Origin of the sequence: Lacrimispora sanguinis (genome assembly GCF_044987295.1) — a bacterium.
Classification (GTDB): domain Bacteria; phylum Bacillota; class Clostridia; order Lachnospirales; family Lachnospiraceae; genus Lacrimispora; species Lacrimispora celerecrescens_B.
On the sequence record NZ_CP173277.1, the window covers coordinates 3,465,792 to 3,523,462 of the forward strand.

Sequence of the window (57,671 nt, forward strand, 5' to 3'; positions counted from 1 at the left end):
TAAAGAGGTTGAAGCGGGCGCATGGAATGCTTATAATGATTTTACAAAGAAGAAACAGGAGTGAGAACTATGATACTAAGTGTCAGCAGGCGGACGGATATTCCACAATTTTATTCGGATTGGTTTTTTAATAGGCTGAAAGAAGGGTATCTATATGTAAAAAATCCCATGAACAGCCATCAGATCAGCCGGATCGACCTATCTCCGGAGCAGGTTGAGCTTATAGTATTCTGGACGAAAAATCCGGAGCCTATGATGGAACGAATCCGGGAGCTTGGAAGCATCCCTTTCTATATCCAGTTTACATTGACGGGATATGGAAATGATGTTGAGCCTGGGCTGCCGGATAAAAGGCATTTGATCGATATTTTCCGGGAAACAGCAGAAAAAGTGGGGAAAGACCGTATGGTCTGGCGGTATGATCCCATATTCCTTAACGGCCGTTACAGAGAGGAATACCATTTGCGGGCCTTTGAAGAAATCGCCAGAGGTGTATGTGGTTCTGCGGAAAAAGTTGTGATCAGTTTTCTGGACAAGTATGGAAAGACGGAACGTAACATGAAGGGAATCCCGGTAGAAGAATTGGATGAAGAAGGGATGAAAAGGCTGGGCAAAGGACTGGCCTCGATTGCCGGTACTTACGGACTTAGGATTGAAGCATGTGCGGAAATAGCTGATTTAAGTTCTGTCGGGATTTCACGAGGAAGCTGCATTGACCCTGCGATGGCGGAATACTTAATCGGCGGTCCGGTATGCCGGAGGAAGGATAAAAATCAAAGAACAGAATGTGGGTGCATGGAAAGCGTTGAGGTGGGAACTTATGACACCTGCTTGGCCGGTTGTAAGTATTGCTATGCCAATGACAGTGTGGAGGCAGTGAAGAGGAGACGCACATTATACGATGAACATAGCCCGTTGCTTTGCGGAAGGGTGGAAGAAGGAGATAGGATTTCGGAGCGGAAAGGAAGGTCTGTCCGGAAGGACCCGACTCTTCCTTTCCTGTAAGATCATTTTCATCATTAAAACTACAGTTTTCAAAGAATTTCTACTATATGGAGGTTTCCCAAATGTATGAGTTAAATCAGGTTGGCACAAATAGTTATTATGTTCAAAGCCCGGCAAAGATTGGCATTGTTAAGCTTAACGATACGGAAGTATGCCTTATTGACAGCGGAAGTGACAAGGATGCCGGGCGGAAAGTCAGGCAGATACTGGATGCCAATGGCTGGCGGCTGACGGCAATTTATAATACCCATTCAAATGCCGATCATATTGGAGGCAATAAGTATTTACAGAATCAAACCGGATGCAAAGTTTATGCTCCTGGTATTGAATGCGACTTTACGAACCATACCATCCTTGAGCCTTCTTTCCTGTATGGCGGGTTCCCGCCAAAGGACTTAAAGCACAAATTCCTGATGGCCCAGGAAAGCAGTGCAGAACACCTTACAGAGGGGGGTCTTCCGAATGGTATGAGTGTGATTCCTCTTCCCGGTCATTTTTTTGATATGGTGGGTTTTAGAGATATGGATGACGTCGTTTATTTGGCAGACTGCCTGTCGAGCAAAGAAACACTGGAAAAATATCAGATCGGGTTTATTTATGATGTATCCGCATACCTTGACACCTTGGAAATGGTAAAGACCATGAAAGCAAAGGTTTTCATCCCTGCTCACGCAGAAGCAACCGATGATATCGCCCCGCTCGCTCAGATTAACATTAACAAGGTACATGAAATAGCAGATAAGATACTTGAAATTTGTAAAGAGCCGATTATCTTTGAAAAGGTTTTACAGCAGCTTTTCAATGACTATGGTCTGGTAATGAATTTTGAGCAATATGTACTCGTTGGTAGCACGATCCGCTCTTATCTTTCCTGGCTAAAGGATACCGGGCGAATGGAGGTGATTTTCGAAAATGGACAGCTGCTCTGGAAAACAATAGAATAAGGGGGTATTTAAATGGTACTGTTGGTAGTAGATACACAGGATATGATTGTTACAAATGAACTGTTTCAATATGAAACATTTGTAAATAACATAAAGCAATTAATCCATTTAGCAAGAACCAAGGGCATAGAGATTATTTATGTTCGTCACGATGATGGTTTTGAGCTGACTAAGGGCGTAAAAGGATTTGAAATATTTGAACAATTTGCTCCAATGAATGAGGAAAAGATATTTGATAAACATGTTAATAGTGCATTTAGGGATACTGGTTTATTAGAATACCTGCGCTCTAAAAACGAAGATACCATTATGATTACAGGTCTGCAGACCGATTACTGCATAGATGCAACAATAAAGTGCGGTTTTGAACATGGATTTGAAATTGTTGTTCCGGCTTATTGCAATACAACTGTTGATAATGAGTATATGACCGCGGAACAGTCCTACAAATATTATAATGAGAAAATGTGGAATTCCAGATATTCAAGGTGTGTAAGTTTTGACCAGGCATGTGATATGTTTTAAAGATTTTACTGAGAATTTTGTTATTTTGACATAATTTAGAAAACTTGTCTTGACAAGATGGGAGAAATCTTGTAAAATTATTCGTGTTGCAGGTGGTTATGCCCAGATAGCTCAGTTGGTAGAGCAGAGGACTGAAAATCCTCGTGTCGCTGGTTCGATTCCGGCTTTGGGCATTGTGCTTTTCAAAGCACTTTTGAAAAACTTCAGAAATTCCGTGCGGGTGTAGTTCAATGGTAGAACACCAGCCTTCCAAGCTGGATACGTGGGTTCGATTCCCATCACCCGCTTTATAAAAAGAAGTCCATTTTTGATTGAAGTCAAAAATGAGCTTCTTTTTATTTATTTATTGTTTTTTAATTGCTATTTTTCCTATGTAATAAAATAACATAAATATTTAAACTTTTTAGCAAACTTACAAAAAGTCACAAAAATTAAACAAAACTTCAATTGTAAAATATCTTTCCCGTTTGAAAGAGAAAGATGGGTATAATTATTTGAAAACAGCATAGAGAAATTCGCGTTACAAAAAGGCAGGGTGCAGTCCCTGCCTTTTGTGATATATTGAACTTAGCCGGTGGAGAAAGGAGATACTATGGCTAAGTTTTTAACTTATGAAGACCGTTTGGAGACTAAAAGTGGACTGTAGGAGGATTTGACTTTTACAGAGATAGGCAAGAAGCTGGGGAGGGACAGAACTACGATTACAAAAGAAGTCCCCGGCTATGCAGTAGAGCAATATTCAGGATATTCAATCTATCCCCATAATGTATGTAAGTATCGAAAAGGGTGCAGGAGAAAAAAGTCTAAAAGATGCCAATGCCTCTAAGTCAGTAATCGATATTTATAATTAGGAACACGAAAAAACGTATTCATAACAACAATGTCCCACGCCCTTCCATTGACTGTTATGATTTTGCCAGGCAATTTTGATGGAAATTAGCGAAGTACACACAGCACAACTCTCAGTGCTTTATGGTAAAAAAAATAATTAGTTAAGGAGAAGTTAAAAAGTTATGAAAAAGGTTAACACGGGTTATTTTGCACAAATTATGGGTCTCAGGCTGGCGCTATTGGCTGTTATTATAGCAATACCAATATGCATTACGTTATGGAGGTTACCGCAGATATATCTAATAATCGGGGCTTTTCTGTCATTTGCAATTATTCTCATTTTCTTTTGGCTTCCAAATGTAATACTGGACTCCAATCTGGATAAAAATGCACGTCTTCATGAGCAGGCGCTTGAGAAACAAGGTTTTATTCTCGATTATCGCTTTAATTCCGGTAATGGAGTTTTCTACATGGATTCTACCAATGGTAAGTTTGCTGTTGTTTTTAAGTATAATCCAAAGGAACTACAATTCATTGATGGAGCTGCAATCGATAATATCCGTACCCATGACGGGAGGCAGCTTAATAACGGTACCCAACAGGTCAGCTGCCGTTTCACACTTCACGGCCATAAGCAGAAAATAGTCACCCTCCGAGTCAGCGGAAATGGTACTATTCATATGAAAGACCCTGTGGTGCTGGAAGCAATTTCAAAGGCGGATATGATATGTGAAAGATTAAATGCGATAAAAAACAGAGCTTTTTTACAAGAGGATAAGCAGCTATGAGTCAAAGTATAAGCATATTAAACCGCATTATAAATAAGCTGTTGTTTGCATTTGTTTTTCGGGAACCCAAGTGTAAGGAATGCCGTGTGAAGATAGAAAAGGAGGAAAAGCTCCTTTTCCTTATTCCCGTATGGACAGATCAGGAGAATAGCGCGTCCCTGGATTACTATTGTAAAAACATGCGGCCTATTTCTTCTGTCCATGAAATTCCTACAGGACAACGGGCTTGCAGGGTGCTTCTATATTTCTGTCCTCAATGTGGGGAGAAAAAGATCCGCATTGATGACTTCTTACTTGTCAGGAACGAGGAAGTAGTTCATGATACGGAGTATTATGATGAAACGGCTCTAATCAGTCTATTGAATGCCGCAAACAAATTCTCAGGGAATAAATGACCATAGCTTTAACTAAAAAAAGCGTATTGGAGGAAGACATGAAAAAGAAGATTATATGTCTGCTGCTGGCTGTGGTCCTATGCCTGGGAAGTACTGGCTGCGGAAACTTTGCGGCTACAGAAAAGCTTTCAGCTGAAGAGGCTGTAAATGCATTTTTAACTGCATACCAACAGGGTGATTATGAAGGGATCAAACCATTTATCGACAAAGAGAACCAGCTTCATCGTCTTTTTGCGGCGTTGGGAAAAGAGAACACTTCAGCAATAAATAAAGTGTATCAAGAGGTACATAAAAGGACCAGGGATCTGATATTTACCGCTGCTGCGGTGGAGGGGCAAGAGTTATATGGATCTGTGACGGTACGGCTAAAAACGACATATATAGCAGCCCCTATAAGTGAGTCGATGAACGCCGCCCTCTTGGAGCAAGTGAAAAATGGCGGTGATGCTTTTGCAGATGTTCCTTCATGGCTGAGCCAGGGTATTGATCATTCTGGAAGCGAGGAAGATGAGGAATTTACGGTATACGTCAGTTCCCGTGATGGGAAGATGGTCATTACCACCGGCGCCAATCGGGATTTTTTTGACGCCATTAGTGGTGGCTTTTATAAGTATCTCAATATCACCATGACCACATGTACCTCAACCGACGGTTTTGTCATCCAGCTTGCAGCTATTGGTGACAATATAGTGGGAATGGTACAGACAGAAACTGAGCCCTATCATGCATCTGAAGGTGCCGAAGACGAAGCAGTCATCCAAGATTATATTGATTCATTTTCATCAATTAATGGTGTTGTTGGTGGGGCGCAGATTATCGACAATGATCTTATCACCCGGTTCGGTGTAAATTTCGGCATTGCCAGTAGCACTGTTTTGGCGAATATGGGAATTATCAGCGGTAAAATCAGCAACTTTGATAGGAGTCACCTTAGTCTGAAAACCACTATCAGCGGCTTTCAAAATGACGGAATGATTTGTGAAACTACTGACTTTGGCGGTTCAGGACAATTGGGAGATAAAGGTCCGCCCTCTTCGCTGCCTTCCGAGGCAAACACCTCTTTGCCGTCGAGTGGGGCGGTTTCTTCTGAAATACCCACTACAGACAAGGCTGATACGATGACTTTTCCAAAAAAATTTGGTTCTTATGCAGTACCGGTAGGCTGGGTTGAGAGTGAAAAATACTCAACAGACAATAAATTTTTCTACGTGGCTGACGGGACACAGGAGGAAAAGCGCCCTAATAACATATCGGTGGAAACGGGTAGCAACCGGTATGCGAAAGATAAGCACGAGCAGTTCCGCAACGCCATTGAAAACCAGCTTGTCGCACAGCTCAAAGGAACCGGGGCAACCATTAGCGGCGATGGTTCCTATACGGCACAAGGCTATACCCTCTACACATTTGTTATTGATTTTCTGGAAGATGAAGAAGTTGAAACTCAATACTATATCGTAGGTGACCGTCAGTATGTATTCGTATACGAAACAGCCTTTGGGGATACTACTGAGACCGACCGTGCCGCAAAGATGATTGTGGACAGCTTCGTATGGGCAGAAAAATAAATACTAGATATGCTGGACGGCTTTCAAACCCCGTTTTTCCCCCTTCTTTATTTAGGACATTAAAAGGCCAATTTAAAACGGGTGAATCATGATTATAAAACAAATCTTGTACAATATGATAAATATACATTTCTCCCAATGTATCGTAAGCCTTCCGAATCTGTTGCGGGCTGGTAAAGAGTTATGAACTCTCTCCCGCGTACGAAAGTGCAGAATCGGCAGAGGCTTTGTTATAATACCAGTTCCTATGTCTATTGCATATTTAGGAACCTGTTGGTAAATATTTTTTTGCAGTACATTTTAAGGAGGAGTTTTTATGCGTCATGAAAGCAAACCGTCTCAGTTTACCTGGGAATGCCTTGGAAACATTGATGAGGGAAGAAAGAATTTGGGCTCTGATGTACCGGTGCTTATTTACCGTCTGCTGCAATATACCTTAAAGGATATCCTGGCCCGTGAATACGATGAGGAGACTGCCAGCCTCCTGTATAGGGCTGCCGGGCACCTGGCAGGCAAAGAACTGGCTAAAAATGTACTGGATCTTTCAGGTGATTTTGATTTCTTCATAGCTAACTTAACAAATAAGCTGATGGAGCTTAAAATTGGTATCCTGCGTATGGAAAGAGTGGATATGGATTCCCTGTCATTTACTCTGACCGTTTCAGAGGATCTGGATTGTTCCGGCCTTCCCATTTCCGGAAAGACGGTATGTGATTATGATGAAGGTTTTATTGCGGGGATTCTGGAAGTCTATAGCGGATGCCAGTTCCGCGTTAAAGAGATAGATTGCTGGTCTACCGGGGATCGAACCTGCCGGTTTGCGGCTGAGAGCCTGGAATAATGGGGGGCGGGAGTTAAGGTATGAGTAGTAATAAGGAGGCAGGGGATGAACCAGGAAGATCATAAGATGCTTATGACAATACAGAATTTATTCGATAATCTGCTGTCCGGCAGACAATGCGATACTGTGGAAGCCGATGACTCTGCGCAGGAATGGCGGAAACTAATTGGTCAGATCAATCAATTGATTCAGAATATATATGAAATGAACCATTTGGCGCTTGACTTATCGGAAGGCAGGCTGAATGGACCGCTTCCTACCCAATACAATTATCTGTCCGGCCCTCTTAAGCAGCTGCACTCACGGCTTTCCGTTTTGACCCAGAGCGGGAAATTGCTTCAAGAAGGATATGTAGTCAGCAAGCTTGAATATCCTGGAGAACTGTACGATATGTTCAACGGATTGATTGACTGGGTTTCGGACGCATCTATAAGGGATAATGGAGAGGCGGACTGGAAGGCCCCGGCGCCTGTCAGCAGCTGGCGTTATCATCAAATTCTCCAGGCACTGGATCTTCTCCATGTTTTCGTGTTAGAGGTGGACTTTAGCGGACATTTGGTATATGCCAATCGCCTTGCCAAACAGATGTTAGGGGATATTGAATACCTGACTTTTCAGCATGTGCATGGAAATGCTTTGCTGACGCTGATTGTAGAGCTTGGGGACCAGGATTGTTTTCCAGTTTTTCGTGAAGTTTATGATGATAGTAATAACACCTGGTATCGGGTTATGTCAAACAGGTGCCTGTTGCCCAATGGCCAGGTGCTGTACCTGTATGTGATCGAGGATGTCAGCGATTGGAAAACCAGAGAACATCGTTTGCAGCTGACTGCAGCGACGGATACCATGACGGGCGCTTATAACCGGGAAGCAGGGCTGAAGGAACTGGAAAAGACCTTGTTATTCAGTGATGTTACAAGCTGCCTGGCCTTTATTGATATTGACCGCTTAAAGGTTATCAATGATACATATGGTCATGATGAGGGTGATTACACCATTAAGAACATTGCGCAGGTGATCTTGCACTCCATTCGCAGTTCGGATGTAGTCTGCCGATATGGCGGCGATGAATTTTTTATTATCTTTAAAAACTGTATGGAAAATACGGCTGAAAAAATTATTACAAGAATGTACTGCGAACTGAAAAAGCTGGAGAGCACAGCTTCAAAGCCTTATGAGATATCATTCAGCCACGGCATATTGTCTTTTAACTCCGAATCTGGATATACTACGTCAATTTTACTCCAGGAAGCGGACCGGAGAATGTATGCATGCAAAAAAAGAAAAAGGTAAGAGAAGATTTAAAAACTGGTATTGTAAATCGGGGCAAGGCAGCATAAACGGCTTGCCCCGATTTATTTTCAGTCAGTCAGTTTTTCGCTTGACCTGGGAATATGGACCCTGACCAGAAATGTCTTGCTTTCAAAATTCTCTTCATATATTACAAATCCGCCCAAACTCTCTGCAATTTGTTCTACGATTCTTAATCCTAGTCCGTGACTTTGCTTATCTGGCTTTGTCGTAAGGAACTTTCCGTTGTGATTGAGTGATTTACCGTCATAGGAATTGACCACTTGAAGTGTGACCCAATGCAGCTCATTAGCACTGACAATGTCTATAAACCGATCTGAAACAGGAACCTTTTGGCATGCTTCCACTGCATTGTTGGAGTAATTTGAGAAAATACGAATCGCATCAATTGTCGACAACCCCGTGTTGCGGGGGATAAACACGTATGATGAAAGGCGGATTTCATTTTCTTCGCAGATATTAGTAAGATCCTGAAGCATAGCGTCAAGAACAACGCTGTCGGAATATTTTTTATGGACAACTACCTTCTTCTGCATCTCCTCAAACATGCCATCGATCAGCTGAAGGGCTTTTTCATTTTCATTCGCCCGGATCAATGGTTTTAATAATCCCATCATAGACCGGTAGTCGTGTTTGAATTCCCGGAAGCTTTCCGTATATTTCTGATATGAATTGTAATGCCGCACCTGCCGTTCATACTGCTCTTCCAGCATTTCCATTCTCCATTGGTATTCCTGCAGCTCCGTGCTCTTAATAGATTGGTAAATCGCGTAGATGAGCATGCCAATGGTAAGAACATAAGCTCCTAAGCCTACTTTTACATACCACATGCCATAAGGAGATAAGATGTTATCGGATAACAATATATCGAAAGGAAATAAATCACGACCGGAATTAATGACAACCAAATTAGCTGCGGCCGTAATTTCATATGTAACGACATATTTAAGCTGACTGCGGTTATGCAAAAAGAGCCTGAGCTTGTCATCGGGGAGGATGGTCTTATATAAGATTGTTAAGAATAAAAGAACGAATGGAAGGACCAAAACTGTGCTTGCATAGTAAGCCTCAATGTTAGAAAGATCATGGTTGCAGAAGATAAATGCACTGATTACAGCAAATATGCCGCGGAAGCAGTAAGCGAATAATACCGAGCAGCTTCCTCCGTAGGCTGCCTGCAGCCAGTCCATTCCAGTGGTATATCGAAGCCCGATGGTCATGGCGATCATAATTACCGGAAGTCTTAACCACCGTACATCTGTCGGGTTTAGGAAGATATACGACGTGGAAATGATTGCCAGGATAAGCAAAACTTGAATAGGCCTTCTCCTTTGAGCAGGAAAAAGCTTGCGGTAGTAAAGCAAAAAGGCATAATAATACAGGAGAACTACTGGGATAACAAGATAGATCATAGCTACTCCTTCTTCTAAGATAAAATTTTGGAATTGTAAATGTGAAAACGCGAAATATAATTAGAAAATGCCCTTTTTAGGGATTGAACGTAAGTAACTCCTACAGGAACTGTCTCTCCTGTTTTTAACTGAACGGTCTGCTGCCTAAAGATCGCAATGTAGGACAGATGAATCAGGTAAGAACGGTGTGACCGCACAAAGTTTTTTCCGGAAAGCTTATTTTCTATGCGCTCCATGCTGCCATAGAATTTCGCTGTTTTTCCATCGCTGTAATGTACCGTTACAATTCTTTGCCAAATTTCAAAATAAGAGATTTGATGGATTGGAATTGCACTTGTCTTGCCGTCAAATTCGAAGGTAAATAATTCCTCCTCTTTTTTCGAGGCAAGTTCTGCTGCTTTCAGAAATACCTCCTCAAATTTCTCTGTACTTGTATTATCTTTTAACAGATATTGGAGAGCATTTACATCAAATGCCTCATAAACATAATCTTCATAACTGGTCAAAAAGACGATCTGTGCTTTACAGTCGTAATCCCTCAGCTTACGGGCCGTCTCCATCCCGTCTGTTTTGCCCATCATGACATCTAAAAATATAATATCTGTTTGTTCAGGAGCTTCGGAATAATGAAAGAGCAAGGATTCTCCGCTAAGATAACTGGAAAGCTGGATGTTTATCTGATGCTTCTTCGCAATTTGGAAAATTAACTCCGCGTATTGATTGATCGCACACTGGTTGTCATCGCATAATGCTATTTTCAGCATATTTTGTTTAACTCCCTTCTTCATATAAAACTAGTTTATAAATTTTCCTTTCATGTTGGGAAGAGGCCAGTCTGTATTTACCGCCATATTTACTAAAGGGGCTTATCTTTCGTATGGACCTTACGGTTATATGATAATATTTAGGATTGGATACGTCAAGTAATTCATCCTTTACATCGGCGTGTAACCCAAATTATAGCTTTGGTGGTGAATTTTATACTTTTCTGTTATAATACTACTTGGATATTCCTTTGCCTTTATGGATTCTTTTACAGGAGGGTTGATCTATGAAAATTACTGTGATCTATGCAACGCAGCGCAAGTCAAAGTCCAGTACTTACAACATTGCACAGCGATTTATACAGAATCTTTCGGAAACAGATTCTGTAAAGGAATTTTTTCTCCCAAAAGATATGCCTAATTTTTGCATAGGCTGTTGGAACTGCTTTACCGATTATAGGAATTGTCCGGATTATGGTTATTTAAAACCAATTTTAGAGTCCATGCTTGAAGCCGATCTGCTGATTTTTACAGCACCGGTTTACGTCTATCATGTCCCGGGGCAGGTAAAGGCGTTTCTTGATCATTTTGGATACCAATGGATGGCTCATCAGCCGAGAAAGGAAATGTTTCACAAGCAGGTTCTTCTTATTTCCACGGCTGCAGGTGCAGGTACAAGGTCTGCGCTGCGGGATTTAAAGGATAGCATGACTTTCTGGGGTATTTCTCGTATTTACGCATTTGGAAGGAACATCCATGGAAGCGATTGGGACACGGTAGCCGACAAAAAGAAGGCAAAGCTGCAAATGGAAATTGACAGGCTTTCGGTTAAGATCAAGGGGAAAGACAGGCCGGTAACTCCTTCTTTAAAGGTCAAGACTTTATTTCTTGTTATGAGATTTATGCATAAAAAGTTTCATTTTAACCCTGCGGATGTACATTACTGGGAATCCCTTGGCTGGCTAAATAAAGAGAGACCATGGTGATATATATTTTACCCATGGGTGTTTGCCCTGTGAGCTGTTCGTTTGCAAATGCAGATTGCTGTTTAAAAATTATTCAAGTATAATCACCTTCAGCTGCGGGCTGGCATGTGTATTTACAGTGCACCGGTCCGGAGGAGCTGCTAAAGACGGCTGTTGTGGCGCTCTATGCGGCTAAGAATCAAGGCAGGAACCGAATTGTGATATACGACGGTCCCATAAAGTGCAGGAACCGGAAAAGCTGGAACCATGCCCTAACTTTTCTCTTTTGACAATAGGAATAATTCTTATTAATGTAACAATGTCACTGAGTCCTTTTTATTAAGGCGGTATAATTGGAGCATCGTTATAAGAATTATTTTAAATTAAGAAGGAGATGCTGAGATGAGCATATTTAATTTTTTTTCTAACCGTTCGGATTTTGCTTCAGGAGTTGATCAGGCTAACAACACGCCCAATGCTGTATTGCTGGATGTGCGTACGGCACAGGAATATATGGAAGGCCATATTCCCGGCAGCGTTAATATGCCGTTGGACCGGCTGGAATCCAATAAGCTTAACAAAAACAATCCGGTTTTTGTTTATTGCCGCAGCGGAGCCCGCAGCAGACAAGCCTATCGTTACTTAAGTACGAATGGTTATTCCGTTACTGATATAGGCGGTATTGCCGATTACCACGGCAAACTGGAGAAGGGAAAATAACTGGAAATGTGATCTGGCTTTTGATATCCACAATGATTTTGGGAATCGGGCATATAGGTTTTCATCTGCAGCACTGCAGGGAAATGGAGGGTAACGGCAATGGGAGAAATCGAAGAATTAGTGAATGGGTTAAGAAATCAAGATCATAATTATGCTTATCAATGCCTGAAACAGCTTGAAGAGGAATGTGGCCATTCCGATACCGTATACCCCTATTTTGATTTTTTCACAGAAATGCTTCATGACCCAAACTCATATGTCAGAACAAGGGGCATCATCTTGATTGCCGCTAATGCCAAATGGGATAAGGAAAACCGGATTGATGAAATCATTGATGAGCTTTTGATGCATGTGATGGATGAGAAGCCTGTCACGGCAAGACAGTGCATTAAGGTTCTTCCTCAGATTGCCGCAAGTAAGCGCCTTTTGGCTGAGTGTATTATCGATGCGCTGGAAACAGCCAATCCACAAAGATATAAAAGCAGCATGCAAACACTGATATGCAAAGACATTCAAAATGCACTGGAAAGCATTAATTGCGTTCAACGAGAAATATAAACATTTCATCAAACATGAATTTATAAGATTTTTAATATGGAGTCTCGCAATATGACTGGATCACGGTCATGGAGCGGGGCTTCTTTTTTTATGAAAACGCCTGTTTATCGCTTGACAATCCTTGATAATGGCAGATTTTTAGAGGTTGCACGACAACTTGTATGCAATCTTTAGAATGAGCCATTTTTGGTAAAATTTGGATCATATTTGTGAATAAAATCAGAAGATTACTAATTGATTAAAAAAAAATGTATAAAATGCTAATGAAATAGTTGATTTTAAAGTATGGATATGATATATTTTACAATGCAAACAATAAACAAAAGAATAAAAAAAGGCGTATTTTCAGTACTGATATGCATTTACCGGGATACTGATGTGCAATCCTGATTGATGCTTGTGTGCAATAGGATGCCAACAGTTTTCGTAGGGAGGGAAAAAAGTGATGGAAGTGGAAGTAGGAAAAAGCGACCAGAGGAGCGACATCTATAATCAGCTGCGCATGCAGATATTGAATTTGGATATTCGGCCAGGAGAGCGGCTGAGCGAAAATATTTTGTCCAGCCAGATGAATGCCAGCCGGACTATGGTGAGAGATGCCCTTTCCCGCCTGGTAGAGGAAGGATATATTGTGGTTTACCCTCAGAGGGGAACCGAAGTCACGCTGCTTGACAGCGAACGGATTAGGCAGTCCGTTTTTTCTCATAATGTGCTGGAACAGGCAATCATTGAGGAAATATGCCGCCAGGGTCTTACGAAAACTCAGATTGAACAGCTGGAAGAGGTCCTTAACTATCAGAAATACGAGTTAAATAAAGAAAATCCCATTGATTTTCTGATCGTGGAGCAGCAGCTTCATTATCTGCTTTCTACCTTTTGCGGTCATGAGTATGTCTGGGAGGTTTTCCGGACTATGGATTGCGATTTACTGCGTTTGAATTATCTTCAGTATACGACATTTAACTATAAGACAGACATGTCTTCCCTGACGAGCCTTGAGCACGTCCAGGTGGAGGGACGCCTTTTGCTTGATAATCTAAAGCGCCGGGATGCAGAAGCTGCATGCCTGATCTGCGCGAATCATTTTAATTCGGTTCTTTGGAATGCGGGAACGCTTCGGGGAATCTATCCACAGTTCTTTTCCGGTCAGGCGTAAAAACCGGCCCGGATGGAAATAAATATTTATTATTATGATGAAAGGAGTATGGGTAGAAGTTTGAGAGAGACTGCCGCCTTAAGGGAAGGGCAAGAGAGTTTGCATTGCATGGAGAATAAAAAGTCATAGGAGGTATTACTTTGGAGTACATTATTGGAATCATTTTATTAATTTCTTTCTTTGGCCTGGCGTATTACTGTATCAAGGGTCATAACCTGATGATCGGCTTCCTGCTGATTACGCTTCTTTGGACCATTCTTCCAATTGGAGGAACATTATTTGCAAGTGAAGCATTTCTGGCGTCTAATCCAATCCTTCAGTTTGGAAAAGACAACACACTGATTGCAGCTTTAAACAAGATTTACCAGTCTGCTCCTGAAGGTTGGGGAACCACTCTGGTAAACGTTTGCTGGGGTGCTTGGTTTGGCCGCGTGCTTATGGATACTGGAATTGCTTCCACTTTGATCCGTAAGACCGTTGAATTAGGCGGAGACAAGCCATTTGTTACAGTAGCGCTGTTAAACATTGTTACGGCTCTGATCTTCACGGCCATGACAGGAGCCGGCCCGGTTATCGCAATCGGCGTTATCGTGCTTCCAATCCTTATGTCTCTGGGTATTCCCAAGTCTGTTGCACTGTTCACATTTATGGGTTCCGTTGCTTCAGGTATTTACTTAAACCCAGTAAACTTTGCACAGTATCGTGCATTCTTTATTAAACCAGAAGAGATGCCAGAGTTTACCCTTGGCTGGTATGCATCACACTGGGGTTATGCTGCCCTGGTTATCATGCTGGTTGCAACAACAGTACTGGCTGCTTTTTACTTAAAGCGTGCAAAAACCGTTCATGCTTGGGCCGCACAGACCCGCAGCACAGCATCCGAACAGAAGAATGCTCCTTTCTACACACTGCTTCTTCCTATCGTACCTGTTATTCTTAAGATCTGGCTGGATTTCTCCGTAATCGGCGGCTTTGTAATCGCAGGATTCCTGGCTCTGTTCCTTTGCGGAAGAATGAGTGGAACGTTCAAAGAGAATTGCCAGCTTGTTAACAAGCTGTTCTATGATGGTGTAGTAGATACCGCTCCACTAGTAGGATTCCTTCTTACTCTGCCTATGTTTAACCAGGTAGCAGCTTATGCTTCTCCTTACTTCAAGGTGATTTTGGGCAACGTAATGCCAAAGAGCGAGATCGTTGTCTGTATTGTATTCGCTGTTCTGCTTTGCATGGGATTGTTCCGTGGACCGATGACTTTGGTTGGCTGTGGAGCTGCTACCCTTGGCGTATTGTCCAATGTTGCTTCCTTCTCTGTACCGTTCTTATATGCGGTATTCGCTATTCCGACAATTACAGTAAATATCGGAAGCTGTATCACCCAGTCATGGGTTGCATGGGGACTTGCTTATACAAAGGTAGAATCAAGAGATTTCTTGAAGCTGTCCATCCCCAATGCATATCTTACCGGTGTGCTGCAGTACGTTGCAACCTTTATTATGCTGGGTGGACTTGGCGCCGCTTGGTTCCTATAATAGGAATATTTACAGCTGTTCGATGAACAGGATAAAAACTCGCACTCTTCTAAACTAAGATAGATTACCCATAGGTCCGGGCGCGCCTTTGCGCACCCGGACGCTTTTCAACATTCATCTGAATGAGGGATTAAATATTGTTAAAACTAAGGTGCAAACACCTAGCAGGTTTACCTTTATGCCAGAATGTGTGGCAAAGAAATGGAAAGGAATGGAAAATAAATGGCAGAACGAATTCACAGACCGGTTCGTATGGGGATTGACGTAGGCGGTACCTATACCAAATGCGTTGCAATGGATAACGATACCCATGAAATTATCGGAAAAAACGAAGTAAAGACGACACATGACCACAAAGACGGCGTTGCTGCCGGTGTTGTGCAGAGCTTTAAAAACTGCATGGACGAAAATGATATCTCTCCGGAGGATGTGGTATTTGTGGCTCACTCTACCACCCAGGCTACCAATGCCTTTATTGAGGGCGATGTGGCTAGCGTTGGTGTCGTAGGAGTAGCAGGGGGTGGTCTTGAGGGCTTTCTGGCAAAGCGCCAGCTGGCTTTAAAAGACATTGTGTTAGATGAAAAAGTCGGCCGTATGATCAAGGTGTATAATACCTTTATTAAGAAGAAAATGCTGACAGAAGATATCATCAACAAGAACATCGATGATCTGCTTGCCCAGGGCTCCCAGGTAATGGTGGCTTCCATGGCTTTTGGCGTGGACAGCATGGGTGAAGAGCAAATGATCCATGACTGCGCAAAAAAGAAAAATGTGCCAGTTACAATGGCTTCCGATATTACAAAACTTTACGGACTTACCCGTCGTACCCGTACGGCGGCAATCAATGCTTCCATTCTGCCGAAGATGATGATGACTGCAAATGCTACAGAAACCTCAGTAAAATCTGCGGGCGTTAACGTGCCCTTAATGATTATGAGAGGCGACGGCGGTGTTATGGAAATCGGCGAGATGAGAAAGCGTCCGATTTTAACGGCACTTTCCGGTCCTGCAGCATCGGTTATGGGCTCTCTCATGTATCTTCGTGCTTCCAATGCCATCTATTTTGAGGTTGGTGGAACTACCACCAACATTGGAGTCATTAAGAACGGCCGTCCTGGTGTGGATTATGCCAAAATCGGCGGTCATGACACCTATATCAACTCTCTGGATGTCCGGATCTTAGGCTGTGCAGGCGGCTCCATGGTCCGTGTGAATGATAAATGCGTGGTAGACGTAGGTCCCCGTTCCGCTCATATCGCCGGCTGTGAATATGCCTGCTTTATGCCGGAAGAAGAGATCGTTGATCCACAGATCGAAATGGTCAGCCCAAAACCAGGTGATCCGGGCGACTATGTAACCCTGCGGTTAAAGAACGGAAAGCGTATCTGCTTTACCAATACAGATGCTGCAAACGTTCTGGGCCTTATTGATGAGAAATACTTTGCCCACGGCAATGCGGGTTCCGCCAGAAAAGCAATGCAGCCGGTCGCTGATAAGCTTGGCATTACAGTAGAAGAATTGGCTACCCAGATTCTGGATAAGGACTTTGAAAAGATCGACGCCTGCATCAACTCCCTGGCTGAAAAGTACAAACTGGATCATGACAGCATGAAACTGGTAGGCTGCGGCGGCGGTGCTGCTTCCCTGGTACCTTACTGTGCAGGCAAGATGGGACTGCAGTACAGCATCCCGGAAAATGCAGAAGTAATTTCTTCTATTGGTGTAGCTCTTTCCATGGTTCGTGACGTGGTAGAGCGTGTGATACCAAACCCAACACAGGAAGACATCCGTGAGCTAAAAAAAGAGGCGGCAGATTTAGCAGTCAGCTCAGGCGCTTCTCCTGATTCCGTTGAGATCCATATAGAAATCGACAGCCAGACAGGAAAGGTAACGGCCATAGCCACAGGATCCACAGAGGTAAAGACCACAGATCTTTTAAAGGCATGTGAGGAGCCGGAGGCTTGCGAGCTTGCATTACAGGATTTCGGTCCCAAGATTTGCAATGTAAAATTGGCTGAGATGACAGACAAGTTTTATGTTTATAAAGGGGAAAAAGACGGTAAATCACCTCTGCGTATCGTAGACAGTAAAGGATTCATTAAAGTGCAGTGTTCCGACGGTGTTGTAGAGAAATGTAAGGTAAAGGATTACGAAGAGGTTGTAGAAAAGCTTTGGAAGGAAAATGCTGTGTTTAAGACGGATACCGTGCTGCGTCCTGATTTCTTTGTATGCTTCGGACCCAGAGTATGCGACTATAGTGCAGTAGACTTAGAGCAGGTTATGCTTCTTATGAATCTGGACTTGGGAGACCGTGAACCAGAGGAAGATGTCCTGATCGTAGCTTCCGTACAGGAGATTTAATCGATTATGAAGAAGGAAGAGTTTCGGAATGCCCTAAAGCCCATTACAGATGGACTTTTCGGAAAGCAGAGGACAAGCGTGTATGAGCGCCCCCACTTTGATGTACGTCCAATCGAAGACATGATGAATGACTTAGCGGAAATAGACCCGGTGGAATGGTATTCCTATGCATTTTCCAGAGAGCCGTTAAATGGAAAGTTTAACGAAGAGCAGCGAAAGGAATGGATGGAGAAAAGCCTGGCCTGCGGCAGAGAATATGCACAGAAGGTTTGTGAAAAGTACCAGACCAGGGATCCTAAGAAGCTGGCACAAGCCATGGGCATGGATATCTCTTTTCCGGAATTCCCAGAGAAAACCGACCGTGTGCTTTTCGCTGAATACAGGGTACCCAATAAAATCTGCATCTATATGGATGCGGTGAAAAAAGGGGAGAAGCTCTTTGACAGACCGGGGATTTCAAATTTGCTGACAGAGGGACTTGATATCAGCCGCCTTCTGCTGTCTCACGAGCTATTTCATCACGTGGAAGAGCAATACCATCATGAGATTTTCACGAAGACAGAAAAGGTCAGACTGTGGTCCCTTGGTTTTCTTCATAATGATTCCAATGTGATCGCTTTCAGCGAGATTGCAGCAATGGGGTTTGCCCAGGAAATCATGGGGATCACCTATTCCCCCTATATAATGGATGTATTTTTGGTCTATGGCTATTCACCGGAAGAAGCCAGTGGACTTTACGAAGAGATGATGGTCTGTGCGGGGAGAACACCGCGGACCGCCTAAAAGAAAGCAGGAGAAGATATGAGTTTAAAAATTCCATATGAGACAGTAAAAGAAACAATTAAAAAAGCGTTGTTAAATGCCGGACTTACTATGGAACAGGCTGAGGTTTGTTCAACCATCCACACCCAGTCCAGTGCAGATGGTGTTGAAAGCCATGGATTAAACCGTGTTCCGCGTTTTGTAGAATATGTACAGAAGGGCTGGGTGGATCCAAAGGGAAAGCCAGAGCTTATAGGAGCCAGGGGAGCTGTTGAAAATTACGACGGACATTTAGGAATCGGTATTACCAATGCAATGTTTTGCGCAGATCGGGCTATGGAGCTTGCCAAAGAACATGGGATCGGATGCGTTGCCTTAAGGAATACGACTCACTGGATGCGGGGCGGCACCTATGCCTGGAGAATGGCAGAGGCTGGTTTCATGGGCATGAGCTGGATCAATACGGAGAGTTGTATGCCTTTATGGGGCAGTGATGAGCCGGGTGTTGGAAATAACCCGTTCTGCATTGCCATTCCAAGAGAGGATGGCCCGATTGTTCTTGATATGGCGATGAGCCAGTATGCTTATGGAAAGCTTGGAGTTTACCGTCTGGCAGACAAAAAGCTTCCATTCCCCGGAGGTTTTGATAAAGACGGAAACTTAACGGATGATCCGGGTGCCATCGAGGAGAGCAGGAGGATCCTTCCCACCGGTTACTGGAAGGGAAGCGGCATGGCCATTGCGCTTGATTTGGCAGCTGCACTCATGGCAAACGGAAAGAGTGGTTTTGATATGGATGAGGAAGGAAGAGGAAGCTGCACCGGTTGCTGCCAGATCTTCATTGCCTATGATCCATATCTTTTCGGAACAAAGGAAGAAATCCAGGAAATGCTTAACCGACGTGTTGCTGCAGCGGATGCAAGTCATCCGGAGCGGGAAGGCGGCCAGGTTACCTGTCCTGGAGAACGCACCATTACCACAAGAGAACGCAGCATGAAGGATGGTGTGTCCGTAGATGAGACTGTCTGGTCCCAGGTGGTTGCGATCTCAGAAGGCGATTTAAATACAAAGGACATTGCAAGCAAATAAAAAGGAGAGAAAACTTATGCTTTTTTCTAACATTTCAGTTGCAGAAAAATACGATTATCTGGAAGATAAATTCCGTGCAGCCTATGATTGGCTGAAAGTAACGGATATCCGTTCTTTGCCGGCAGGAAGCTACCCGGTCAAGGGAGACATGGTGGTGGCAAATGTACAGGAATACACTACATTTCCGGCAGAACAGGGATCCTTTGAGACCCATGAGAAATATTTTGATATTCAGTATCTTGTTTCCGGAAGGGAACAGTTCGGTGTATGCAAAAGGGACGGCTTAAAGGTAAAGGAACGGATTGAGGCAAACGATGTGATTTTCTATGAAGAACCGGAATTTAGCGGAAGTGTTCTGTTAGAAGAAGGGGATTTGATCATTGTGGCTCCTGAAGATGCCCATAAGCCCCGCTGCGCGGCTGGTAAGCCTTGTGATGTAAAGAAAGTTGTTGTAAAGATCGCACTTTAAAAACAAATCTGTCCGGCCTCTCGTAAAACCAGGCCGGACAGAAATCGTTAAATGATATTCATATTCAAAGGCATCATAAGGTGTGTGATCAGGACATTATAGGCCTGGAGGCTATCCCCTTTTTTCAGATGCTGGTAAAAGGATAAATGCTCTTCATAGGTCGCCTGTGCACGGCCGGCGACGGTCAGGGCATTGGCAGTGGTTAAATGTATGGTATAGAGAAGGCGCTGGAACAGATGGTTAAATTCGCTGTTCTCAGCGAAATGGACCAAAAGCATATGGAACTTGTGGTCCTCTTCTGTAAAGGATTCCGGGAAATTCTTTGCAGAGAGAGCAGCTTTTTGCCTGGTAAGGGATTCTTCCATATCCTTTAAAAGTATGTTCACCCTTTTTTTATCATCGCAGCCTGCGGCCAGATGGACACAAAAACCCTCAATGGCACAGCGTACCTGAATGGATTCCCGCATGGTCTCCTTGTCCAGACGCCGGATCATGAATCCGCGGCTGGGAATGATGGTGATATAACCTTCCTGCGAGAGATATTGAAGTGCCTCACGCAGAGGGGTCCGGGAAATACCCAGCTCCTTTGCCATTCTGGTTTCCGAGTACAAAACCTCTGAGTCCAGGGATTTGGAAAGGATCTGTTCTTTGATTGTATGATAAGCCTGATATTGCAGGGAACCGGTATCGTTCATGAATGACTCCTGTCGTTTTTGGAAATACCAGACAACCTTGTCTGGCCATAAGTGCTACGGAAAATATCATACCTGAAAAGAACCATGAAGTCAATAAAAAAAGATTGACCGGTATACCGGTATACTGGTATAATAGATAGAGAAAGAAAAACCATTTTATAACATAGGAGGTACAAACAATGAGCGCATATGAACTGGGAAATGGGTTACGAGTTATTGATTTAACAAAGCAGCTGGATCCGGCAACTGAGACAAGACGGTGTCATTTATTCCGTTTTAACACAGGTGGCCCAATCCCGGATTGGCACACGATTATGGATTTGACCAGCCATTTAGGTACTCATGTGGAATGCCCATACCACCACAATGATAACTGGACAGACGTACAGGGTCTGCCTATCACCACTTTCATGGGTCGTGCGATCCTTGTAAACATCGATCATATGGAACCTAACGGCAAGATTAAGGGTGAAGACTTAGAAAAAGCCTGCGGCGACCGCATCAAAGAGGGAGATATCGTTATCCTGGATTCCCCACGCAAGCTTGCTCCATTTACTCCTGCTTCTAACACGAAAGAGGATGAGCGTCTTTTCATCTGCCGTGAGACCGCAGAATGGTTAAAGGAGAAGAAGGTAAAATGCGTTGGCTTTGGCGACGGTGTATCCATTGAGAGCAACAACGAGGATGTATGCGCATTCCATGACGTTCTGATGGAAGTTAATGTGGTATTCTTAGAGGTATTAAAGAACTTAGAAGAGCTGACCACTGACACATTCTTCATGTCCTACGCTCCAATGCCAATCAAAGGACTGGATTCCTGCCCGATCCGCGCATATGCCATCGAGGGAATTGCGGAATTTTCTAAATAATAGAGGGTGAAATTGATGAAGATTGCTGTTATAGGGGCAGGGGCCATGGGTTCCATCTATGGTTCCCACTTATCTCTGAACAATGAAGTATATATGGTAGATACGGCGCCAGCCGTTGTGGAGCACATTCAAAAGGAAGGGATCAAGCTTCTGGAAGATAACGAAGAGCATGTTTACCATCCCAATGCTGTTACTTCAACAGAGGGTATGGAACCAGTAGATCTTGTCATTCTGTTCGTTAAATCCTTATATTCCAAAGCAGCACTGGACACAAACAGAAGTTTAATCGGTCCTGGAACTTATGTGATGACCTTGCAGAACGGTTCCGGCCACGAGGATATCCTGGAGGAGTTTGTTTCCAAGGATCATATGATCATCGGTACCACAGAAGACAATGGCGCAGTTTTGGGCCTTGGCTATGTGAAACGAGGCGGTACAGGCAATACCAACGTAGGCATGCTGGTAGAAGATAACGCGCAGTTCCTTCCAAGGCTGAAAGAAGCTTTTGAATGCTGTGGCTTTCGGGTAAATGTCCATTCCAATATCCAGCAGCTTATCTGGAACAAGCTTTTTACTAACGTATCATTAAGTGCTGTCACAGGCATCCTTCAAGTGGACATGGGGTATATTGCATCCAATGAACATGCCTGGAACATGACTGTCCGCCTGATTAAAGAGGCGGCTTCCGTAGCCCGTGGTCTGGGCCTCCTTGCGGATGACGATGAGATCATAGAAAAGGTAAAGAAGACCTCGGAGATGTCTCCAAACGGCTGCACCTCCATCCGTGCAGATCTGCAAAATGGACGGAAAACAGAAGTAGATACAATCAGCGGCTCCGTAGTAAGGGCTGCGAAGAAATGCGGCATTCCGGTACCGACCCATGAGTTCCTGGTGGAAATGGTACACGCTATGGAAGACAAAAGCCGGTAACAGGATATAGAAAGAGGCTGGTTTTCCGCCGCAGGGTTTATGCGCTGCCGGATACCGGCCTCTTTATCTATTATTAGTCAGTCTGACCCAGAGAAGGGGTTTAAAACATGTACAGGGGAAAAGTCAAATGATAAGGGGGATTACAAATCATGAAGAAATTATATGTTGCTTCCATCACTCCGTTTAAAGAAAATGGTGAAATCAATGAGTCCGCTGCAAGGCAGCTTTGGGAGAGAAATATTTCAGAGGGAGCGGATGGATTCTTTATCGGGGGAAGTTCGGGAGAATGTTTTCTGCTGACCAGAGAGGAAAGGGTTCGCTCCTTTGAACTTGCTTCAGAATATGTAAACCGTGCAGATATATTCGCTCATGTAGGATCCATCAGTACAGAGGAAGCCGTATTCTATGCGAAAAAGGCAAAGGATATGGGCATCCGGAATATAGCGGCGACTCCTCCGCTTTACTTTGGATTTTCTGAGAGGGAGATTGCAGGATATTACTACGATATTGCAGAAGCGATCGGCCAGCCGGTTCTTTATTATAACATCCCCTCCAGCACCCACAGAGAGCTTGAAGTTTCCCATCCGGATATTCAGGCGCTTTTAAAATCCGGTGCAATAGGATCTGTAAAGCATACCAATCTTAATTTGCTTCAGATGGAGCGGATGAGGAACATTAATCCTGATATTAAATGCTTCGGCGGTTTTGAAAGCTGTATGGTGGCTTTCCTAGCTTTTGGCTGTGACGGCTTTATCGGAAGCAGCTTCAATTTTATGCTGCCCCAGTTTAAGCTCGTCATGGAGCATTATTTAGAAGGCAGGGAGGAGGAGGCCAGAATCCTTCAGACCAAATGCAACAACATTCTGGATGTGCTTTTAAAGAATGGATTGTGCGCGAACCTAAAGTATATCGTTTCCAGCCAGGGAATCCCAGCCGGAGAAGTAAGAAAACCCATGCTGCCTCTGACGCAGGAGAAGAAAAACGAGATGGATTCTGTGCTTGAGCAGTATCTGGAAATCCATTAGGGAATCTGATTTAAAATTATAAAGGAGATTTAAGACTTATGAAAGCGGTACAGATTGTAAAACCTTATGAGTTAAAAGTCATTGATGTAGAAATGCCGGTTATAGACGAAAAGAATAATGTACTGATTAAAATGACCGCTGCAGGAATCTGCGGCTCCGATGTAGGTATTTACCATGGAACCAATGCCGCAGCTACATATCCCAGGATCATTGGACATGAAATGGTAGGAAAGGTGGCGGAAATAGGCTCTTCTGTCAAGAATTTAAAGGTGGGTGACCGTGTGATCATCAACCAGGTGACAAGCTGCGGCCATTGTTATCCCTGCCGGATCGGACGGGGCAATGTATGCGACCATCTGGCTGTACGCGGCGTCCACATTGATGGAGGCTACCGCGAATATATGGCCGTACCGGAATCAGACTGCTATGTTCTTCCGGATTCCCTTTCTGATGAAGATGCTGTTATGATCGAACCTGCCACCATCGGCATCCAGTCCTGCACCCGTGCGGAGCTGGATAAGGATGACATGCTTTTGATTTATGGTTCCGGCGCTCTTGGAAGCTCCATATTAAAGACTGCACGTTTAATCTGTGATCATATCATTGTTGCGGACATCCAGGATGATAAGCTGGAAACTGCTAAAAAGAACGGGGCTGCTTATACGATCAATACCTTGAAAGAGGATCTTCAGGAAAAGGTAAAGGAATATACTCACATGAGAGGAGCAACGGTTTCCATAGATGCTGTTTGCAGTAAGGATTCCCTGACCCAGCTTCTTCAGGCCACCGGAAATGCCGGTCGGGTCATGACCATGGGATTTTCTACGTCTCCTACGGAGATTACCCAGTTTGCCATCACTTCCAAAGAGCTGGATGTAAGAGGTTCCCGTCTGCAGAATAAGATGTTTGGAAAAGCCATTGAACTGATTGATGAGGGAAAGCTGGATCTAAGCGGCTCTGTTTCTCATACCTTCCCGTTGATCCGCGCCCAGGAGGCGTTTGATTTTGTGGACAGCCATGATCCGTCTATTCGTAAGATTGTTCTAACCTTTGATTTTTAATCATCGTTTATCTCCAAATAAATCAAGCGGTTCCTTCTGTATCTAAAACAGAAGGAACCGCTTTTTCTTATCTTCCGGAGCGTGCAGTGCATCCATAAGATATTCATATATACGTGTCATGGCTTCCGGCTCCACCCATTCAGGTGAGTCTCGATAGCCACCGTGCATGGTGCTTGATACATCCATCTGACTGAGGATCATGTCAAACTCCGGGGGATGTCCTAAAAATCCACTGCCCAGATTGGAAAGGGCATTTAGATACTGGATATCCCAACGTGGAATGGAGGCTATGCTGATCGCAGGAATTCGGAGTCCGGAGAAAGAGGCTTCGTCGCTTTTCGGCAAAAATTTGACTAGGAGACCATTGTGGGCTTTCAAGATTTCCTTGTTGCAGAAAGCGCGTACAGACTCTTTTTTTGCATTCCCCCTGTCATAAACTGCAATGGTATCTCCGTAACCGCATACATCCACATTAATCACACCGGTAATGGCCTGGCGGTCCATTTGGCTGACGTAATGACGGCTTCCCGAATTGCCTGTTTCCTCTCCGTCAAAAAATGCGAAACGAGCAGGATAATTTTCGGTGCGGAGGGCCTTTGCGAGAGCAACCAGGATGCAAAGAGAAGCAGCATTGTCATTTGCCCCAAAGCTTCCGTAAACGGCATCGTAATGGGCACAGAACAAAAGGCTGGGCCTGTTGTCTTCCGGAGAAATCAGATAATTAATGATTCCTCTGGGAGCATTGGGCGAAGGCGCTTCTTCCTGACGTTCAAAGGGCAGGTTTTCCTGCTCCAGGACCTTTTCCAAAGCCATACGGCGCAGGTCAGGATCCTTCATGGAAAGTTCAGTCAGATATTTGTTCAGGCTCATAATCATTCCCCCTGCGAGGCTTCGCCTGACAGGCAGCTTTCAAAAGGCACTTTTATAACGATCTTGCGGATCGCCGCAGGGCTATCTCCGACCTGGATAGCGGGGATATGGACATCCCAAGGGAAATAAATGGCATAGGTGCCTGGAACCATGTGGATGCGTCCCTCCGGAGCTTTTGGATCATTGCGGAAGAACAAAATATCCCTGGGAGTATCTAGAAGATCTTCGTCTACCTGTCCGGTTTCGTCTTTACTGTAAAAGCCGGCTTCTTCCGGACCGCCCTTGGCAAGAAACTGTACGTCTATATTTTTTCTGTGAATTTCCGGACGAAGGTTCTCCCGGTCTTTTGTGTCTAAATCAAGGACCTGCAGGATGACCGGCAGTCCGTCCAGTTCTATATTAAAAACCCCAGGTTCATGAGCTGCCAAATCGTTGTCCTTTAAAAAGCGAATGGCACTTCGCAGGGGAGCGGGCAGAACAGAAAGCTGTTCCTCCAGCATGGGTTTGTAAATGTTTCCAAAAATCATGGGTAATTCCTCCTGTTTTATGGATTATTGAATTCTTTCATCGGTAGGCCGCCTGTTACTGCATGGCCGTTAAGCCTCCGTCCACGCCAAGGATCTGGCCGGTTACAAAGGAGGCGGCATCGCTGCATAAATACAGTGCGGCGGCAGCAATATCCTCTTCGCGGCCGATGCGCCCAAGAGGGATGCGGTCCGTCAGCTTTTCATAAAATACTGGGTCATCCAGCTGGAATGAGTTAATAGGCGTCCGAACAAAGGTGGGAGCGATGGCATTGCATGTTATGCCATATTTTCCCCATTCACAGGCTAATTGCTTTGTGTACATATTGGTTGCGCCTTTGCTGGTGCAATAAGCGATATAATCCTGTTTCGTTCCGATAAAGCCCTTTACGGAAGAGAGATTGACAATACGCCCATATCGGTTGGGAATCATGAAACGCTTTCCTACCGCCCGGGTTACCGTGTGAATACCTTTTACATTTAAGTCCATTACCTGGTCAAAGGTATCTTCATCGTAATCCTCCGCCGGCAGCAGACGGTTCATCCCGGCGCTGTTAACCAGGATATCAATACGGCCAAATGCCTTGTCCACCTGATCAAGCATTTCTGCCACGTCAGCCCGGTCACGGATGTCGCAGCGCAGGGAAAGAAAGCTGCGGCCGGTCTGCGTTGCTTCTTCCTCAAGTTGGGCAGCCTTTTCCGGATGGCCGCCGCATACGGCTACATCAGCTCCGTTTTGCAGGAAGGCTCTGGCGATGGCGCTTCCCAAACCCCCGGTTCCTCCCGGGATCAGGGCTTTTTTTCCAGCCAGTGTAAACATATTATGATAAATATCATTTTTCATAAAGAAGCCCTTTCTGTTCCTGAAGACTGGTATTTGTCTGTTCTTTATTATTTTCGATAAAATAATCCGGATAGCGTTCCTTTAAAGGCGATATGAGCAAAAGAATCCGGGCCAGATGATGATGGTAAATGGTGCACGCCCGGTCTGTATCCCGTTCTGCCAGTGCATCAGTAAGCGCAGTTAAATCTCTGAGAAAATCTTCCATTACGGAAGCATCGGAGGCAGATAAGTATAGAAGCCTTTGTAAGTCCATCCCGGCTTTCTGGACGGGTTCCCAGATGAAGTCCATCTTGCCTGCCAGATCATAAAGCAAATGATAATATTCGGTGATCAGCCGGACGGACTGGGTTAGGTCCTTTTGGGCCAGATAGTCCTCCTGCTGCATCAGGTTATGATAAAGTATATCAAACTGAGGCCGTTTCACTTTTTTAATGAAGATGTTTTGAAGCATAGCTGTCCCAAGCTGCTTATTGATCCATAAAGTTTGCTCAATCCGGTTTATGTCAATCCTGGATACAAAGGCGCCCTTTTGGGGGATTACGTCCACCAGATTTTTACGGGAAAGCTTGTAGAGCGTATCATGGACCGGCGTACGGCTTATGTTCAGCGCGTCTGCAAGTTCTACCTCGTTCATCTTACGGCCTGGGGGCAAATGAAGGTTCAAAATGAAATGCCGGATAATCCGGTATGCATATTGGCGTGCATCTTCCGTATGTCTCCGGGGCGGCAATTTTTGAAACGGTATGAGTGACATGTAAAACTCCGTTCTGCGGCCTTAATCGGCGGCACAAATCAAATAAATAACGCCATAGGCGTTGGTGGCTGTCCTGTGTTGCCATCTAAATTTAACATAAGGCTTGTCTGATACATGTCTTTATAAGAGTACCAGGTATGGACAGGACAGAATTGAAACTTGTAGGCAATATCTATCTATATTTTATCATTCTTTGCTGAAAAAAGCTACTGAATTTGATACTGCAGGCGCCGGGAGCATGCCGTTGAAGATGCCTGTAATCTGCGGGCCGCCTTAAAATCTATGATCCCTCAGAAACAGGAGGAAAGAACAAATACATCGGCCATGCTCGGATTGAGAAGTGCATGTCCAAAAGAGTTGAAATTAGTAGGTATTTATGGAAATATATAGTACAAAACAACAAAAAAATGATATGAACCTCTTGCATTTATTAAAAACGTATGATATAATTCTAGTGTTGTAGCAATTGAATAAATTTTATAATTTTTATGCGCGAGTGGCTCAGTTGGTGGAGTACGACCTTGCCAAGGTCGGGGTCGCGGGTTCGAGTCCCGTCTCGCGCTCTTCTTATTTGTAGCGGAAGCCTAGGTTTTAACCGGGTTCCGCTATTTTAGTTTGTCTATCAGCCTGTAGTCAGTGGTAGACTACCTAAAAACTTTCTCAGTCATATGTTTCCTGTTCTGTTAATGAATTATAAATATATCCGAGGTAATCTATTCATTTTCCCATTTGTTTTTATACGTGATTTTCAGTGCGAGGAATATGTCATTTTATACGTCATCGTCTGATATCATAGCTGGCTGACTACCGGCCACCAGACGGTTGAAATAGAATTTGCGAAAAAAATATTGACACTATCAATAGTTTCTGGCTTAAAGGTTATGGACAAGCAAAATGCTATGTATAACAAAGAAGATATTGATAAGTTTGAAACAAAGATTGAGAGAAGATAGCATAAAAATATGCCACCCTTTAAGGGTGACATAAGTGCTTATTAATCATCATCTTCATCCATAAGCCCTTTAACAAAATCAACCATGGCATCGTCCCTATTGGGAGCAAACATATCATATTTTAACGCGTCATATTCGCTAACTTCGCGAGTTCCACACTCAAATTTTTTATTGTCTGGGCATTTGAGAAAGTATTCTCCTGTTGATCTATTTTGGCTCCATTGAAGATCTAATTTGTGTTTAGTGCAAATGTATTTTCCATCTGCATTTATTCTGATATTATCCATACTTATCCCCTTTCATATGTATCTGTTTGATGGATTTTAGCATAGCTTTAGAGGAAAAGCAAGGTTTATTTTGGTTTAAACGGCCATTAAAACTATAGCTATACAGTACAATTTTTTAAGCATCCACGGCATGAGCCGTGGGTGCAAAGCGGTTTTACGTGACCTAAAATACAAAGTGCAATTGCTCATAATTAGGATTGGTGTATCCAAAGGTCTTTCTTCTTCTTATGTCTACCCAGATATATACTCTAAAACAGCACTCAGTACGAGATTGTAAATCTTTCTGGATCTAACTGGCCCAATATATTCGATAGATTCTAATTCCTTTTCCTCTTTATCAAAAATATCTTGGATTATATTAATATTATTATTTTTTAATCTCAATAATAATTTAGGAGAGATGTCTAAAATATCTATATTCTTACTTAATATAGATCTTAGTGTTTCACCACTATTTTTATCAAAATATTTGTTTGATATTAAGTTTTCCCAACCAGAAAAGACGGTTGAATTTTCACTATAATTGGGGAATTTTGCTAGTGATACTTTTTTTATTAAGATTTTACTTTTATTAGCTAAATTTGAAGAAGCACCTGCTAATAAAACAACCCCATAATTTAGTTGATATCTATCGTAAATTTTACTCCTAAACTTTGTCGCTTCTACATCAAGAGTAGCAATTCCAGAATATTCAAGTATCTTTATAGATTGTTTTATAGGTTCAGGGGCGTTTCTGGAGATAGCAAAGCAAATCGTAGCTTTTTTTTCATCTTGTTTTTCAGCTTCTTCATTTATTTTTTCAATATCTCTAGAAACCACGCTTTCAATAAAACTCCTTGACCAATTGATAAGATTTTTGTGTCCTTTATATCTTTCTTCAAGCTTAGTATGTTCTGCCCAAATAGTAGCGCGATAGAAATCCTTTATTATTTCATTTACTCTTCCGGCTTTTAATGTATTTTCTCCATCTAATATGCTATTTAAGCTTTTTAATAAAAATCGTGGATTTCCATTTGCACAATATATGATTGTATCTAAAAGTTCTCCTTTTCTTAGCATATTTTCATATTCATTAGGGTAATTATTTTTTACAATTTCCCTCATTTTTTCTATATAATCATCAGCTAATATATTTCTTTCTATTTTTTTTGTTGTCGCATCATGAAATTGTTGGAATGTACCGTACGAAACTAACCCAGGATATACTGCTGCTTTACATATTATAAGTGGTGACCTCAGGGCTCTAAATAAATTAAAAAAATCTCTTTGTTGATTTGGTGAGAATATTTGACAAGCTTCATCAAACATAAGTATGATTTTGTTGATATTATATTCTCTACATAAATCTGAAATAAATTCTCTAAAAAAGTCAACGTTATTAATTATATTAAAATCATTAATTTCTGGCTTTATGTTTGTATAATTAAGATCATCATCCTCTCCTTCTAATGCCTTAATATATGTCTCAAGCTTCTTAACTATCGGATTGAGGTTTTCATATGTAATTGGTTTGAAAATACTACCCTGAACAATAATACCATGCTCTTTAAGTTTCATTCTTAATGCTATCAATATTTTGTTTAACATTAATTTTATAAGATCAATATCATCATATATTGTACTTGTTGCAAAGCTTGCATAAACTGGAAGGATTCTTTGTGAGCGAAATGCATCATCTAATTCTTGTTCGGCTTTACGCATTAACATGGTTTTTCCTGTACCTCTACTACCAATTAGTAATAGTGGCTGATTTGACTTTAATGCGTTGATGTTTTCTCTATCAATTTTTATGTCGACAAATAATTTGTTGACTTCATCAGATGTTAAGTCTTCAGTTCTTATTAGCGCCTCACTCATCAATATTTACCCCGTATTTTCTTAATAATCCCTTCCAGTAATCTGCATAATCTTCTAGTTTTACATAATAGTTAAGCTCCTTGCCAAACCTTATAAACATCATTGTTATAATACAATCACAAACTAAATTAATTTGTTTATAACATTTTAAAAAGCTGCAATTATCATATTTAATCTCCACTTTATTTATACTTTGCATAAATTGATATTTGCCATGGACGTATTCTGAACATTCGTGATAACACTTACTTATATCTTTGTTTAATTCAGTTACAATTAGGGAATCGTCGCAAAATAATTGTAAATATCTTCCAGATAATACTCCATTTTCGGAGTTACTTAACTTAGCCCATGTCATGTCAATAAAATTATTTTTCCACAATAAAAACTCATAATTTCTATCAGTATAATAAATAAAGCTTAGAGCTAACTCCATTGCACTTCTAAGACAAATATATGAATTCCTATAAAATGCTTGTGTAAGAAATACAACACCGTTAAGCAAATCATTTTGTACCTCATTAAAAACAGCAATACAATTATTACTAATTTCTTTTTGACATATATCTAAAATTTCGAGTTTAATTAATAATTGAGATATACTATGCTCATTATCCGAGATACTATCATTAATATTACGTGTAATGATTTTTGCTATGTTATCAAATTGCACTTTAATTCCAGACATTTTATCCTCCTTAAATATTTCTTAGAATCTTTTCTTATCCTGGAAATTTAGAGTAAGCTTATTATTACATTATTAAATTATTAAATATAATTACATGCTTTCAATACCATAAAAGTTCTCATAATTATATTATAAATCTTAAGCATGAATAAAGCAACCTAGTATGCTAATTGATTATTGATGTGTAATAGTTGATGATTTAATTTTTTTAAATGGTCTTTTTAATTACCTAAGCAAGAAAGAGGAATTTTTATTTGAAGCTTTTGAACGAGCAAAAGTACTGGTTTCATTATGACTCTATAATAAACAACACGATACGGTGGCAATAATCGAACCCCAATTTTTCGCTATTAATTGATAGTGGATCCCTTTATCTTAATAAGATTTTCGATTTTTTTGTATCCTTAGTATGCAGACCAATATTATGTCAGCTAAAAGCTGAATAAATAAAATTAAATGGTCAGTCTCACTACGGTTTATCCTCGATTTCAACAAGTATTAATGTAACATAATCGTCTCTGTTTATCGTCCCTATCTCAAATATCAGATATTCCTCATAAGCATTTTTCCCAAGCTTTATCTGATGCTCCATTGCATACTGTATAATATCTGTATACATTTCATCGATATTCTGATAACTTCCCTTATAATAAACCTGAAGATACCAGCCCTCTTTTCGCACCAGAGTGTTGTTTTTTTTATCGGCATTATTCGTTTTCGTATACAGAAAGGAAAAGCTGTTGAATCTTTTTTCGCGGATATTATCAATGGTAAGTGACGCTCCCAGAAAATCAATCATACTTGCATTGCTATTATTTCGGAAAGCAATCAGTTCTGTTAAAAAATCAGGGTAAGAATTATCATTGACATTATCCATGAAGGTACTGCATAGAGCCTTCATACTTTTATGATAAGCCGGTTCAATGATATTATATTTTACGGATAAAGCATTTAATGTTAAATCCTTAAGAGATTCTATTTCACGTTTTGTATTTTTTAATTTCTTTATCTCCTTATCCACTTCATTTGATTTTTCCTCCAGTAAATTCACCAATTTTTCCGGATCTCTTTCATCCATGTACTTTTTAATTTCTTTTAATGGCATTCCCAGCATTTTTAGTGCAGAGATAATAGAAAAGGTATCAAATTGCCGGAAGGAGTAATAGCGGTATCCATTCTCTTTCACGATCTCAGGTTGAAATAGCTTGATCTGATCGTAATGAAATAAAATATGTTTTGGAATTCCACAAAACTTTGCAAATTCTCCTGTTGTTAAGTATTCATTTTTATTTTTAGACATAAAATCACCTCGGTTCTATGCTGTTTTTTTCAGATGCTATGTTTACATTCTAAGGAAATATCAAACAATAATAAAGGGTTAATTTCTTCTTGACTATGAGATAACCTTATAGTTTATAATAATCAAGCGGTCTTTTTCTGTCAAGGATTTAGGCTGAAATTATACATGTATTTGCTTAGTAAAGCGAAAGGAGTTATGTTATGAAATTAATGTTAAAATATCTAAAAAGATATCCGAAGCTAATTCTGTTAAACATCATAGGAATCTTTAGTTTCGTTGCAGTACAGCTGGGAATTCCCACGGTTATGGCGTGGATGATTGATAACGGAATAGGCAATGGTGATATAGCTTATATTAAGAAAATGGGAGGAATCATGCTGATTGTCTGCATTGTTGGAGGTGCAGGAACCATTTTATTAACCTTCGCTTCATCAAGAATTTCAACCTATATGATTCGGGATATCAGAAATGATGTTTTTGCACAATCGCAGAAATTTTCCCACACAGAATATAATAAATTTGGTGTGTCTTCCATGATTACACGAACAACGAATGATGCATTTCAGTTAATGCTGTTTTCCAATTTGTTGTTTCGAACAGCCCTTTTGGCTCCGGTCATGATTATTATCAGTGTTTTTATGACAATCAAGACCAGTATTAATCTCTCTATGGTTATCGGAGGAAGCTTTCCATTTATAGTAGCTGGTGTTATTATCATTGCCAAATTAACCAATCCCCTTTCCGAGAAGCAGCAAAGGGGTATGGATCGGCTGAATCGGATTTCAAGAGAAAACTTAACAGGGGTACGTGTAATCAGAGCCTTTCGAAAAAGTGAATATGAATCAGAACGTTTCGCAGAAACCAATGACGACTATGCCACTAATTCAAAGAAATTATTTAAAATCATGTCATTTACACAGCCGGCCTTTTTCTTCTTGCTGCACCTTGCAATGATGGCCGTGTTTTGGATATCTAGCGTAATGATTGATAAGGGAACTTTACAGGTTGGACAGTTAGTTGCTTTCTTAGAGTATCAGTTTCATGCAATGTTCTCTATCATGCTATTTTCCATGGTATTTGTAATGTATCCAAGGGCTCAGGTATCTGCAAACCGTATACAGGAACTATTAGATGAGGAGCCACTAGTAAATAATCCTTCTGAGGGCATTACAGCTGATAATAAAGGAGTTGTAGAATTTGACCATGTTACGTTCCAGTATCCGGATGGCGAGCTTCCGGTTATAAAGGATGTATCCTTTACAGCGAATAAAGGGGAGACCGTAGCATTTATCGGCAGTACGGGCAGCGGAAAGAGCACATTGATCAATTTAATTCCAAGATTTTATGATGTGACAAGCGGTTCTATTAAAATTGATGGTGTGGATACACGTGACTACGACTTAAAGGCGCTCCGTCAAAAGATTGGCTTTATCCCTCAAAAAGCTTTTTTATTTAAAGGAACCATAGAAGAAAATCTTAAGTTCGGTAAACCTGATGCAACTCCGGAAGAAATAGATCATGCAATTGAAGTTGCGCAGGCAAAAGAGTTTATTCAGAATAAGCCAAATAAATTGCAGGAATTTATAAGTGAAGGCGCAAAGAATGTATCAGGAGGCCAGAAACAGCGGATCTCGATTGCAAGAGCATTGGTTAGAAAACCGGAAGTCTATATTTTTGATGACAGTTTTTCTGCACTTGACTATAAAACAGATGCTACGTTGCGTGCTGCCCTTAAGGAAGAAACAAAAGAATCCATTGTATTCATTGTAGCGCAAAGAATTAGTACAATCATGAATTCGGACAAAATAATCGTTCTAAATGAGGGCGAAGTGGTTGGTATGGGAACCCATAAAGAATTACTAAGATCCTGCAATATATATTATGAAATTGCAGATTCACAATTAACAAAGGAGGAACTGGAGCGATGAGAAAATTATATCCATATATAAAACCATACTTGAAAATGTTTATCGTGGCAATTCTCCTTACGGTAGCATACTCCGGCTTCCTATCAGCGGCACCAATGGTGGAAGGTTTCATTACAACAAGACTAAAAGATGATGTTGTAGATATTGCGAACAAAGTTCCTGGGGCCGCTATCAGTTTTTCCTATATTATTAAAATCTTAAAACTGTTACTTGCTATTTATATCGGAAACGTACTTAGCAGCTTTGGTTCCCAGTATTTTTTGACAAATGGTATACAAAATACAATGCGAGATTTAAGAAATGATGTGCAAAGAAAGATTGCGAAGCTGCCAATCAGCTATTTTGATAAACGTTCCGTGGGAGACATTCTCAGTATCATCTCCAATGATATCGATACCATGTCAAATGCGCTGCAGCAGAGTTTATCAAGGATATTGAGTGCTTTCTTATCCATTATTTTAGCAATCGTACTCATGTTTTATATTAATCCGATTATGGGTGTTGTTGCCGTTTTACTGATACCGGGAAGTGCTCTGATTATGAAATTTATCATGAAGCGTTCTTCCGTTATGTTTAGTAATCAGCAGGCGGCACTTGGTGACTTAAATGGTTACATTCAGGAAAGATACACCGGGCTAACCGAGATTAAACTATATGGAAAGCAGGAAGATTCCATCGAACAGTTTAAGGAGATTAACAACAATCTTTGTGAAAACGGATTTAAGGCACAATTTATATCCGGGTTGATGTCGCCGTTAATTTCGTTCATTACGTATCTTGCAATTGTAGCTGTCTGTATTTTAGGCGCGACATTTGCAATTACAGGTGCCATAACGGTTGGACAGCTTCAGGCATTTATCCGATATATGTGGCAGCTCAATGAGCCGCTGGAGCAGGTATCACAATTGTCTGCTTCCATTCAATCCGCGATTGCAGCATCAGGAAGAGTATTTGAGTTTCTTTCTGAAACAGAAGAGGTCCCGGAAGCTTCTGCTCCGGTAAGAATAGAGAACTTAAAGGGGAATGTTACCTTTGAAGATGTCTCTTTTGGATATAACGAAGATAATATGCTCATTGAGCATCTGAATATCAATGTGGAAAGTGGTCAAATGGTAGCAATTGTAGGGCCGACTGGCGCCGGAAAAACCACGCTTATCAACCTGTTAATGCGTTTTTATGATGTAAATAAAGGCGCCATTAAGGTAGATGGTGTGAAAATTAAGGATATGAAACGGGATGATCTTCGTTCTATCTTTGGTATGGTATTACAGGACACCTGGTTATTTAACGGAACGATTGCCGATAATATTAAATACGGGAAAGAGGATGCAACGCAGCAAGAGATTGAACATGCAGCAAGAACAGCAAATGTAAATCATTTTATCAAAACACAGCCGGATGGCTACCATATGATATTAAATGAAGAATCCTCCAACGTATCTGTCGGTGAAAAACAGCTTTTAACAATAGCCAGAGCATTTCTTGCAGACCCGGCTATTCTAATCCTTGATGAGGCGACAAGTTCTGTTGATACAAGACTTGAGTTAATGCTTCAGACCGCTATGAAAAATATCATGAAGGGCAGAACAAGCTTTGTTATTGCACACCGCCTTTCTACTATTAGAAATGCGGATCTAATCCTTGTGATGAATAATGGAACAATTATTGAACAGGGAACCCATGATGAATTAATAGCTAAGAAAGGATTTTATGAGAAACTGTATATGAGTCAGTTCCAAAATCAAGCTTAACAATATTTTATATTATTTAAAAGCAGGCTTCCGTTACCGAGAGCCTGCTTTTGTTTTATCGATCATTCAACTCTTCCAAAACGTCTAATATCTCCCAAAGCCCGTTTATGGAATAATCCGCAAGACTGCGGTCAAAAGAAAACCTGTCATCAATGACAGCGGCGACGGTCATTCCAGCTCCATGCCCTGCCATGATCCCATAGGTGGAATCTTCCACCACCAGGCATTCCTTTGGCTTTCGCTTTAAGGTGTCAGCGGTATGGAGATAAATTTCCGGATTAGGTTTGCTTTCCTTAAATTCTTCGCCGCTTACAATGTAATCAAAGTCACCTTTCAGTCCACAGCTGGTGAGTACATCGTCAATTCCTGCTCTGCTGGTAGAAGATGCAAGTGCCACCTGATAGCCTCTGCGGTGAAGCTCCTTTAAAATATCCGGGACTTCTTTTCTTAAGATGGAGGGGTAATCCGGACGGCAATCGACCCAGAGCCCTGCATATAGCTCCTGGAACATGCGTGAATTTACATCCTCTCCAATCACATCGCTTATAATCTCCATCGTTCTTTTTGTGGTAGACCCTACCACGGCAAACAGCGCCTCTCTGTTAATCTGGGGGTACTTAATCTTCAGCTGCTCATACATATGGTCCAAATATATGATTTCGCTGTCGATCAGGACTCCATCCATGTCAAATATAACTGCTTTTATCATTGGTTAAATTCCTTCCTCAAAGTCCTCAGATATTTCTACCGGTTCATATTTGTATTTTCCGATCTGAGTTTTTCCTATTTCAATGATTTCATTTACCAGTGTGTCTGCCTCTGGTACCTGTCCCATCATACCGCGCATTGCCAGCTCTACGGTCATGCCTAAGTTTGTTCCGTAAAGGACCTTTATCCGTTCATCTCCAATGCTTAACATCACAGCATTTTTAAAAGGAGAGCCTCCCAGAATATCGCATAGAACAAAGATTTGTTCGCAATCCAGTAAGCGGTCAAAGGCGGCCTTTAAATGCTCCTTAAGCTGTTCCTCGCTATGTTCCCCCCTAAAATCCACCGGTACTATAAAATCCTGGTGGCCTGTGAGAAGCTCCACTGCACTTGAAATGCCGGTTGCAAATGTTCCATGGCCTGTAATAATGATTCCAATCATAGTATCCTCTTTTCTGCCCATGTTGTTTGGCATATTGGTATGCTTTTCGGGCGTTTCACGATCTATTTCTAATCTCTGTAAACGACAAAATCAAATCGGTGTGTATTGCCGGGATAGGTTTCAATGCTGTAGTCTATGGGACGTTCATATTGGTCATAGGCGATGCTTTCCAGCATGTGCACCGGAGAGTCTTTCTCTATGTGAAACAGGCGAGCCTGTGCCGGATCAATGATTTCGGCCCGTATGGACCGGACTGCCTTAGCCGGATAGATGCCATACACATCTCTCATGATGCGGTAAAGAGAGTCTGTTCCGTAATCATAGGCTTCGATTCCCGGAAAAAGATCCATGGGAACAAAGTTCTCAATGAAAGTGAAAGGACGTTTGTCCGCATATCGCATGCGTTCCAGATGAAGACAGTGCTGTTTGGGATCCAAACGCAGTTTTTCGTAAACCGGGGCATGGTAAGAGATGATTTCGTTCTTTTTTAAATCGGTTCCAGGCTTCATGCCGATCATGGCCAGTTCTTCACGATAACTGACAAGCTGCATCAGATAGATTCCCCGGTCTGTAATAGATCTTACAAAGCTACCGGAGCCACGCTTTCTCACCAGCATTCCCAGCTTGTTTAAATCTCCGTAGGCCTGCCGGACGACAGGACGGGATATGCCGAATTTGCGGCATAGTTCATCCTCAGTAGGCAGCTTTTGTCCCGGAATCAGGGTTCCGCTTCGGATTGCATTAATCAGGCAGCCCTTTAACTGCTCATACAATGGAACCGGACTATATTTATCAATTTGTATAAATTCAAACTTCATGTATACACCTCCATGGTGGGGAAATCCCATTTGTACAGTATATCATTGGGGAATTTTACCTGCAACGTTATTTTACCGCCTTATTGATCGTTGCAGGCCTCCCTTTAAAATGGAGCAGGGGCCATACAGGAGATGGTGAATTTTTCCATCTGTTTCTGTACAGCCCCCGGCAGAATTCTATTTGATTCCTTCCGTGAGTTACATGATTCTAAAGAAAGACAATACGATTGATACAAGGATGATAAGAATAATCAGCATCAGCGTATTAACATGTTTTTTCTTAAACAGCCAATAAAGGGTGAATACAAACCCGAGAGGCAGTATGTTCGGCATAATGGAATCGAAGATCGCCTGTATGGATACACCGCCGGGAGCTACCAGCGTTTCTGCAAAATGAAGGGATACGTAGCTTGGGATCAGCCCGCCTACTACCATCATGCCCAGGATGCCTGCCGCCTTTGTAATGGCACTGGCATTGGAACTGATTAAATCAACGGCTCCCACACCCATGTTATACCCCATTCGGCCAAACCACAGTCTTGATATGGCGCCTAAAAACCAGATCGCGATATAAAGGATGGGACCCAGCACAGAGCCGCCGCTTGCAAGGGAACAGCAGATGGCTGCTGATATTGGAAGCAGGGTAAACCAAAAAATTGCGTCTCCCAGTCCGGCCAGAGGACCGAACAGACCAGTTTTAATGCTCTTGATTAAAGCCCTGTCCTGTCCGTTTTCTTCCAGGGAAAGGATAAGACCCTGTAGAAAGGTTGCCATGTGGGGTTCGGTATTGATAAAGTCCATGTTGTTTTTCATGGCATCAGAGATTTCTTCCTTCTGATCTCCGTAAATCTTTTTTAATCCGGGAAGCAATCCGAGACAGAATCCGGGAGCCTGCATACGCTCAAAGCTGAAGCAGGACTGTTCCAATATGGAAAGCATGCTCATCTTATTGATATCTTTTTTGTCCAATTTATTTCTAGATACCGTCATCGTCAGCACCTCCTCCTACCGTTACGGCATTCTTTTTGATCGTTTCATCATTGAGATAACCGATGAAAGCAACGGCGATTCCTGCGATAGCTACCGGAAGGATATTGCCCAGCTTTAAGAATGTCATGAGTAAGAAGCCAATAAAAAGATATGCCACGTTCTGCTTCTTAAGCATAACAACCAGGAGCAGGGTAAGACCGACTGCAGGAAGCAGGCCGCCGGATATTTCGAATCCGTGGATCAGCCATTCCGGGAACATGTTTACAAATCCTGCGATCTGGTTCTGTAATGCAAAGGCTGACAGGAATGTGATCAGAGCGTAGATTCCCGCTTTAATTACTAGTCCAAGTAGAACGATCTGTGTAAATTTCTTTGTGTCTGCGTTCTCGCATGCGTGATCCAGGGGACGTAAGAAACCTGCAAAAGTAGTATTGCAGACAATTCCGACCCACTGTGCCAGCAAAGCAAAGGGCAATGAGAGTCCCAGAGCCGTTTCAGCACTCTGTCCAGTGGTGAAAGCGATGACGGTTGTCATCATGCCTGCCATCAGAGGATCAGGCGGAACGGTGCCCCCTACGGTCAGCAGTCCCAGATAAGAAAGCTCTGCAACGGCGCCCGCAGCCAGTCCTACCTGAACATCACCCAGGATTATTCCGGCGAAGAAGGCGACAACGATGGGGCGGAACCAGAAAAAGGCTTCCCAGCAGGCGTCACAGGCACAGATAAAGGCCAGTAAAGCCAGCAAAATCCCCTGGATTAAAGTAATTTGCATAAAAAACCCTCCTTTTATTGAACCGCAGGTTTCTTCCTGCGGTTTTTATCATGATTGCTTATGCCATTTTGGGCATAAAAGTATGCCCGCAGGGTATTTCATCTCATTCTTCCTAAACCTGACAAATGTTTTTACTTCACCTCAAAGTCATGCTTTTTATCTCCTGGGGCGATTTGGATATACACATCGATGCCTTTTCCCCGAATCATTCTTAAGTCCTCAAGATCCTGTTCATCCAGATATACATGAGGCTCATTGGATACTTTTTTCCCCGGAGCTACATGCATGTTGCCGATGCAGAGTTTATCGATGGGAACCCCTCCCTCAACAATGGCTCTTGCAGACTGTGGATTTCTCACTACTATAAATATTTTCTGGCTTGGCGCTGCCTTATGGATGACTTCAATTGTTTTTTGAATTGTGAAGAACCGAATCCCTACTCCGGTAGAGTCTGCGGTCATCTTCATCAGAGATTGCTGGACCGGATCATTTGCAGCTTCGTCGTCTGCGACTACGATCAGATTACATCCGATGGCTCCCACCCAGGAGCATCCCACCTGACCATGCACCAGCCGGTTGTCAATCCTTGTTAATAGAATGTTGGGCATATTTTGTCACTCCTTTTTAAATTTTGTATCCCTCTGATATTTTGTACACTTTTTCATATTTTCACTCTCTTTTATAAAAAAAGTATAAATAATGTATAAACAAATCATAGTCTCATGACGAAAGTTTGTCAATATGTAATTACAAATATTTGTATGTTTTCAATACATTATTGACTATACTTAGGGATATGATATAATTATTGCACAAAATACCTTCTGACTCATTTTTACCAAAACAAAAAAGGAGCGGTAACAAAATGAAAGAGAAAATAAAAGAAACAATGATGACGTATGTAGAAGAGTCTCCTGAGGTAATGCTTAATAATATTAAAAACCGGAAGGAGCTGACAGCTCCGCTGATCGCAGAATATGAAAAGGGAGATTACAAAACGATCTGGATCGTGGCATCCGGTTCTTCCTATAATGGTTCATACTGCGCACGACAGTTTATGAGGAAATATTTGAAGTCTGAAGTGAAGATCGTATCTCCATTCACCTTTCTCAGCAGTGAACATGACTTCACGGACTGGGATTTTGTTTTTGTTGTTTCCCAGAGCGGATACAGCACAAATTCCATTGATGCGCTGAAGATGATCCGCCAGCAGGGGCGCACCTCAATCGGAATTACAGGAAGTATTTCCAGCGACATGAAAGATTATGCGGATGTGCTGATTGATTATGGGGTTGGAGTGGAAACCGTAGGTTATGTGACAAAGGGCGTGACTTCGTTTGCCTTATTTCTGATGCTGTTTACCCTTGAAGCAGCCGTAAGAAAAGGTCTGATGAGAGAGGAAGAGGCAGAATTGGTATGCCGGGATATGGAAAAGGCAGCCCGGATCCATGAGACGGTACAAAAGGAAACTATGAAATTCTATGAGGCTCATTATAAAGAATTCACCTCAATGGTAAATGCTTATGTGTGTGCGTGCGGTGCTAATTATGGCACGGCACTGGAAGGAGCATTAAAGTTAGGTGAAACGGTAAAGATCCCTTCCGTAGCTTATGAATCTGAGGAATTCCTTCATGGGCCCAACCTTCAGATGACTCCTGGGTATACAGTATTTCTCATTGATGGAGGAAACAGCAGCAGCCGGATCCAGACCATTTTTAAAGCCTGCAGAGAGGTAACTGACAGGGCGTTTTTAATTACCAATCAGCCTGGATACACTGGGGAAGGAATTTTAAACCTTCCGGTGGAGCTTCCGGAGCTTTTAACCCCCTTATGCTTCCTGCCATTTTTTCAGATCCTTGCATATCAGGCTACGACAGCGCTAAACCGCTGGAAACAGCATCCTCTGTTAAAGAAGATGAAAGATACTGCCGCATGCAAGACGGAAAATTATGAGAATCAGGATGATGATGAATGATTCTTAAAGGAGACTAATTATGGGGAATATTCAGATCAACCAGCAGGAACTGGCTGCTTATTTTGACCACACGCAGTTAAGAGCCTGGGCTTCCCATCAGGATTTTGTAAAGCTTTGTGAGGAAAGCATGAAATATGGTTTTAAGATGGTAGCCATCAACCCGGCCCAGGTGGTACGCTGCCGGAAACTCCTGGAAGGCAGTCCCGTTCATGTGGGGGCTGCAATAGGATTTCCGCTGGGGCAGACAACCATAGAAGATAAGCTGAATGAAACAAAGACCGCCATTTCAAACGGCTCTGATGAGATCGATTACGTGATCAATATAACTGAATTAAAAGAGAAAAATTACAGCTATATAGAAAAAGAGATGGCAGAGATTACAGAAGTCTGCAGAAAAAGCAAAGTGATATCAAAGGTGATTTTTGAAAACTGCTATCTCACAGACCAGGAGAAAGAGGAATTATGCAGGATTGCTTTAAATGTGCATCCGGATTATATTAAGACATCCACAGGATTTGGTACTGGCGGGGCGACCTTTGAAGATGTGGCGCTGATGAAGCGCATGGTAGGAGATGAAATTAAGATCAAGGCGGCAGGAGGTGTGAGGACCCTGGAAACTGCTCTTCAGATGATAGAACTTGGAGTCAGCAGAATCGGTTCTACGGCAAGCGTATTAATCGTGGAAGAGCTTAAAAAACGTATTTAGGCTGAGATGCCCCTTGAGAAGTATTTTTATTCCCTGAAATGGAAAACTGTTAAATGACCGATTGTATTCCGCTCAATGGGTTATTTAGCAGTTTTTTTAACACCTTTTCATAAGATAATGGGAAACAGGCATTGCATTTGTTTCGGGAAAATATTATAATACGGAAATGCAAAATTTCATAGCTGGAATACCAAGGAGGCACACATGGTACATGTTAAAAACATATTTAAGATTTTTACCGGTGATATAAAGCGCATTGCGTTTAATCCGGTAGCCGTTATTATCGCGCTGGGACTTACATTAATACCAGCTTTATACGCCTGGTTCAACATCGCTGCAAGCTGGGACCCTTATGCCAATACAAAAGGACTTAAGGTTGCGGTTGTCAACCTGGATAAGGGGGCATCTATTGATGATATTTTTGACACGGATATTGATGATTCTTCTATTAATATTGGTGAAATGATTCTGGATGAACTTAGAAAGAATGAACAGATAGGCTGGCAGTTCGTCAATAAGGAAGTAGCGATTGATGGAGTGGAATCTGGGAAATATTATGCGGCGGTTATCGTTCCCGAGGATTTCAGCCAAAAAATATCAAGTGTCCTTACCTCTAGCATTGAGCGCCCGGTACTTGAGTATTATGTAAACGAGAAGAAAAATGCCATTGCCACAAAGATTACAGGCAAAGGGGTAGAGAGCGTACAGCAGCAAATTAATGAAACCTTTATTAATTCTACCTCAAAGGTGGCCGGGAAGGCCTTAAATAAATATTCAGACAACTGGAGTACTGACAAGGAAACGGACAGAGACGATGCCGTCAGCACTCTTACGGAAGTAAAAACAGATTTGAATCAGCTGGTGGATACCATTACCATGCTTCAGTCCACTCTCCGCACCGTCAACAGCCTAAATGGTGGAATGAAGGGAACGCTTCCGGATGTAAATAAGATGATTGAATCAGGCGGACAGACAGCTGAAAGCGCGAAAACCCTGATCGACTCCTCCAGAGGATTCTCTGATACAATGACCGGTGGCATTAAAGATACCCTGGATCATATCAATCAAGTAGAGGAGTCGGTGTATGAGTCCTTTCAGGTAATCGGAAAGCTGACGGACACCTCCGCTGACGGAGCATTGGATGCATTAAAAGCCACAGAAAATCTGGTTACAGGCAGCATCAACCAGTGCAATAGCGTAAATAAGGTTTTAGGGGCAATCAACCAGAAGCTGCCCATTCCGTTAAAAGATATAACAACTCTTCAGCAAAAGCTTTCCGATACCGTTAAGCAGCAGCAGGATCTGGTCAGGAAACTACAGTCTGCACAGCAGACTGTAAAACAGACAAAAAGGCTGCCGGATACCATGGAGAAGGATATAGGAGACACTCTTGACGGGGTTACTAACTCCATATCTGACGTTCTTAATTTTTATACCGGTAAAGTGGAGCTTCCCTTAAAGGACAGCCTGGATAAAACCTATGATGCCCTGGGTACTACCGCGGGCGCCTTAGACAGCATTGGAAGCATGGTAGGGCAGATCGATACCACCCTTGACAGCGTAACAGCCTCATCTCAGAGCCTGATCGAAGCGTTAGACAGCGCCGTCAGCCTGATGAACAGGAGTCAGAAGCGGGTGGATGATATGATTGATAATGTAAATAAGCTGGCTGATAATAAAAAGCTGAATAAGATCATGGACATCATGAAGAATGACCCGGATCAGCTCAGTGATTTTATGAAGATGCCTACGGACATGGTAACCAACAAAGTCTATCCGGTAGATAATTATGGTTCTGCCATGGCTCCGTTCTATACCATTCTGGCCATCTGGGTGGGAGGACTCATTTTGGTGGCTTTGGTAAAAACTAAGGTGGAAGCCAACAGGTCTGAAGGGCTTAAGCTGTATGAAACCTATTTTGGAAGGTATCTTACCTTCATGATGTTTGGAATCGCTCAGGCGCTGGTGGTGTCGCTGGGAGATTTGTATATGTTGAAGATTCAATGTCTTTATCCGGGTAAATTTGTGCTGGCAGCTGTGGCAGCCAGTATCATATTCACCAATATCATCTATTCCATGACGGTTTCCTTTGGGGACGTGGGTAAAGCAATTGTAGTAGTCTTCATGGTCATTCAGGTGGCAGGCTCCGGCGGCACGTTTCCGATACAGGTAACTCCCCGGTTTTTCCAGATGGTAAACCCCTTGCTTCCTTTTACCCATCTCATCAATGCAATGCGAGAGTGTGTGGGTGGTATTTACGGGAATGATTATTGGAAAGATATACGAAATGTGATGGTCTATATTCCCATATCACTGTTGGTTGGAATCGTTTTGCGGAAGAAGGTGTTAAAACTGAATGAATTTTTTGAAGAAAAACTCAGCCAAACAGGAATCATGTAAGATGAAAAAGGAAAAAAAGCCGCCGGGAATTAAGCGGCGGCTGGCCAGGACCGGCGGAGGGATATTGCTTTTAGTGATTCTTGGTGTTTGGGCATATCACGATCTTCCTATCCATTATGCGAGATTTTACCTAACCCGTTCGGCGCTGCAAACCAGGGGGCGGTTAGTGAATTTATGGGGCAAAGACAAGGAAGGAGAAGGGGCGGAGGAAGATTCCCTGAAGCTGATTGCAGATGAAGTGGAATGGAATGGTCATTCTGTGCTGATACTTCCGGGAGGATTCGGCATAAACTGGAAGGAGCAAAGGGATGATAAACATACCTTTACCCAGGGAAGCCTTGACGTATATTTCCTTGGAGCCATACGGGATGGGTTCCATTATTGGGCTGACAGCGAGAATGCCGTGATTTCCGTACCTGGGATTAAAGGAACGACCATAAGAACCAGTCAGGATACATTGAAGAAGGTTATAGGCTTTTCCATTGTCCCGGGGGGGAGAGACCATTTAAGGGATCGGCTTACAACCTTAAAAAAGGACACCATCCACATGATGAACCAGAGCCATATGGAATTTGCGGGAAGAGATAAGAATGGCGTAACCATTAAGGTATCAGTCCCTTCCGCTCTCTTTGACACCTATCTAAGTGAGATAGGAGAGCTGCTTAACGAAGGGCCTGGAAAGGATATGAAAGAATGGGGACAGATGTTAGAAGAACGGAAGACCCCGGGTGAGACTCAGGAAATACTATTTACCATTGACAAAAAGTTGAATATCACGGAGATCAATGTGGAGGGCCTGACTGATATGAGCCTTTTACTGGAATCTAATGGAGGGCTGTCAGCGGCGGGGAGTGTAATGCTTCGCGAACGGAAGTTTGATATGAGCGCAAAAGTCTATTTTGGCAATGGGCAGGAAGGGAAAAGAACATTCCAAATCCCTGAGCTGACTGTTACATATCATAATGAAAGATTTGAGCTTGGACTGGAGTTAAGCGGAGGATATGAAGGCGGTAAGATCTCTTCTGATGCTCTGGAATACGGGAAACTGTCTGATACAGGGGGAGACTACTCCAGTGACGGATTACAAAGGGTCAAGGATGAGTTTCTAAAAAGAGCCGGGGAATTAAGCCTTGACTTTTATAAGTAAATTAAAAAATCTATTGACAAAAACAACTGTAACTTTTATAATAACAGTAAAGATACTGAAACCCGTAAAGTTACAGTTATCCCAAGCAATAATCCAAAAAGCGGGGATATTTAAGTCAATTATGATAAAACTATAAAAAAGAGTACCATCGGCTGGAAGACAATGCAGAGGATGTACTGTTCATCATATATACGGCGCATTCCCGGACTCGGAGTAATGTAGAGAATTATGAATAGAAGGCGTAAGTAAAGAAGGAGGAACATATTATGGCAGTTTTAACATTAACACAGGAAAATTTTCAGACGGAAGTAGCAAATAGCAGCGACATCGTGCTGGTGGATTTTTGGGCGACCTGGTGCGGACCTTGTAAGATGTTTGCACCGGTGATAGATGAAATTGCAGAAGGAAATCTTCCAGGCATTAAGGTAGGCAAGGTGGATGTAGACCAGCAGCCAGACCTGGCAGGACAGTTTAGGGTTATGAGCATTCCTACCCTTGTACTCTTTAAAGATGGAAAAGCGGCAGTCACTTCCGTAGGAGTGAAATCCAAGAAAGAAGTTCTGGAAATGATTGAAAAATTAAGATAAATATAGCAGAGACCACGGGTCTTCCGGCTAGCCGGAATGACCCGTGGTCTTTTTTACAGTTTTTTACTGCTTCCGAATGGCATCTTTTTCGTATAAAATAGATAACATAACTAGATATTGACATTCCCCTATACAGGAAGGATTATACTAAGATAATCAGTACAAATAAACTCGTAATTGAAGAGGGAAACTATTAATGGACACATAGACAAGGCTTATGCTTATGGGGGTTTCAATGAAAGAAAAAAAATTGTACTCAATTGGGGAAGTGAGTAAGATCTGCAACATATCTACAAAAGCTTTAAGGTTTTATGATAAGATCGGGATCATATCTCCGGATATGATCTGCAAGGAAAACAGCTACCGGTATTATAACAAAGAGTCCCTTCTGACTGTTCCGGTGGTGAAATACTACAAGCAAATGGGATTTAAACTGGAAGAGATGCAGGGGTTGGTCGAAGGAAATACTTATTATTACCTGGAACAGAATTTCCGGAACAAGATTGACCAGTTATGCCTTCAGGAGCAGCAGATCCATAACAGCTATATTGCGGTTAAGGACTGGTATGAGCTGATACAGGAAGCCAAACTGGTGCTCCAGAATGATGTTCATGATGTTGCCGTAAAATATATACAGCCGGCGACCTATTGCGGCATGGAGCAGGACTTTGACTACAATTACATGGAATCTATTATAAATATAGAATGGACCAATCATCTGGAGCAAGCTGAGAATGAGATCACAGGACCGGTAATTTTAAAATTTGATTCATTTGAGGAAAAGATGGCAGGCAAATGCAGCCGCACCAGAATCATGCAGCAGGCCATTCATCCATGCAGGAACTGTTTGAACCGGCAGGTCTTTGGAGGATTTATGGCTGCGTCGGTTTATCATATCGGAAAGCATGAAACGATTGATGAAGAATATGAGAAAATACTTAAATGGGCGGCTAAAAGGGGCTATAAGTGCGGAAAAGAAAGCTTCGAACGGTATGTGGTGGATTACTGGACCACCAGAAGCCGGGAGGAGTTTGTTTCAGAGATCATTGTTCCGATATACAGAGAATAAGGGAGCATGTATGAACCGTTGGCTTCCCTGGATACAGTATTCAGAAAGATGCTGTACCAGGGGGGCCCTTTTTTGTTTTCCGGGCAGGTACTGTTTCTCCCAATATTTGGAGCATAAAAAAGTTTAAAAACCTGTTGACATTTACCCTAGGGGGAACATTTATACTAAATGCATAGAAAAACACAAAGCGACTACGTAAAATTAGTAACATTAACTGGCGTGATGTGTTTTCTAAACGTTTTCAGCTGAACGTGAAGAAAAAAGCAGAGAAACATGCTAACTTGAATTTTGTGCAGCACCAATTGGGGAAGGAAAACTTAAATGACGGAAGCACGAAAAAAATTTAAAGCAATTGGCGTTACAACAGGCTTGATATCCGGTCTTATGTATGGGTTATATACCACATTCGTTTTGATTGCCGGTTATTACAAGCCTCTAGCCGGGGCGGTTGGGTTGTTTGCTGCTCCCTATGTAACCTCGGGCCTGAATGATTTGTTTGCAGGCATCTGGCTGACCGCTTATAACGTAAAGACCGGAAGAATCCGGGAAATCGGAAGAAGCTTACGCCTGTTCCCGGGAAAAATTATTCTAATAGGCTCTCTGGTTGGCGGACCCATAGCAAGTGGAGCATACCTCATGGGACTTGCCATGGCAGGAGCTTACGCAATACCGATTTCCGCCATGTACATACTCTTTGGAGCATTGTTTGCAAGGATTTTCCTAAAGCAGAAAATCGTGCCCAGAGTAGGCATTGGAATGGTGATCTGTGTAGTTGGTGCCATTGTCATCAACTGGGTAAAGCCGGAAGGCAGCACGAATTTTACCCTTGGAATCATCTGCGCGTTTGTTGCGGCCATCGGCTGGGCTTTGGAAGGTGTATTCGCAGCTTACGGAAGTGCCATGCTGGATACCGATGTGGTAATCAACATTCGCCAGCTCTTATCCGGTATTGTGGATCTGATTGTTATTTTGCCGATGGTGGGAGGCATGGGACTTTTAAAAGGCACCCTGTTCTCACTGCCGCCGGTTATGTGGCTGCTGGTTTCCGGACTTTGCGCCGCAATATCCTATTTGTGCTGGTATAAATCCAACAGTACCATAGGCTGCGCTATGGGAATGTCACTGAATATTACCTACGCGTTCTGGGGCGTGCTGTTTTGTATCCTGTTTTTAAAACAGCCATTGACCCCAACTATCATCATTGGTTCCATTATTATCATTTTGGGCGCGGTTTTAGTATCCGTAGACCCATTTGAATTGCTCAAAAAAAAGGAGGAAGTAAGCAATGAAATTTGATGCATTAGGAATGATCGAGACAAAGGGCCTGATCGGTTCAATCGAAGCTGCAGATGCAATGGTAAAGGCAGCAAATGTTACTCTGGTAGGAAAAGAATTTGTCGGCGGCGGTCTTGTTACCATTATGGTAAGAGGTGACGTTGGTGCGGTAAAGGCAGCGACCGATGCAGGTGCGGCTGCAGCCCAGAGAGTTGGAGAACTGGTTTCTGTTCATGTAATTCCTCGTCCTCATGCTGAGGTTGAAACCATTCTTCCGAAAGAGAAAAAGGAGTGTAAATAATGAGTAACCAAGGAATGACAACTGCATCCGCGGATGCAAAAATGGCGGCGGTCAATAAAAAATTCAGGACAACCGGTATGACAACCGGTGCATTCTCCGGACTGACATACGGGATTTATACCGTACTTGTACTGGTTGCCGGTTATTATGAACCTCTTGTCAGTGCGGCAGGACTTTTAGCAGGACCATATGTGTGCTCCGGCTTAAACGATCTTTTCGCAGGAATCTGGCTGACTGCTTATAATGCAAAAAGCGGCCGTATCCGTGAGATGGGAAGAAGTCTTAATACATTCCCTGGTAAAATGATAGTCGTTGGATCCATTCTCGGAGGACCAATTGCCAATGGCGCTTATCTGGTAGGTCTTGCCATGGCCGGTGCCTATGCGATTCCGATTTCCGCATTATGCAGTTTATTCGGAGCAATTTTTGCATGGATCTTCTTAAAACAGAAAATCACCAAGAGAGTCATGATGGGTATGCTGGTATGTGTGGCCGGTGCCATCATCATCAACTGGACGAAGCCGGAAGGCAGCGATAACTTTACGCTGGGAATTATCTTCTCCTTTGTTGCAGCAATCTGCTGGGCCTTAGAAGGTGTATTTGCCACTTACGGCGGAGCCATGATCGATACCGATGTTGCAGTAAACTTACGCCAGCTGATTTCCGGTATTGTGGATTTGTTCGTAATTGTGCCTATCGTCGGTGGATTAGGACTTCTTGGCGGAACACTTATGGCAGGAATACCAGCCATTTGGCTTGCAGTATCCGGCTTAAGTGCCGCAGTGTCTTTCCTTTGCTGGTATAAGAGTAATTCCACCGTTGGATGTGCTGTGGGAATGTCCTTAAATGTAACCTATGCGTTCTGGGGAGTTTTCTTCTGTATCCTGTTTTTGGGACAGGCAGTGACACCTACGATTGTAATCGGTTCTTTTGTAATCGTATTTGGTGCGATTCTGGTTACCATGAATCCACTGGATTTATTCAGGAAAGGGGAATAAGGAAATGTTATTACCTGCAAGAACAGCGGTTTTAAATTATTTATATGGAGTAGAAAATGCGGATATTGCCCAGATCATGGAGGCTTTAAAACCGCTTTACGGCGGAGAGCGCCAGTTTACCAAAGATCGTTACATGGATCATGTCATGTCTTTGGAAGCAAACGGTATGGTCAACTTATGCAGCTATGACTTGGATCAGAACGGAGAGCTGCGCATGCGTTACGAAATCAATGATGACGGAAGATACGCAGTTGACAAATATGTGGATAAGAAATACCGCAAATAGCATAGAGGAGGTTTACAAAGGTGAGATATTACGGCGAAGAAGCTTTAGGCCTGGTAGAGACCGTTGGACTGGTTCCTGCATTGGAAGCAGCAGACAAAATGCTTAAGGCAGCAGATGTAGAATTGATTTCCTATGAAAACGTAGGTTCCACCCTGGTGACCATTATGGTAAAGGGTGATGTGGCAGCGGTACGTTCCTCCGTAGAGGCAGGTGCGGAAGCGGCAGCAGCAATCGGCAAGTTAACGGCAAAGAACGTAATGCCAAGGCCGATCAAAGAAGTCGGAGACATTGTATCCGTACATGACATTGACGCATAGAGAAAGGAAAACAGTATATGGAAAGATATGAAGCCATAGGCTCAATAGAAACGTTTGGTCTGGTATTTGTTCTCGAAGCGGCGGATGCAATGTGCAAGGCAGCAGATGTGGAACTCATCGGCTATGAAAACGTAGCTTCCGGTTATATTTCTGTTTTAGTACGGGGAGATGTGGGAGCCTGCAAAACGGCTGTAGAAGCTGGAATTAAGGCAGTAAAGGATATGGGAGCGGATGTTTACAGTTCCGTAGTCATTCCAAGACCCCATCCCCATCTTGAAAAAATCATCAGACGATATGCCTTAAGTATTGCTCCAGAACAGGAATAGCAGGCATCCCGGATGAAGGGAGAATCGAAAATGAGTTTTGTAGATAAAGACCTGCTCTCCATACAGGAGGCAAGGATTTTAATGGAAAGTGCACGGGAGGCCAGAGAGACCATGCTAACCTTTCCCCAGGAAAAGCTTGATCTCATTATCGGCACCCTGGCTGCGGCAGCAAAGGAACTGGCGGAGGAATTGGCGGCCATGTCTGCGGAAGAAACCGGATATGGACGTTTCCAGGACAAGTACGTAAAAAACACCTTTGTCTGCAATTTTCTGCCGGAACGCTTAAAAGATATGAGGTGCGTCGGCATCTTAGAAGAAGACTCACGGTTAAAAACCATGGCAGTAGGCGTTCCAGTGGGTGTGATTGTCGCACTGACGCCGGCAGTGAGCCCGGTTTCTACCGCGATTTACAACATTCTGATTGCTGTTAAGTCCGGCAATCCCATCGTTATCGCGCCTCATGATAGGGCAAGGAAGGTAACGGGCAGGCTGATTGACCGGCTGATGGAAGCAGGAAAAAACTGCGGGCTTCCGGAAGGAGCCATCGGGTATTTAAAGACAGTGACAAGGGCAGGAGCCCTGGAGCTGATCCGCCACCCGGCAGCAGCCATGGTAGTAAACACCGGAGTTCCGGAGCTGTGCCGTGAGGCGGCAGAAAGCGGAAAACCTTATATTTACGGCGGTACAGGAAACGGACCGGTCTTTGTGGAGCGGACTGCCGATGTAAGACAGGCGGTAGAGGATATCATTGCAAGCCGTACCTTTGATTACGGGATCGTGTCTGCAGCCGAACAGTATATGGTGGTAGACAGCCTCATTGCAGCAGAAGTTAAAGCCGAGATGCTTAAGAACGGTGCCTACTTTATGAATGGGGAAGAGGAGAAGCAGTTAATCGACCTCCTTTGCCTGGAAAGTGGGAAGGCGGATACGGAAATCATGGGAAGACCGGCAGCAGAACTTGCGGTCAGAGCAGGATTTACGGTGCCTGACTCCACAACGGTGCTGGTTTCCGAACAGAAGTATATTTCTGACAGGAATCCGTTTGCAAAAGAGCTTCTATGTCCAGTACTTGCTTATTACATCGAAAATGACTGGATGCATGCCTGCGAGAAATGCATGAGTCTTCTGGTTAACGAAAGCCATGGACACACCCTGGTGATCCACTCCAGGGATGAAGAAATAATACGCCAGTTCGCCTTAAAGAAGCCGGTGGGCAGAGTTCTTGTCAATACACCTGCCACTCTGGGCAGCATGGGAGCAACCACGAACCTGTTTCCGGCCATGACCCTTGGAAGTATTACAGCAGGTGCCGGAATCACGGCTGACAACGTTTCGCCCATGAATTTCATCTACGTCCGGAATGTGGGATATGGAGTTCGGGGTGCGAAAGAATTCCTTGGAGCTGCAGGGAACGCTTCGGGCGGATATGGAAAAGCTCCTGAGACAAAAGAGAGCAGCGAAGATGCAAAAGCGCTCCTTAAGCAGATTTTAGAGACCTTGTCTAAGGAGCTGGATGATAAATAATTGAAAGAGAGGGAAACCAGATTGGATATTCGTGAATTTTCAAATAAATTTGTAGAAGCAACGAAGAACATGACACCGGAAGAAAGAGCTTCTCTGATGAAAATGTTTGAAACTGTTTCCGATGAAATCAACAAAAAAGAGCCTGCTTCCCAGGCAGCAGTAAGCTTTGAGGGAGGAACGGAGATACCGGATGGCATTACTCCAAGACTTCAGAATTTAAAGGAAAATTATTTAAAACATAAACCATCAATTACAACATATCGTGCACGTGCCATTACCAAGATCGCAAAAGAAAATCCTGGTATGCCAAAGATCATGCTTCGTGCAAAATGTTTCCGTTACTGCTGTGAGACAGCACCTCTGGTAATTCAGGACAACGAGCTCATCGTAGGCGCTCCTTGCGGCGCTCCCCGTGCAGGTGCATTCTCCCCGGATATCGCTTGGAGATGGATGGTAGATGAGATCGATACCATCGGAACCCGTCCTCAGGATCCATTCTATATTTCCGACGAAGACAAGAAAATCATGAAAGAAGAGCTGTTCCCATACTGGTCCGGCAAATCGGTTGATGAGTATTGTGAAGATCAGTACCGTGAAGCAGGCGTTTGGGAATTATCCGGAGAATCCTTTGTATCCGACTGCTCCTACCATGCCATCAACGGCGGCGGAGATTCTAACCCCGGCTATGATGTGATCCTTATGAAGAAGGGCATGCTTGATATTCAGCAGGAAGCCAAGGATCATTTAAAAGAACTGGATTATGAGAATCCTGATGATATTGAGAAGATTTATTTCTACAAATCCATTATCGATACCACAGAAGGCGTTATGATCTACGCAAAGAGACTTTCTGAGTATGCAGCAGAGCTTGCAGCAAAAGAAACCAATCCAAAGCGTAAGGAAGAACTGTTAAAGATTTCTGAAGTAAATGCTTACGTTCCTGCTCACAAGCCAAGAACCTTCTGGGAGGCAATCCAGGCAGTATGGACCATCGAGTCTCTGCTCGTAGTGGAAGAGAACCAGACCGGTATGTCCATCGGACGTGTGGATCAGTATATGTATCCATTCTACAAAGATGATATCGAATCCGGACGTATGAATGATTACCAGGCATTTGAGCTTGCAGGCTGTATGCTGATCAAGATGTCTGAGATGATGTGGATCACCAGCGAAGGCGGCTCCAAATTCTTCGCAGGCTACCAGCCATTCGTAAACATGTGCGTAGGCGGTGTGACCCGCAGCGGACACGATGCAACCAATGATTTAACTTACTTACTTATGGATGCAGTTCGTCATGTAAAGATTTACCAGCCATCACTTGCATGCCGTATCCACAACAAGTCCCCGAAAAAGTACATGAAGAAGATCGTAGATGTGGTTCGTTCCGGTATGGGATTCCCAGCCTGCCACTTTGATGATGCTCACATCAAGATGATGCTTGCAAAAGGCGTATCCATTGAAGATGCACGTGATTACTGTCTGATGGGCTGTGTTGAGCCTCAGAAGTCAGGACGTCTGTATCAGTGGACATCCACTGCTTATACCCAGTGGCCGATCTGTATCGAGCTTGTTTTAAACCACGGAACTCCTTTATGGTATGGCAAGCAGGTTTGCCCGGATATGGGTGACTTAAGCAGCTTTAAAACTTATGAAGAGTTTGAAGCAGCTGTAAAAGAAGAGATCAAATATATTACAAAGTGGAGTGATGTTGCTACGGTTATTTCCCAGCGCGTTCACAGAGACTTAGCTCCAAAGCCACTTATGTCCATCATGTACGAAGGCTGTATGGAAAAAGCCAAGGATGTATCCGCAGGCGGTGCGATGTACAACTTCGGACCTGGTGTGGTATGGTCCGGACTTGCTACCTATGCAGATTCTATGGCAGCAATCAAAAAGCTTGTATTCGAAGATAAAAAATATACATTAGAGCAGATTAACGAGGCGTTAAAAGCTGACTTTGTTGGATATGACCAGATCCGCACCGATTGCCTTAATGCTCCAAAATACGGAAATGATGATGATTATGCAGATTTAATTGCTGCTGACCTGGTCGACTTTACAGAGCATGAACACAGAAAATATAAGACCTTATACTCTGTATTAAGCCATGGTACCTTATCCATTTCCAATAACACCCCATTCGGACAGATGACAGGCGCTTCTGCCAACGGCCGTAATGCATGGCTGCCTCTTTCCGACGGAATCAGCCCGACCCAGGGTGCAGACTTCAAGGGCCCGACTGCAATCATCAAGTCCGTATCCAAGATGTCCAATGACAGCATGAATATCGGTATGGTTCATAACTTTAAGATTATGGCTGGTCTTTTGGATACTCAGGAAGGGGAAGAAAGCCTTATCACCCTTCTTCGTACGGCCTGCATGTTAGGAAACGGTGAGATGCAGTTCAACTATCTGGATAACAATACCTTAGTTGAGGCTCAGAAGCATCCGGAGCTGTACCGCGACTTAATCGTCCGAGTAGCCGGCTATAGCGCATTCTTCGTAGAGTTATGCAAAGATGTACAGGATGAGATCATAAGCAGAACCATGCTGACACATTTCTAAAAGAAAGTTGAGATCAATCACAATGGACCATGGAACAACAGGAGAGATTGAACGTAAGGCGTTTATCTTTAACGTGCAGAAGTACAACATGTATGACGGGCCGGGAATCAGAACCCTGGTATTCTTTAAAGGCTGTCCGCTCCGGTGTAAATGGTGCTCCAATCCAGAAGGAATGGTGCGGAAATTCCAGGTGATGTATAAGCAAAATTCCTGTGTAAGCTGCGGGGCGTGCGCGGATGTGTGCCCCGTAGGAATCCATGTGATATCCAAGGAAACGGGAAAACATGAAATCCAGCGGGAAAAGGATTGCATTGGATGCATGAAATGCAAGAATGTCTGCCCCAATGCAGCGCTTACCATTGCCGGAGAGGTGAAAACCATTTCAGAACTGCTTAAAATCGTGGAAGAGGATTCTGCCTTTTATGATATTTCAGGCGGCGGCGTAACTCTTGGCGGCGGCGAAGTGACTGCCCAGCCGGAAGCAGCTTTAAATCTGTTAATGGCCTGCAAGCAGGAAGGAATCAATACAGCAATTGAGACCTGCGGTTATACCAATACGGAAACGATTTTAAAAATTGCAGAGTATGTGGACCTGTTTCTGTTTGATATCAAACATATGGATCCTGTCCGCCACAATGAACTGGTGGGTGTGAACAACGAACAGATTCTTACCAATCTAAAGGAACTGCTTCACCACCGTTTCAATGTGAAAGTCCGCATGCCTATGTTAAAAGGGATCAATGACAGCCGGGAAGAGATCGATGAGGTCATTAAATTCTTAATGCCCTTCCGTGATTACAAAAATTTTAAGGGAATTGATTTACTTCCGTACCATAAGCTGGGCGTTAACAAATACAATCAGCTTGATATGAAATACCCCATTGAAGGGGATCCAAGCTTAAGTGCGGAGGATTTAGACCGGATTGAAGGCTGGATGAAGGAATATCAATTTCCGGTTACTGTGGTAAAGCACTAAGAAAGGGGAAGAGGCCATGATTGAGATGCAGCGTGTCATAGAGGAATCCGTTCCCGGTAAACAGGTGACCATCGCCCATGTGATCGCATCCCCCATTCCGGAGGTGTATGAATGCCTTGGCATCGATGAGATGGGAGCCATCGGAATTCTCACCCTGTCCCCTTTTGAAACCTCTATCATTGCGGCGGATATAGCGGCAAAGGCGGCAGATGTGCAGGTGGGATTTTTAGACCGCTTCACAGGCTCTGTGATCATTGCCGGTGACGTGGACAGTGTAGAAACCGCTCTGAATGCGGTATGCAATACCTTAAAACGCGGGCTGGGTTATATGGTGCCCGCGGTAACCAAAACATGAGAAAGAAAAGAATCATGATCATCGGTCCCGGCGGCAGCGGTAAAACCTCCCTGGCTCATGTCATAAACGGTTTTACCGGTCCGGCCAGAAGAACCCAGAACATGGTATATGGGGAAAAAACCTTGGATGTGCCGGGGGTTTACTTAGAAAGTCCCTGGATGCATAAGCATATCATTGCGGCGGCACAGGATGCCTCCCATGTACTGATGCTGGTAGACCAGTCCTCATGCCGGGAAAGTTACCCGCCAGGATTTGCAAAAGCCTTTCGGGTTCCCGTCATCGGCGTAATTACGGGATGTGGAGAAAAACCGGAACATGATGGCTGGTGTATCCGTCAGTTAAAAAAAGCCGGGGTCCGGGAGCCCTATTATCATATTAATCTGTCTGAACGGACAGGCCTTCAGGAATTAATGGAGGCATTAAAATATTAGGAAAGGAGGGAAATGTAACGTGGAGCAATTTGTAATGAATACTAAGGTATATATGGGATCTTCCTGTCTGGATAAGATAAAGGATCTTCCTGTGACAAAGGCTTATATTATCTGTGACCCCTTTATGGCACAGTCCGGAAAGGTAAATTGGATTACAGAGCTTTTACAGGAGAAGGGGAGCAGCTATGAAGTATTTTCTGAGGTAGTGCCTGATCCGACCATTGAAGTCGTTTCAAAAGCCATAGGCGGAATGAAATGCTTTGGTCCTGATGCTGTGATCGCCCTTGGCGGCGGCTCTGCCATTGATACGGCAAAGGCGGCTAGCCATATCTACAGTCAAATGGGAAATGAGAGACTGTTTTTAATTGCGGTTCCAA

At 43.0% G+C, this 57,671-nt stretch carries 58 protein-coding genes and 3 tRNA genes (1 of these 61 only partly in view); 44 read left to right on the forward strand and 17 right to left on the reverse strand.

The genetic code is table 11. The features are described from left to right. The first annotated feature begins 69 nt into the window (after window positions 1-69). The 10 genes from ACHZES_RS16075 (at window position 70) to ACHZES_RS16120 (ending at window position 8,187) form a co-directional block, all read left to right on the forward strand. Window positions 70-1,005 carry a DUF1848 domain-containing protein gene (locus ACHZES_RS16075; protein WP_395547122.1) on the forward strand — a complete coding sequence of 312 codons (936 nt, stop codon included), beginning with the start codon at window positions 70-72 and terminating at the stop codon, window positions 1,003-1,005. A 62-nt stretch (window positions 1,006-1,067) separates the two neighbouring features. Continuing rightward, a complete protein-coding gene (locus tag ACHZES_RS16080) occupies window positions 1,068-1,949 on the forward strand; it encodes an MBL fold metallo-hydrolase (RefSeq protein WP_038280288.1) in 882 nt (293 codons plus the stop codon). A gap of 12 nt (window positions 1,950-1,961) precedes the next feature. Continuing rightward, the gene (locus ACHZES_RS16085; RefSeq protein WP_038280289.1) at window positions 1,962-2,474 is read left to right on the forward strand and encodes a cysteine hydrolase family protein; all 513 of its coding nucleotides are present in this window, start codon (window positions 1,962-1,964) and stop codon (window positions 2,472-2,474) included. Window positions 2,475-2,574: 100 nt separating this feature from the next. Beyond that, window positions 2,575-2,647: transfer RNA gene (locus ACHZES_RS16090), tRNA-Phe, on the forward strand. A gap of 43 nt (window positions 2,648-2,690) precedes the next feature. Beyond that, window positions 2,691-2,761 (forward strand) — tRNA-Gly (locus ACHZES_RS16095). A 726-nt stretch (window positions 2,762-3,487) separates the two neighbouring features. Further along, window positions 3,488-4,093, forward strand: a complete 606-nt coding sequence (locus ACHZES_RS16100) for a hypothetical protein (protein ID WP_395547121.1) — start codon at window positions 3,488-3,490, stop codon at window positions 4,091-4,093. Further along, a complete protein-coding gene (locus ACHZES_RS16105) occupies window positions 4,090-4,488 on the forward strand; it encodes a hypothetical protein (RefSeq protein WP_395547120.1) in 399 nt (132 codons plus the stop codon). Before ACHZES_RS16100 ends, ACHZES_RS16105 begins: the two co-directional genes overlap by 4 nt. Window positions 4,489-4,526: 38 nt before the next feature. Next, on the forward strand, window positions 4,527-6,053 hold the full coding sequence (locus tag ACHZES_RS16110; protein ID WP_288830483.1) for a hypothetical protein: 1,527 nt from the start codon (window positions 4,527-4,529) through the stop codon (window positions 6,051-6,053). A gap of 316 nt (window positions 6,054-6,369) precedes the next feature. Next, a complete protein-coding gene (locus ACHZES_RS16115) occupies window positions 6,370-6,894 on the forward strand; it encodes a V4R domain-containing protein (RefSeq protein ID WP_038280294.1) in 525 nt (174 codons plus the stop codon). 45 nt (window positions 6,895-6,939) lie between these two features. Next, window positions 6,940-8,187, forward strand: coding sequence for a diguanylate cyclase (locus ACHZES_RS16120; protein ID WP_395547118.1), 1,248 nt, complete (start codon window positions 6,940-6,942; stop codon window positions 8,185-8,187). A gap of 68 nt (window positions 8,188-8,255) precedes the next feature. Here ACHZES_RS16120 and ACHZES_RS16125 read toward each other — a convergent pair whose 3' ends face one another. Both ACHZES_RS16125 and ACHZES_RS16130 read right to left on the reverse strand, forming a co-directional pair. Beyond that, complete coding sequence (locus ACHZES_RS16125) at window positions 8,256-9,617, reverse strand: sensor histidine kinase (protein WP_395547117.1); 1,362 nt, start codon at window positions 9,615-9,617, stop codon at window positions 8,256-8,258. Between the two features lie 14 nt (window positions 9,618-9,631). Then, on the reverse strand, window positions 9,632-10,405 hold the full coding sequence (locus ACHZES_RS16130) for a LytR/AlgR family response regulator transcription factor (RefSeq protein WP_404820247.1): 774 nt from the start codon (window positions 10,403-10,405) through the stop codon (window positions 9,632-9,634). A 263-nt stretch (window positions 10,406-10,668) separates the two neighbouring features. Between ACHZES_RS16130 and ACHZES_RS16135 the strand changes: the two genes are divergently transcribed. The 9 genes from ACHZES_RS16135 (at window position 10,669) to ACHZES_RS16175 (ending at window position 19,990) form a co-directional block, all read left to right on the forward strand. Beyond that, on the forward strand, window positions 10,669-11,367 hold the full coding sequence (locus ACHZES_RS16135) for a flavodoxin family protein (RefSeq protein ID WP_395547115.1): 699 nt from the start codon (window positions 10,669-10,671) through the stop codon (window positions 11,365-11,367). A gap of 381 nt (window positions 11,368-11,748) precedes the next feature. Beyond that, window positions 11,749-12,066: a rhodanese-like domain-containing protein gene (locus tag ACHZES_RS16140; protein ID WP_154524998.1), complete on the forward strand. Its 318-nt coding sequence runs from the start codon at window positions 11,749-11,751 to the stop codon at window positions 12,064-12,066. A gap of 99 nt (window positions 12,067-12,165) precedes the next feature. Further along, window positions 12,166-12,624 (forward strand): SufBD protein, encoded by a 459-nt coding sequence (locus ACHZES_RS16145; RefSeq protein ID WP_395547114.1) that lies wholly within the window; start codon window positions 12,166-12,168, stop codon window positions 12,622-12,624. A gap of 445 nt (window positions 12,625-13,069) precedes the next feature. Next, entirely contained in the window at window positions 13,070-13,780 is a 711-nt protein-coding gene (locus ACHZES_RS16150) for a GntR family transcriptional regulator (protein WP_038280306.1), read from the forward strand. Between the two features lie 140 nt (window positions 13,781-13,920). Continuing rightward, window positions 13,921-15,309, forward strand: a complete 1,389-nt coding sequence (locus ACHZES_RS16155) for a hypothetical protein (RefSeq protein ID WP_038280309.1) — start codon at window positions 13,921-13,923, stop codon at window positions 15,307-15,309. A gap of 222 nt (window positions 15,310-15,531) precedes the next feature. Continuing rightward, window positions 15,532-17,670 (forward strand): hydantoinase/oxoprolinase family protein, encoded by a 2,139-nt coding sequence (locus ACHZES_RS16160; protein WP_395547113.1) that lies wholly within the window; start codon window positions 15,532-15,534, stop codon window positions 17,668-17,670. Window positions 17,671-17,676: 6 nt separating this feature from the next. Next, window positions 17,677-18,453, forward strand: coding sequence for a hypothetical protein (locus tag ACHZES_RS16165; RefSeq protein ID WP_395547112.1), 777 nt, complete (start codon window positions 17,677-17,679; stop codon window positions 18,451-18,453). 18 nt (window positions 18,454-18,471) lie between these two features. Then, window positions 18,472-19,521 carry a 3-dehydro-L-gulonate 2-dehydrogenase gene (gene yiaK / locus ACHZES_RS16170; protein WP_038280315.1) on the forward strand — a complete coding sequence of 350 codons (1,050 nt, stop codon included), beginning with the start codon at window positions 18,472-18,474 and terminating at the stop codon, window positions 19,519-19,521. Between the two features lie 16 nt (window positions 19,522-19,537). Next, window positions 19,538-19,990 carry a YhcH/YjgK/YiaL family protein gene (locus ACHZES_RS16175; protein WP_038280317.1) on the forward strand — a complete coding sequence of 151 codons (453 nt, stop codon included), beginning with the start codon at window positions 19,538-19,540 and terminating at the stop codon, window positions 19,988-19,990. Window positions 19,991-20,037: 47 nt separating this feature from the next. Here the strand turns inward: ACHZES_RS16175 and ACHZES_RS16180 are convergent, their stop codons facing one another. Beyond that, window positions 20,038-20,685, reverse strand: coding sequence for a GntR family transcriptional regulator (locus ACHZES_RS16180; RefSeq protein ID WP_154524988.1), 648 nt, complete (start codon window positions 20,683-20,685; stop codon window positions 20,038-20,040). 179 nt (window positions 20,686-20,864) lie between these two features. Between ACHZES_RS16180 and ACHZES_RS16185 the strand changes: the two genes are divergently transcribed. The 4 genes from ACHZES_RS16185 (at window position 20,865) to ACHZES_RS16200 (ending at window position 24,570) form a co-directional block, all read left to right on the forward strand. After that, window positions 20,865-21,554: a cyclase family protein gene (locus ACHZES_RS16185; protein ID WP_038280320.1), complete on the forward strand. Its 690-nt coding sequence runs from the start codon at window positions 20,865-20,867 to the stop codon at window positions 21,552-21,554. 15 nt (window positions 21,555-21,569) lie between these two features. After that, window positions 21,570-22,484, forward strand: coding sequence for a ketopantoate reductase family protein (locus ACHZES_RS16190; RefSeq protein WP_038280322.1), 915 nt, complete (start codon window positions 21,570-21,572; stop codon window positions 22,482-22,484). A gap of 149 nt (window positions 22,485-22,633) precedes the next feature. Then, complete coding sequence (locus ACHZES_RS16195; RefSeq protein WP_395547111.1) at window positions 22,634-23,509, forward strand: dihydrodipicolinate synthase family protein; 876 nt, start codon at window positions 22,634-22,636, stop codon at window positions 23,507-23,509. A gap of 38 nt (window positions 23,510-23,547) precedes the next feature. After that, window positions 23,548-24,570 (forward strand): zinc-binding alcohol dehydrogenase family protein, encoded by a 1,023-nt coding sequence (locus ACHZES_RS16200; RefSeq protein WP_395547110.1) that lies wholly within the window; start codon window positions 23,548-23,550, stop codon window positions 24,568-24,570. A 42-nt stretch (window positions 24,571-24,612) separates the two neighbouring features. Here the strand turns inward: ACHZES_RS16200 and ACHZES_RS16205 are convergent, their stop codons facing one another. The 4 genes from ACHZES_RS16205 to ACHZES_RS16220 are packed head-to-tail and all read right to left on the reverse strand — an operon-like array spanning window position 24,613 to window position 27,442. Next, on the reverse strand, window positions 24,613-25,440 hold the full coding sequence (locus ACHZES_RS16205) for a M28 family peptidase (protein ID WP_395547109.1): 828 nt from the start codon (window positions 25,438-25,440) through the stop codon (window positions 24,613-24,615). A 2-nt stretch (window positions 25,441-25,442) separates the two neighbouring features. Continuing rightward, window positions 25,443-25,967 carry a YhcH/YjgK/YiaL family protein gene (locus tag ACHZES_RS16210; RefSeq protein ID WP_395547107.1) on the reverse strand — a complete coding sequence of 175 codons (525 nt, stop codon included), beginning with the start codon at window positions 25,965-25,967 and terminating at the stop codon, window positions 25,443-25,445. A 55-nt stretch (window positions 25,968-26,022) separates the two neighbouring features. Beyond that, on the reverse strand, window positions 26,023-26,808 hold the full coding sequence (locus ACHZES_RS16215) for an SDR family NAD(P)-dependent oxidoreductase (protein WP_395547106.1): 786 nt from the start codon (window positions 26,806-26,808) through the stop codon (window positions 26,023-26,025). After that, window positions 26,798-27,442, reverse strand: coding sequence for a GntR family transcriptional regulator (locus ACHZES_RS16220; protein ID WP_242843098.1), 645 nt, complete (start codon window positions 27,440-27,442; stop codon window positions 26,798-26,800). Before ACHZES_RS16220 ends, ACHZES_RS16215 begins: the two co-directional genes overlap by 11 nt. 610 nt (window positions 27,443-28,052) lie before the next feature. Here ACHZES_RS16220 and ACHZES_RS16225 point away from each other — a divergent pair. Then, a tRNA-Gly gene (locus ACHZES_RS16225) sits at window positions 28,053-28,125 on the forward strand. Between the two features lie 431 nt (window positions 28,126-28,556). Here the strand turns inward: ACHZES_RS16225 and ACHZES_RS16230 are convergent. The 4 genes from ACHZES_RS16230 to ACHZES_RS16245 all read right to left on the reverse strand — a co-directional run bounded on the left by ACHZES_RS16230 (window position 28,557) and on the right by ACHZES_RS16245 (window position 32,647). After that, window positions 28,557-28,802 (reverse strand): hypothetical protein, encoded by a 246-nt coding sequence (locus ACHZES_RS16230; RefSeq protein WP_395547105.1) that lies wholly within the window; start codon window positions 28,800-28,802, stop codon window positions 28,557-28,559. Between the two features lie 231 nt (window positions 28,803-29,033). Next, the gene (locus tag ACHZES_RS16235) at window positions 29,034-30,659 is read right to left on the reverse strand and encodes a hypothetical protein (RefSeq protein WP_395547104.1); all 1,626 of its coding nucleotides are present in this window, start codon (window positions 30,657-30,659) and stop codon (window positions 29,034-29,036) included. After that, entirely contained in the window at window positions 30,652-31,347 is a 696-nt protein-coding gene (locus ACHZES_RS16240) for a hypothetical protein (protein ID WP_395547103.1), read from the reverse strand. The genes ACHZES_RS16235 and ACHZES_RS16240 overlap by 8 nt, the downstream gene beginning before the upstream one ends. Before the next feature lie 469 nt (window positions 31,348-31,816). Further along, entirely contained in the window at window positions 31,817-32,647 is an 831-nt protein-coding gene (locus ACHZES_RS16245; protein WP_395547102.1) for a MerR family transcriptional regulator, read from the reverse strand. A gap of 200 nt (window positions 32,648-32,847) precedes the next feature. Between ACHZES_RS16245 and ACHZES_RS16250 the strand changes: the two genes are divergently transcribed. Together ACHZES_RS16250 and ACHZES_RS16255 are read left to right on the forward strand one after the other, a co-directional pair. Further along, the gene (locus ACHZES_RS16250; RefSeq protein ID WP_038280337.1) at window positions 32,848-34,575 is read left to right on the forward strand and encodes an ABC transporter ATP-binding protein; all 1,728 of its coding nucleotides are present in this window, start codon (window positions 32,848-32,850) and stop codon (window positions 34,573-34,575) included. Continuing rightward, on the forward strand, window positions 34,572-36,326 hold the full coding sequence (locus ACHZES_RS16255) for an ABC transporter ATP-binding protein (protein ID WP_038280340.1): 1,755 nt from the start codon (window positions 34,572-34,574) through the stop codon (window positions 36,324-36,326). The genes ACHZES_RS16250 and ACHZES_RS16255 overlap by 4 nt, the downstream gene beginning before the upstream one ends. 55 nt (window positions 36,327-36,381) lie before the next feature. Here ACHZES_RS16255 and ACHZES_RS16260 read toward each other — a convergent pair whose 3' ends face one another. From ACHZES_RS16260 to agaB, 6 genes are all read right to left on the reverse strand, one after another. Then, window positions 36,382-37,035 carry an HAD family phosphatase gene (locus tag ACHZES_RS16260; protein WP_038280342.1) on the reverse strand — a complete coding sequence of 218 codons (654 nt, stop codon included), beginning with the start codon at window positions 37,033-37,035 and terminating at the stop codon, window positions 36,382-36,384. A 3-nt stretch (window positions 37,036-37,038) separates the two neighbouring features. Further along, window positions 37,039-37,509: a PTS system fructose subfamily transporter subunit IIA gene (locus tag ACHZES_RS16265; RefSeq protein ID WP_404820248.1), complete on the reverse strand. Its 471-nt coding sequence runs from the start codon at window positions 37,507-37,509 to the stop codon at window positions 37,039-37,041. A 35-nt stretch (window positions 37,510-37,544) separates the two neighbouring features. Further along, on the reverse strand, window positions 37,545-38,294 hold the full coding sequence (locus ACHZES_RS16270; RefSeq protein ID WP_195841189.1) for a GntR family transcriptional regulator: 750 nt from the start codon (window positions 38,292-38,294) through the stop codon (window positions 37,545-37,547). Between the two features lie 198 nt (window positions 38,295-38,492). After that, the gene (locus ACHZES_RS16275) at window positions 38,493-39,284 is read right to left on the reverse strand and encodes a PTS system mannose/fructose/sorbose family transporter subunit IID (protein WP_038280350.1); all 792 of its coding nucleotides are present in this window, start codon (window positions 39,282-39,284) and stop codon (window positions 38,493-38,495) included. Then, on the reverse strand, window positions 39,271-40,056 hold the full coding sequence (locus ACHZES_RS16280) for a PTS sugar transporter subunit IIC (protein WP_038280352.1): 786 nt from the start codon (window positions 40,054-40,056) through the stop codon (window positions 39,271-39,273). The genes ACHZES_RS16275 and ACHZES_RS16280 overlap by 14 nt, the downstream gene beginning before the upstream one ends. Before the next feature lie 131 nt (window positions 40,057-40,187). Next, on the reverse strand, window positions 40,188-40,664 hold the full coding sequence (agaB, locus tag ACHZES_RS16285) for a PTS galactosamine transporter subunit IIB (RefSeq protein WP_038280355.1): 477 nt from the start codon (window positions 40,662-40,664) through the stop codon (window positions 40,188-40,190). 257 nt (window positions 40,665-40,921) lie between these two features. Here agaB and ACHZES_RS16290 point away from each other — a divergent pair, with 257 nt between their 5' ends. The 18 genes from ACHZES_RS16290 to ACHZES_RS16375 form a co-directional block, all read left to right on the forward strand. After that, entirely contained in the window at window positions 40,922-42,031 is a 1,110-nt protein-coding gene (locus ACHZES_RS16290) for an SIS domain-containing protein (protein WP_395547101.1), read from the forward strand. Window positions 42,032-42,050: 19 nt separating this feature from the next. Then, complete coding sequence (deoC, locus tag ACHZES_RS16295) at window positions 42,051-42,737, forward strand: deoxyribose-phosphate aldolase (protein ID WP_395547100.1); 687 nt, start codon at window positions 42,051-42,053, stop codon at window positions 42,735-42,737. A gap of 204 nt (window positions 42,738-42,941) precedes the next feature. Continuing rightward, window positions 42,942-45,137, forward strand: coding sequence for a YhgE/Pip family protein (locus ACHZES_RS16300; RefSeq protein ID WP_395547099.1), 2,196 nt, complete (start codon window positions 42,942-42,944; stop codon window positions 45,135-45,137). 1 nt (window position 45,138) lies between these two features. Continuing rightward, window positions 45,139-46,284 (forward strand): hypothetical protein, encoded by a 1,146-nt coding sequence (locus ACHZES_RS16305; protein ID WP_395547098.1) that lies wholly within the window; start codon window positions 45,139-45,141, stop codon window positions 46,282-46,284. 266 nt (window positions 46,285-46,550) lie between these two features. Next, window positions 46,551-46,871, forward strand: coding sequence for a thioredoxin (gene trxA, locus ACHZES_RS16310; protein ID WP_395547097.1), 321 nt, complete (start codon window positions 46,551-46,553; stop codon window positions 46,869-46,871). Window positions 46,872-47,106: 235 nt separating this feature from the next. After that, on the forward strand, window positions 47,107-47,940 hold the full coding sequence (locus ACHZES_RS16315; RefSeq protein ID WP_038280369.1) for a MerR family transcriptional regulator: 834 nt from the start codon (window positions 47,107-47,109) through the stop codon (window positions 47,938-47,940). A 321-nt stretch (window positions 47,941-48,261) separates the two neighbouring features. After that, window positions 48,262-49,236, forward strand: a complete 975-nt coding sequence (locus ACHZES_RS16320; RefSeq protein ID WP_154526328.1) for a DMT family transporter — start codon at window positions 48,262-48,264, stop codon at window positions 49,234-49,236. Beyond that, window positions 49,226-49,516, forward strand: coding sequence for an ethanolamine utilization microcompartment protein EutM (eutM, locus tag ACHZES_RS16325; protein ID WP_025230290.1), 291 nt, complete (start codon window positions 49,226-49,228; stop codon window positions 49,514-49,516). The genes ACHZES_RS16320 and eutM overlap by 11 nt, the downstream gene beginning before the upstream one ends. Next, a complete protein-coding gene (locus ACHZES_RS16330; protein WP_038284014.1) occupies window positions 49,516-50,514 on the forward strand; it encodes a DMT family transporter in 999 nt (332 codons plus the stop codon). The genes eutM and ACHZES_RS16330 overlap by 1 nt, the downstream gene beginning before the upstream one ends. A 4-nt stretch (window positions 50,515-50,518) precedes the next feature. Then, window positions 50,519-50,800 (forward strand): hypothetical protein, encoded by a 282-nt coding sequence (locus ACHZES_RS16335; RefSeq protein WP_038284015.1) that lies wholly within the window; start codon window positions 50,519-50,521, stop codon window positions 50,798-50,800. Between the two features lie 20 nt (window positions 50,801-50,820). Beyond that, window positions 50,821-51,117 carry a BMC domain-containing protein gene (locus ACHZES_RS16340; protein ID WP_025230287.1) on the forward strand — a complete coding sequence of 99 codons (297 nt, stop codon included), beginning with the start codon at window positions 50,821-50,823 and terminating at the stop codon, window positions 51,115-51,117. A gap of 17 nt (window positions 51,118-51,134) precedes the next feature. Next, window positions 51,135-51,443, forward strand: coding sequence for a BMC domain-containing protein (locus ACHZES_RS16345; RefSeq protein WP_038284016.1), 309 nt, complete (start codon window positions 51,135-51,137; stop codon window positions 51,441-51,443). A 30-nt stretch (window positions 51,444-51,473) separates the two neighbouring features. Beyond that, window positions 51,474-52,967 (forward strand): aldehyde dehydrogenase family protein, encoded by a 1,494-nt coding sequence (locus tag ACHZES_RS16350; RefSeq protein ID WP_395547096.1) that lies wholly within the window; start codon window positions 51,474-51,476, stop codon window positions 52,965-52,967. A gap of 21 nt (window positions 52,968-52,988) precedes the next feature. Next, a complete protein-coding gene (gene cutC / locus ACHZES_RS16355) occupies window positions 52,989-55,532 on the forward strand; it encodes a choline trimethylamine-lyase (protein ID WP_038284098.1) in 2,544 nt (847 codons plus the stop codon). Between the two features lie 22 nt (window positions 55,533-55,554). Beyond that, window positions 55,555-56,508 (forward strand): choline TMA-lyase-activating enzyme, encoded by a 954-nt coding sequence (gene cutD / locus ACHZES_RS16360; protein ID WP_038284018.1) that lies wholly within the window; start codon window positions 55,555-55,557, stop codon window positions 56,506-56,508. Window positions 56,509-56,524: 16 nt separating this feature from the next. Beyond that, on the forward strand, window positions 56,525-56,863 hold the full coding sequence (locus tag ACHZES_RS16365; RefSeq protein ID WP_395547095.1) for a BMC domain-containing protein: 339 nt from the start codon (window positions 56,525-56,527) through the stop codon (window positions 56,861-56,863). Continuing rightward, on the forward strand, window positions 56,860-57,294 hold the full coding sequence (locus ACHZES_RS16370) for a EutP/PduV family microcompartment system protein (RefSeq protein WP_038284020.1): 435 nt from the start codon (window positions 56,860-56,862) through the stop codon (window positions 57,292-57,294). Before ACHZES_RS16365 ends, ACHZES_RS16370 begins: the two co-directional genes overlap by 4 nt. A gap of 19 nt (window positions 57,295-57,313) precedes the next feature. Beyond that, window positions 57,314-57,671 carry the beginning of a 1-propanol dehydrogenase PduQ gene (locus ACHZES_RS16375; RefSeq protein ID WP_353655261.1) on the forward strand. Its footprint extends 779 nt past the window's final position, so only the first 358 of its 1,137 coding nucleotides appear in the window; it begins with the start codon at window positions 57,314-57,316; its stop codon lies off the right edge, out of view.

Coding starts and splice junctions, on each gene's coding strand:
- ACHZES_RS16075 (WP_395547122.1), top strand. CDS start 70: ATGATACTAAGTGTCAGCAGGCGGACGGATATTCCACAATTTTATTCG.
- ACHZES_RS16080 (WP_038280288.1), top strand. CDS start 1,068: ATGTATGAGTTAAATCAGGTTGGCACAAATAGTTATTATGTTCAAAGC.
- ACHZES_RS16085 (WP_038280289.1), top strand. CDS start 1,962: ATGGTACTGTTGGTAGTAGATACACAGGATATGATTGTTACAAATGAA.
- ACHZES_RS16100 (WP_395547121.1), top strand. CDS start 3,488: ATGAAAAAGGTTAACACGGGTTATTTTGCACAAATTATGGGTCTCAGG.
- ACHZES_RS16105 (WP_395547120.1), top strand. CDS start 4,090: ATGAGTCAAAGTATAAGCATATTAAACCGCATTATAAATAAGCTGTTG.
- ACHZES_RS16110 (WP_288830483.1), top strand. CDS start 4,527: ATGAAAAAGAAGATTATATGTCTGCTGCTGGCTGTGGTCCTATGCCTG.
- ACHZES_RS16115 (WP_038280294.1), top strand. CDS start 6,370: ATGCGTCATGAAAGCAAACCGTCTCAGTTTACCTGGGAATGCCTTGGA.
- ACHZES_RS16120 (WP_395547118.1), top strand. CDS start 6,940: ATGAACCAGGAAGATCATAAGATGCTTATGACAATACAGAATTTATTC.
- ACHZES_RS16125 (WP_395547117.1), bottom strand. CDS start 9,617: ATGATCTATCTTGTTATCCCAGTAGTTCTCCTGTATTATTATGCCTTT.
- ACHZES_RS16130 (WP_404820247.1), bottom strand. CDS start 10,405: ATGAAGAAGGGAGTTAAACAAAATATGCTGAAAATAGCATTATGCGAT.
- ACHZES_RS16135 (WP_395547115.1), top strand. CDS start 10,669: ATGAAAATTACTGTGATCTATGCAACGCAGCGCAAGTCAAAGTCCAGT.
- ACHZES_RS16140 (WP_154524998.1), top strand. CDS start 11,749: ATGAGCATATTTAATTTTTTTTCTAACCGTTCGGATTTTGCTTCAGGA.
- ACHZES_RS16145 (WP_395547114.1), top strand. CDS start 12,166: ATGGGAGAAATCGAAGAATTAGTGAATGGGTTAAGAAATCAAGATCAT.
- ACHZES_RS16150 (WP_038280306.1), top strand. CDS start 13,070: ATGGAAGTGGAAGTAGGAAAAAGCGACCAGAGGAGCGACATCTATAAT.
- ACHZES_RS16160 (WP_395547113.1), top strand. CDS start 15,532: ATGGCAGAACGAATTCACAGACCGGTTCGTATGGGGATTGACGTAGGC.
- ACHZES_RS16165 (WP_395547112.1), top strand. CDS start 17,677: ATGAAGAAGGAAGAGTTTCGGAATGCCCTAAAGCCCATTACAGATGGA.
- yiaK (WP_038280315.1), top strand. CDS start 18,472: ATGAGTTTAAAAATTCCATATGAGACAGTAAAAGAAACAATTAAAAAA.
- ACHZES_RS16175 (WP_038280317.1), top strand. CDS start 19,538: ATGCTTTTTTCTAACATTTCAGTTGCAGAAAAATACGATTATCTGGAA.
- ACHZES_RS16180 (WP_154524988.1), bottom strand. CDS start 20,685: ATGAACGATACCGGTTCCCTGCAATATCAGGCTTATCATACAATCAAA.
- ACHZES_RS16185 (WP_038280320.1), top strand. CDS start 20,865: ATGAGCGCATATGAACTGGGAAATGGGTTACGAGTTATTGATTTAACA.
- ACHZES_RS16190 (WP_038280322.1), top strand. CDS start 21,570: ATGAAGATTGCTGTTATAGGGGCAGGGGCCATGGGTTCCATCTATGGT.
- ACHZES_RS16195 (WP_395547111.1), top strand. CDS start 22,634: ATGAAGAAATTATATGTTGCTTCCATCACTCCGTTTAAAGAAAATGGT.
- ACHZES_RS16200 (WP_395547110.1), top strand. CDS start 23,548: ATGAAAGCGGTACAGATTGTAAAACCTTATGAGTTAAAAGTCATTGAT.
- ACHZES_RS16205 (WP_395547109.1), bottom strand. CDS start 25,440: ATGAGCCTGAACAAATATCTGACTGAACTTTCCATGAAGGATCCTGAC.
- ACHZES_RS16210 (WP_395547107.1), bottom strand. CDS start 25,967: ATGATTTTTGGAAACATTTACAAACCCATGCTGGAGGAACAGCTTTCT.
- ACHZES_RS16215 (WP_395547106.1), bottom strand. CDS start 26,808: ATGAAAAATGATATTTATCATAATATGTTTACACTGGCTGGAAAAAAA.
- ACHZES_RS16220 (WP_242843098.1), bottom strand. CDS start 27,442: ATGAACGAGGTAGAACTTGCAGACGCGCTGAACATAAGCCGTACGCCG.
- ACHZES_RS16230 (WP_395547105.1), bottom strand. CDS start 28,802: ATGGATAATATCAGAATAAATGCAGATGGAAAATACATTTGCACTAAA.
- ACHZES_RS16235 (WP_395547104.1), bottom strand. CDS start 30,659: ATGAGTGAGGCGCTAATAAGAACTGAAGACTTAACATCTGATGAAGTC.
- ACHZES_RS16240 (WP_395547103.1), bottom strand. CDS start 31,347: ATGTCTGGAATTAAAGTGCAATTTGATAACATAGCAAAAATCATTACA.
- ACHZES_RS16245 (WP_395547102.1), bottom strand. CDS start 32,647: ATGTCTAAAAATAAAAATGAATACTTAACAACAGGAGAATTTGCAAAG.
- ACHZES_RS16250 (WP_038280337.1), top strand. CDS start 32,848: ATGAAATTAATGTTAAAATATCTAAAAAGATATCCGAAGCTAATTCTG.
- ACHZES_RS16255 (WP_038280340.1), top strand. CDS start 34,572: ATGAGAAAATTATATCCATATATAAAACCATACTTGAAAATGTTTATC.
- ACHZES_RS16260 (WP_038280342.1), bottom strand. CDS start 37,035: ATGATAAAAGCAGTTATATTTGACATGGATGGAGTCCTGATCGACAGC.
- ACHZES_RS16265 (WP_404820248.1), bottom strand. CDS start 37,509: ATGCCAAACAACATGGGCAGAAAAGAGGATACTATGATTGGAATCATT.
- ACHZES_RS16270 (WP_195841189.1), bottom strand. CDS start 38,294: ATGAAGTTTGAATTTATACAAATTGATAAATATAGTCCGGTTCCATTG.
- ACHZES_RS16275 (WP_038280350.1), bottom strand. CDS start 39,284: ATGACGGTATCTAGAAATAAATTGGACAAAAAAGATATCAATAAGATG.
- ACHZES_RS16280 (WP_038280352.1), bottom strand. CDS start 40,056: ATGCAAATTACTTTAATCCAGGGGATTTTGCTGGCTTTACTGGCCTTT.
- agaB (WP_038280355.1), bottom strand. CDS start 40,664: ATGCCCAACATTCTATTAACAAGGATTGACAACCGGCTGGTGCATGGT.
- ACHZES_RS16290 (WP_395547101.1), top strand. CDS start 40,922: ATGAAAGAGAAAATAAAAGAAACAATGATGACGTATGTAGAAGAGTCT.
- deoC (WP_395547100.1), top strand. CDS start 42,051: ATGGGGAATATTCAGATCAACCAGCAGGAACTGGCTGCTTATTTTGAC.
- ACHZES_RS16300 (WP_395547099.1), top strand. CDS start 42,942: ATGGTACATGTTAAAAACATATTTAAGATTTTTACCGGTGATATAAAG.
- ACHZES_RS16305 (WP_395547098.1), top strand. CDS start 45,139: ATGAAAAAGGAAAAAAAGCCGCCGGGAATTAAGCGGCGGCTGGCCAGG.
- trxA (WP_395547097.1), top strand. CDS start 46,551: ATGGCAGTTTTAACATTAACACAGGAAAATTTTCAGACGGAAGTAGCA.
- ACHZES_RS16315 (WP_038280369.1), top strand. CDS start 47,107: ATGAAAGAAAAAAAATTGTACTCAATTGGGGAAGTGAGTAAGATCTGC.
- ACHZES_RS16320 (WP_154526328.1), top strand. CDS start 48,262: ATGACGGAAGCACGAAAAAAATTTAAAGCAATTGGCGTTACAACAGGC.
- eutM (WP_025230290.1), top strand. CDS start 49,226: ATGAAATTTGATGCATTAGGAATGATCGAGACAAAGGGCCTGATCGGT.
- ACHZES_RS16330 (WP_038284014.1), top strand. CDS start 49,516: ATGAGTAACCAAGGAATGACAACTGCATCCGCGGATGCAAAAATGGCG.
- ACHZES_RS16335 (WP_038284015.1), top strand. CDS start 50,519: ATGTTATTACCTGCAAGAACAGCGGTTTTAAATTATTTATATGGAGTA.
- ACHZES_RS16345 (WP_038284016.1), top strand. CDS start 51,135: ATGGAAAGATATGAAGCCATAGGCTCAATAGAAACGTTTGGTCTGGTA.
- ACHZES_RS16350 (WP_395547096.1), top strand. CDS start 51,474: ATGAGTTTTGTAGATAAAGACCTGCTCTCCATACAGGAGGCAAGGATT.
- cutD (WP_038284018.1), top strand. CDS start 55,555: ATGGACCATGGAACAACAGGAGAGATTGAACGTAAGGCGTTTATCTTT.
- ACHZES_RS16365 (WP_395547095.1), top strand. CDS start 56,525: ATGATTGAGATGCAGCGTGTCATAGAGGAATCCGTTCCCGGTAAACAG.
- ACHZES_RS16370 (WP_038284020.1), top strand. CDS start 56,860: ATGAGAAAGAAAAGAATCATGATCATCGGTCCCGGCGGCAGCGGTAAA.